General features: G+C 51.9%; 51 protein-coding genes and 3 tRNA genes (1 of these 54 running past the window's edge). 15 read left to right on the forward strand and 39 right to left on the reverse strand.

Annotated elements, in window-relative coordinates; all coding sequences use genetic code 11:
- A protein-coding gene (locus NFS35_RS08995; RefSeq protein WP_251206797.1) for a glycosyl hydrolase family 18 protein crosses the window boundary here: on the reverse strand, positions 1–1,697 show its 5' portion. 10 nt of this gene lie to the left of the window's left edge; only the first 1,697 of its 1,707 coding nucleotides appear in the window; it begins with the start codon at positions 1,695–1,697; the stop codon falls past the left edge of the window.
- 207 nt (positions 1,698–1,904) lie between these two features.
- The gene (locus NFS35_RS09000; protein ID WP_251206798.1) at positions 1,905–2,141 is read right to left on the reverse strand and encodes a hypothetical protein; all 237 of its coding nucleotides are present in this window, start codon (positions 2,139–2,141) and stop codon (positions 1,905–1,907) included.
- Between the two features lie 571 nt (positions 2,142–2,712).
- Here NFS35_RS09000 and NFS35_RS09005 point away from each other — a divergent pair.
- The gene (locus tag NFS35_RS09005; RefSeq protein WP_251206799.1) at positions 2,713–3,465 is read left to right on the forward strand and encodes an adaptor protein MecA; all 753 of its coding nucleotides are present in this window, start codon (positions 2,713–2,715) and stop codon (positions 3,463–3,465) included.
- 90 nt (positions 3,466–3,555) lie between these two features.
- Here NFS35_RS09005 and NFS35_RS09010 read toward each other — a convergent pair whose 3' ends face one another.
- Complete coding sequence (locus tag NFS35_RS09010) at positions 3,556–3,747, reverse strand: DUF1858 domain-containing protein (protein WP_251206800.1); 192 nt, start codon at positions 3,745–3,747, stop codon at positions 3,556–3,558.
- A 348-nt stretch (positions 3,748–4,095) separates the two neighbouring features.
- Here NFS35_RS09010 and pflB point away from each other — a divergent pair, with 348 nt between their 5' ends.
- The 5 genes from pflB to NFS35_RS09035 all read left to right on the forward strand — a co-directional run bounded on the left by pflB (position 4,096) and on the right by NFS35_RS09035 (position 7,732).
- Positions 4,096–6,132, forward strand: a complete 2,037-nt coding sequence (gene pflB / locus NFS35_RS09015) for a formate C-acetyltransferase (RefSeq protein ID WP_251206801.1) — start codon at positions 4,096–4,098, stop codon at positions 6,130–6,132.
- A gap of 35 nt (positions 6,133–6,167) precedes the next feature.
- Positions 6,168–6,371, forward strand: coding sequence for a hypothetical protein (locus NFS35_RS09020; protein ID WP_251206802.1), 204 nt, complete (start codon positions 6,168–6,170; stop codon positions 6,369–6,371).
- Positions 6,372–6,470: 99 nt separating this feature from the next.
- Positions 6,471–6,713 carry an autonomous glycyl radical cofactor GrcA3 gene (gene grcA3 / locus NFS35_RS09025; protein WP_251206803.1) on the forward strand — a complete coding sequence of 81 codons (243 nt, stop codon included), beginning with the start codon at positions 6,471–6,473 and terminating at the stop codon, positions 6,711–6,713.
- 90 nt (positions 6,714–6,803) lie between these two features.
- Positions 6,804–7,550, forward strand: coding sequence for a pyruvate formate-lyase-activating protein (pflA, locus tag NFS35_RS09030; RefSeq protein WP_251206804.1), 747 nt, complete (start codon positions 6,804–6,806; stop codon positions 7,548–7,550).
- A gap of 14 nt (positions 7,551–7,564) precedes the next feature.
- On the forward strand, positions 7,565–7,732 hold the full coding sequence (locus tag NFS35_RS09035; RefSeq protein WP_251206805.1) for a DUF362 domain-containing protein: 168 nt from the start codon (positions 7,565–7,567) through the stop codon (positions 7,730–7,732).
- 23 nt (positions 7,733–7,755) lie between these two features.
- Here the strand turns inward: NFS35_RS09035 and NFS35_RS09040 are convergent, their stop codons facing one another.
- The 9 genes from NFS35_RS09040 to NFS35_RS09080 form a co-directional block, all read right to left on the reverse strand.
- Positions 7,756–8,475, reverse strand: a complete 720-nt coding sequence (locus tag NFS35_RS09040; RefSeq protein ID WP_251206806.1) for a MerR family transcriptional regulator — start codon at positions 8,473–8,475, stop codon at positions 7,756–7,758.
- A 137-nt stretch (positions 8,476–8,612) separates the two neighbouring features.
- Positions 8,613–9,956: a replicative DNA helicase gene (gene dnaB, locus NFS35_RS09045; protein WP_251206807.1), complete on the reverse strand. Its 1,344-nt coding sequence runs from the start codon at positions 9,954–9,956 to the stop codon at positions 8,613–8,615.
- Positions 9,957–9,960: 4 nt separating this feature from the next.
- Complete coding sequence (gene rplI, locus NFS35_RS09050; RefSeq protein ID WP_251206808.1) at positions 9,961–10,407, reverse strand: 50S ribosomal protein L9; 447 nt, start codon at positions 10,405–10,407, stop codon at positions 9,961–9,963.
- Positions 10,408–10,434: 27 nt separating this feature from the next.
- On the reverse strand, positions 10,435–12,486 hold the full coding sequence (locus NFS35_RS09055; RefSeq protein WP_251206809.1) for a DHH family phosphoesterase: 2,052 nt from the start codon (positions 12,484–12,486) through the stop codon (positions 10,435–10,437).
- Positions 12,487–12,737: 251 nt separating this feature from the next.
- Positions 12,738–13,001, reverse strand: a complete 264-nt coding sequence (rpsR, locus tag NFS35_RS09060) for a 30S ribosomal protein S18 (protein WP_251206810.1) — start codon at positions 12,999–13,001, stop codon at positions 12,738–12,740.
- Between the two features lie 31 nt (positions 13,002–13,032).
- Positions 13,033–13,509: a single-stranded DNA-binding protein gene (locus tag NFS35_RS09065; RefSeq protein WP_251206811.1), complete on the reverse strand. Its 477-nt coding sequence runs from the start codon at positions 13,507–13,509 to the stop codon at positions 13,033–13,035.
- Between the two features lie 28 nt (positions 13,510–13,537).
- Positions 13,538–13,822: a 30S ribosomal protein S6 gene (rpsF, locus tag NFS35_RS09070; RefSeq protein WP_251206812.1), complete on the reverse strand. Its 285-nt coding sequence runs from the start codon at positions 13,820–13,822 to the stop codon at positions 13,538–13,540.
- A 129-nt stretch (positions 13,823–13,951) separates the two neighbouring features.
- Positions 13,952–14,125, reverse strand: a complete 174-nt coding sequence (locus NFS35_RS09075) for a DUF951 domain-containing protein (RefSeq protein ID WP_251206813.1) — start codon at positions 14,123–14,125, stop codon at positions 13,952–13,954.
- A 64-nt stretch (positions 14,126–14,189) separates the two neighbouring features.
- Positions 14,190–15,029, reverse strand: a complete 840-nt coding sequence (locus tag NFS35_RS09080) for a YdcF family protein (protein WP_251206814.1) — start codon at positions 15,027–15,029, stop codon at positions 14,190–14,192.
- Between the two features lie 254 nt (positions 15,030–15,283).
- Between NFS35_RS09080 and NFS35_RS09085 the strand changes: the two genes are divergently transcribed.
- From NFS35_RS09085 to NFS35_RS09095, 3 genes are read left to right on the forward strand one after another with little or no spacing between them, the layout of a single operon-like run.
- On the forward strand, positions 15,284–17,260 hold the full coding sequence (locus NFS35_RS09085; RefSeq protein ID WP_251206815.1) for an LTA synthase family protein: 1,977 nt from the start codon (positions 15,284–15,286) through the stop codon (positions 17,258–17,260).
- A gap of 40 nt (positions 17,261–17,300) precedes the next feature.
- Positions 17,301–18,887, forward strand: coding sequence for a PI-PLC domain-containing protein (locus tag NFS35_RS09090; RefSeq protein ID WP_251206816.1), 1,587 nt, complete (start codon positions 17,301–17,303; stop codon positions 18,885–18,887).
- A 16-nt stretch (positions 18,888–18,903) separates the two neighbouring features.
- Entirely contained in the window at positions 18,904–19,632 is a 729-nt protein-coding gene (locus tag NFS35_RS09095; protein WP_251206817.1) for an NAD-dependent protein deacylase, read from the forward strand.
- 285 nt (positions 19,633–19,917) lie between these two features.
- Here NFS35_RS09095 and NFS35_RS09100 read toward each other — a convergent pair whose 3' ends face one another.
- From NFS35_RS09100 to NFS35_RS09130, 7 genes are all read right to left on the reverse strand, one after another.
- The gene (locus tag NFS35_RS09100) at positions 19,918–23,607 is read right to left on the reverse strand and encodes a DUF4132 domain-containing protein (RefSeq protein ID WP_251206818.1); all 3,690 of its coding nucleotides are present in this window, start codon (positions 23,605–23,607) and stop codon (positions 19,918–19,920) included.
- 35 nt (positions 23,608–23,642) lie between these two features.
- Entirely contained in the window at positions 23,643–25,916 is a 2,274-nt protein-coding gene (locus NFS35_RS09105; RefSeq protein WP_251206819.1) for an SWIM zinc finger family protein, read from the reverse strand.
- Between the two features lie 311 nt (positions 25,917–26,227).
- Positions 26,228–27,355, reverse strand: coding sequence for a VWA domain-containing protein (locus NFS35_RS09110; RefSeq protein ID WP_251206820.1), 1,128 nt, complete (start codon positions 27,353–27,355; stop codon positions 26,228–26,230).
- A gap of 142 nt (positions 27,356–27,497) precedes the next feature.
- Positions 27,498–29,909: a DUF5682 family protein gene (locus NFS35_RS09115; protein ID WP_251206821.1), complete on the reverse strand. Its 2,412-nt coding sequence runs from the start codon at positions 29,907–29,909 to the stop codon at positions 27,498–27,500.
- A complete protein-coding gene (locus NFS35_RS09120) occupies positions 29,870–30,982 on the reverse strand; it encodes an ATP-binding protein (protein WP_251206822.1) in 1,113 nt (370 codons plus the stop codon). Before NFS35_RS09120 ends, NFS35_RS09115 begins: the two co-directional genes overlap by 40 nt.
- Positions 30,983–31,192: 210 nt before the next feature.
- Positions 31,193–31,786 (reverse strand): Uma2 family endonuclease, encoded by a 594-nt coding sequence (locus NFS35_RS09125; protein WP_251206823.1) that lies wholly within the window; start codon positions 31,784–31,786, stop codon positions 31,193–31,195.
- A 213-nt stretch (positions 31,787–31,999) separates the two neighbouring features.
- Positions 32,000–33,622, reverse strand: coding sequence for a recombinase family protein (locus NFS35_RS09130; RefSeq protein WP_251206824.1), 1,623 nt, complete (start codon positions 33,620–33,622; stop codon positions 32,000–32,002).
- A 218-nt stretch (positions 33,623–33,840) separates the two neighbouring features.
- On the opposite strand from NFS35_RS09130, the gene NFS35_RS09135 reads away from it, so the two are divergent.
- On the forward strand, positions 33,841–34,287 hold the full coding sequence (locus NFS35_RS09135; protein ID WP_117460706.1) for a DUF6194 family protein: 447 nt from the start codon (positions 33,841–33,843) through the stop codon (positions 34,285–34,287).
- Positions 34,288–34,338: 51 nt separating this feature from the next.
- Here the strand turns inward: NFS35_RS09135 and NFS35_RS09140 are convergent, their stop codons facing one another.
- The 13 genes from NFS35_RS09140 to NFS35_RS09200 form a co-directional block, all read right to left on the reverse strand.
- A complete protein-coding gene (locus NFS35_RS09140; protein ID WP_125129110.1) occupies positions 34,339–34,536 on the reverse strand; it encodes a transposon-encoded TnpW family protein in 198 nt (65 codons plus the stop codon).
- Positions 34,533–35,402, reverse strand: coding sequence for an ATP-binding protein (locus NFS35_RS09145; RefSeq protein ID WP_251206825.1), 870 nt, complete (start codon positions 35,400–35,402; stop codon positions 34,533–34,535). Before NFS35_RS09145 ends, NFS35_RS09140 begins: the two co-directional genes overlap by 4 nt.
- A 63-nt stretch (positions 35,403–35,465) precedes the next feature.
- The gene (locus NFS35_RS09150; RefSeq protein WP_251206826.1) at positions 35,466–36,230 is read right to left on the reverse strand and encodes a phage replisome organizer N-terminal domain-containing protein; all 765 of its coding nucleotides are present in this window, start codon (positions 36,228–36,230) and stop codon (positions 35,466–35,468) included.
- Positions 36,231–36,344: 114 nt separating this feature from the next.
- Entirely contained in the window at positions 36,345–36,731 is a 387-nt protein-coding gene (locus NFS35_RS09155) for a cysteine-rich VLP domain-containing protein (RefSeq protein WP_125129107.1), read from the reverse strand.
- Positions 36,721–38,367: a relaxase/mobilization nuclease domain-containing protein gene (locus NFS35_RS09160; RefSeq protein ID WP_251206827.1), complete on the reverse strand. Its 1,647-nt coding sequence runs from the start codon at positions 38,365–38,367 to the stop codon at positions 36,721–36,723. Before NFS35_RS09160 ends, NFS35_RS09155 begins: the two co-directional genes overlap by 11 nt.
- A complete protein-coding gene (locus tag NFS35_RS09165) occupies positions 38,339–38,734 on the reverse strand; it encodes a plasmid mobilization protein (protein ID WP_251206828.1) in 396 nt (131 codons plus the stop codon). The genes NFS35_RS09160 and NFS35_RS09165 overlap by 29 nt, the downstream gene beginning before the upstream one ends.
- A 457-nt stretch (positions 38,735–39,191) precedes the next feature.
- Positions 39,192–39,626, reverse strand: a complete 435-nt coding sequence (locus NFS35_RS09170) for a hypothetical protein (protein WP_251206829.1) — start codon at positions 39,624–39,626, stop codon at positions 39,192–39,194.
- 168 nt (positions 39,627–39,794) lie between these two features.
- A complete protein-coding gene (locus tag NFS35_RS09175; protein WP_160580278.1) occupies positions 39,795–40,073 on the reverse strand; it encodes a hypothetical protein in 279 nt (92 codons plus the stop codon).
- A gap of 26 nt (positions 40,074–40,099) precedes the next feature.
- A complete protein-coding gene (locus tag NFS35_RS09180) occupies positions 40,100–40,609 on the reverse strand; it encodes a helix-turn-helix domain-containing protein (protein ID WP_160562146.1) in 510 nt (169 codons plus the stop codon).
- A 161-nt stretch (positions 40,610–40,770) separates the two neighbouring features.
- On the reverse strand, positions 40,771–40,983 hold the full coding sequence (locus tag NFS35_RS09185; protein WP_251206830.1) for a helix-turn-helix domain-containing protein: 213 nt from the start codon (positions 40,981–40,983) through the stop codon (positions 40,771–40,773).
- Positions 40,970–41,413 (reverse strand): RNA polymerase sigma factor, encoded by a 444-nt coding sequence (locus NFS35_RS09190; RefSeq protein ID WP_251206831.1) that lies wholly within the window; start codon positions 41,411–41,413, stop codon positions 40,970–40,972. The genes NFS35_RS09185 and NFS35_RS09190 overlap by 14 nt, the downstream gene beginning before the upstream one ends.
- An 86-nt stretch (positions 41,414–41,499) precedes the next feature.
- Positions 41,500–42,891 (reverse strand): serine hydrolase domain-containing protein, encoded by a 1,392-nt coding sequence (locus tag NFS35_RS09195; RefSeq protein WP_251206832.1) that lies wholly within the window; start codon positions 42,889–42,891, stop codon positions 41,500–41,502.
- 41 nt (positions 42,892–42,932) lie between these two features.
- Positions 42,933–43,502, reverse strand: coding sequence for a TetR/AcrR family transcriptional regulator (locus NFS35_RS09200; protein ID WP_251206833.1), 570 nt, complete (start codon positions 43,500–43,502; stop codon positions 42,933–42,935).
- 562 nt (positions 43,503–44,064) lie between these two features.
- Between NFS35_RS09200 and NFS35_RS09205 the strand changes: the two genes are divergently transcribed.
- Together NFS35_RS09205 and NFS35_RS09210 are read left to right on the forward strand one after the other, a co-directional pair.
- Positions 44,065–45,441, forward strand: a complete 1,377-nt coding sequence (locus NFS35_RS09205) for an MATE family efflux transporter (protein ID WP_251206834.1) — start codon at positions 44,065–44,067, stop codon at positions 45,439–45,441.
- Between the two features lie 125 nt (positions 45,442–45,566).
- Positions 45,567–45,734, forward strand: coding sequence for a hypothetical protein (locus tag NFS35_RS09210; protein ID WP_251206835.1), 168 nt, complete (start codon positions 45,567–45,569; stop codon positions 45,732–45,734).
- Here the strand turns inward: NFS35_RS09210 and NFS35_RS09215 are convergent.
- Both NFS35_RS09215 and NFS35_RS09220 read right to left on the reverse strand, forming a co-directional pair.
- Positions 45,729–46,079, reverse strand: a complete 351-nt coding sequence (locus NFS35_RS09215; protein WP_251206836.1) for a helix-turn-helix domain-containing protein — start codon at positions 46,077–46,079, stop codon at positions 45,729–45,731. The genes NFS35_RS09210 and NFS35_RS09215 overlap by 6 nt on opposite strands.
- A 191-nt stretch (positions 46,080–46,270) precedes the next feature.
- Complete coding sequence (locus NFS35_RS09220; RefSeq protein WP_251206837.1) at positions 46,271–46,801, reverse strand: putative ABC transporter permease; 531 nt, start codon at positions 46,799–46,801, stop codon at positions 46,271–46,273.
- A 161-nt stretch (positions 46,802–46,962) separates the two neighbouring features.
- Here NFS35_RS09220 and NFS35_RS09225 point away from each other — a divergent pair, with 161 nt between their 5' ends.
- The 3 genes from NFS35_RS09225 (at position 46,963) to NFS35_RS09235 (ending at position 50,970) form a co-directional block, all read left to right on the forward strand.
- A complete protein-coding gene (locus NFS35_RS09225; RefSeq protein ID WP_251206838.1) occupies positions 46,963–48,339 on the forward strand; it encodes an MATE family efflux transporter in 1,377 nt (458 codons plus the stop codon).
- A gap of 97 nt (positions 48,340–48,436) precedes the next feature.
- Positions 48,437–49,765, forward strand: coding sequence for a 5-bromo-4-chloroindolyl phosphate hydrolysis family protein (locus tag NFS35_RS09230; RefSeq protein ID WP_251206839.1), 1,329 nt, complete (start codon positions 48,437–48,439; stop codon positions 49,763–49,765).
- 47 nt (positions 49,766–49,812) lie between these two features.
- The gene (locus NFS35_RS09235; RefSeq protein ID WP_251206840.1) at positions 49,813–50,970 is read left to right on the forward strand and encodes a toxic anion resistance protein; all 1,158 of its coding nucleotides are present in this window, start codon (positions 49,813–49,815) and stop codon (positions 50,968–50,970) included.
- Positions 50,971–51,062: 92 nt separating this feature from the next.
- Here NFS35_RS09235 and NFS35_RS09240 read toward each other — a convergent pair whose 3' ends face one another.
- The 5 genes from NFS35_RS09240 to NFS35_RS09260 form a co-directional block, all read right to left on the reverse strand.
- Complete coding sequence (locus NFS35_RS09240) at positions 51,063–52,205, reverse strand: exo-beta-N-acetylmuramidase NamZ family protein (protein WP_251206841.1); 1,143 nt, start codon at positions 52,203–52,205, stop codon at positions 51,063–51,065.
- A 278-nt stretch (positions 52,206–52,483) separates the two neighbouring features.
- Positions 52,484–52,555, reverse strand: a tRNA-Cys gene (locus NFS35_RS09245).
- Between the two features lie 45 nt (positions 52,556–52,600).
- Positions 52,601–52,672 (reverse strand) — tRNA-Glu (locus NFS35_RS09250).
- Between the two features lie 558 nt (positions 52,673–53,230).
- A complete protein-coding gene (locus tag NFS35_RS09255; RefSeq protein WP_251206842.1) occupies positions 53,231–55,372 on the reverse strand; it encodes a glycoside hydrolase family 3 C-terminal domain-containing protein in 2,142 nt (713 codons plus the stop codon).
- A 93-nt stretch (positions 55,373–55,465) separates the two neighbouring features.
- A tRNA-Asn gene (locus NFS35_RS09260) sits at positions 55,466–55,537 on the reverse strand.
- Positions 55,538–55,630: the final 93 nt, after the last annotated feature.

Here is a 55,630-nt window from a genome sequence, read left to right on the forward strand (position 1 = left end):
GCATAAGCATTTACCAAATCCCAAGCCTGCTCCGTTCCATAGCCCAGCCGCCACACTGCCACGCCTCCTATGTTCTTGGCTTTCATCACGTTGAGCTTCACCGAGATGGATTCAGCGTCCTCCACCCAAATCTGGTAGGTCACGTTCCCGCTCTGCCACTGTGCGTAGTTCTGACAGGTGGCCTCGTCCCACTCCGGCACCACGTTCACCCGCTGCAGATAGTCCGCCACATTGTTCAAAGTGATATACTGGTCCGTCACATTGGCCCCTTCCGTCTGCCACAGAATCGTATAGAAAGGCAGCGCGTTCACCACTTTCTCCGGCGGCACCTGCTCCTCATTCAGCGTCCTGTCCAGTCCGTTGGACACGTAATCTATGCTGGCCACACTGCCCGGATCGCCGCTGCCGTGCCAGTGCTCGTCATATCCCATGATAATCACATAGTCGGCCACTCGTCCCTGAATGTCCAGTCTATAGTAATTGTTGAAGTTAAAGGGCACATAGCTGTCCACGGACAGAATCAGTCCGTTCTCCCGGCAGAGCACGGAAAGTTCTTTGAGAAACTGTACATAGTGCTCCCCGCACTCCTGGGGCAGCCCTTCATAATCGAGATTGATGCCGTCCAGCCCCAGCCCCAGAGAAGTATCCACCATGCTCCGCGCCAGCTGCCGGCGCTTGGTGGTGGAGGAGAGCACCTGGTAGGTACTGATATCCGCGCCCGTCTCGTTCTTGAAATTAAAATTGTCCCAAACGCCCCACACCTGAAGCCCGTACCCATGGGCCTGCTGTACATATTCGCCGCTGGCGTAGGAACGGAAATTGCCCTCGTTGTCATTTAAGCTGAACCACGTAGGCGCAATCACATTCATGCCTTTCCCTTCCGCCACCATGGCCTCCAGCGTGTCATTTCCAGCCTCGCCGCCGATGGCGTGGAAGCCAAGATTCACCTTGCCCGGCAGGGACAGGGAAGTGTACTCCGCCGGCACATAGTCCGTCACAGGCAGCTCCGTCTCCGTCATCCCGTTGCCCAGACGCTTGTTCTCCACATAGCCGATCAGAGAGTCGGAGGTCTTCACCTCGCTCCAGGTCTCCATCTCATTTAACAGTTCTACCTTTTCCCCTTTCTCCAGCTCCCGCAGGATGGGGCTCTTGATGCCGCCCAGCGTCCGTATCTGCGTGTCTTTCAGGACTTCCATCATCTGCTTTTCCCCCCACTGGGTGTACAGCTGTATATGCCTGTCCAACAGCTCATAGGAAAAATTCGCGAACATCTTCACATACTCCGCCGCCACATACAGCCGCTCTCCCTCCAGGAAACATGTGGCATATTCCGTGGGATGGCTGCCTGCTTTGTCAGAATATTCCCTTCCGCCAAAAGCAGTGGTCACCGTGTCGTTCGCCGTAGTATAGAGGAGTTTCTGCTCGCCCATATCCACATAAAAACCTTCATTCAAATACAGCTCCATGGTATCTATGTCAAAATATACCGCATTCTCCCGCAGCAGAGCCTTCTGCTCCACTTTCTCGTCCTGGAGGATGATTGCAAGCTCCCCATCCGCCACTCCGAAATATTCATTCAGATCCGCAAGCTCCTTGCTATAGGAATACTTGTCCAGGATTCTCCCTCCGAATCCTATGAGGGCGACGATTACAATCAGCACCAGAGCCACGATTACCGGTATCATTTTCTTTTTCATTCTCAGTCCTGACCTTTCTTTAGAATAGAGGCGTTCCCAACAGACTCATACATCATACCACATTTACTATTCTAAGTCATTAACAAATTTGTAATAATTTCAGCAATTATCCAAATCCTGGTGCCGCCGATATGCGGGAGCGCCGCCGCTGTCAGCATGAGAGGCAATCCCAGCCTGCAGCAGCAGACGGCGCTCCCGGCCGTCCGGTTACCTGCGCGTCACTCTGTCGAAACGTATCTGTTCGATGATCCCCGCAGCGTCCAGCACGTAGTCAGCCATATAGGGACTGTTCTCCTGTACCGCCTTGGAGACCACCTCGTCCGGAAGGGCTTCCTGCCCGTCCACGAAGAGCGCCACTCCGCTGCGCCTCATCTGTTCCAGCCGCGCACGCATATGCTCTCTTACCGTCTCCATATCCTCTACTTCTAGTTTCTCATCATACAACGGACTTCCTCCTTGTTCCCAGGCTTCCCGCCCAAAAGGAGCATAGATCATGTGATGAATCAAAATGTGGCTGCGCCATACAGGAAGCCTGTCAGATAAAAGTAAAGCGGATGCCTTCAGCAGTACGGCAACGGAAAAAATTTCCATTGCGGATTTTGTTTAAATTGAATTATAATTGTGAAAATTAGTTGACATACTTATGATCAGGCAGTTTGTATCACCGATTTTTGCCTGGAAGACATCCTTAGATTTATGCCAGTTTCTTTCTACTGTCATATAATGTGATATACACACCTAGAATAATAAAGGATGAAGTGGAACGACCCGTTCCAAAACAGTTTAATCAACCTGAAGCCAAGACTGCTGCCCCCTTCCCTGTACAGAGTACCGAGGGCATCCGCACTTTTACTATACCATAGTCGTACAGCTTTGGCAAGCGAAAACACACGAATTCTTAAAAAACTTTAAACTCAGAATCTGCCTATTGACTTAAAGAAGATGAAAGTATATGATGACATCACGTAACTCATAATTTTACAGTTCAGTTAGGCAGAACGGAAAGGGTTGTCGCATGAAGATAGAAAAAGTAAATGAGAACCAGATTCGCTGCACTCTGACCAGAGAAGATTTGGCAAGCCGCGAACTGAAAATCAGCGAACTGGCTTATGGCACAGAAAAGGCCAAGACCTTGTTCCGGGATATGATGAGGCAGGCGAACTGCGAATTCGGTTTTGAGGCCGAAGATATCCCCCTTATGATAGAAGCCATCCCGCTAAACGCGGAGTGCATCGTATTGGTCATCACCAAGGTGGAGGATCCCGAGGAGCTGGATACCCGCTTTTCCAGATTCGCCCCCTCCGTCACCGAGGAGGACGAGGGCGAAGAAATGTATTCCCAGTACGCGGAGGACGCGGCAGGCGAGATTCTGGACCTCTTCCGCAGAATGCAGACGGATCAGGGGACCGACACGCCGGAGGGGCAGCCTGGCGGACAGGCGGAGGCGGACAGCACGAATCATGTGCGGATTTTCCGTATGGCCTCCCTGCAGCAGGTCATGGAAGTGTCCGCCATCATCGCGGGCAGCTACCGGGGCTTAAGCTCCCTGTACAAGGAGGATCATTCCGGGAGGAAGCCCGAGGGCTATCTGCTGCTGCTCTCCCAGGGCGATGAGAGCGTCGAGGCTTTCGACAGAGCGTGCAATACCGTATCGGAGTACGGCGTACCCCAGCGCTATGTACCTGCCAGCAGCGCATTTCTGGCAGAGCACTATGAGGCGCTGATTCAGGAGGACGCCATCCACGCGCTTGGATTTGTACCGCGGTAAAAGGCGGCAGATATCGGCAAAAGAGGGGCAGCCCGGGAAAGCGATTCCGCAGCCGCCCCTTTTTTCGTCCGAAAGGACTCCCGGGAGTCTTTACAGCTCAGCGATAGCTTTCATCAGGGCATCGATATCGATTCCGTGCACCATGGCGGCCTCCTCAAGGGATTCCCCCTGGGCGGAAGGGCAGCCCAGGCAGTGCATTCCCGCCTCCAGCAGCACGGGTGCCACATCGGGATTCGTGCTCAGGATTTCGCCGATGGTCATTTCCTTGGTTATATTGCTCATGATCTTCTCCTCTCTGTGATTGTATTTTACAGGGCTTCTATAACACAGAAAACGCTTAGTGAACCCTATAATCATACATTTTATATGATTCCGCAAAATCTGACAAGCTATTCTTGATTCATTGAAGCAGAAATTTCATAATTCTGGCAGAAATTGTGAATCAATTTCCGTGTACCACGGCTCTATTACAAATTTTTGAAAAATTCGGTCAAAACCCGCGTATGTACAGAAAAAAGTACACATTCTCTCCTTGACTCTCACCCTTGTTTTTCATATAATAAGCATAAGGATTAGAAGTAACATTTTCTCTTTTAAACTAATTCAAATTTTACAGGAGGTTATTTCAAAATGAGACCAGAATGGACAGATTTTGTGGCAGGCAAATGGGACAAAGAAGTCAACGTCCGCGACTTCATCCAGAGGAACTATCATCCCTATGACGGCGATGAGGCATTCCTTGCCGGCCCCACACAGAACACCAAGGATCTGTGGGCACAGGTGCTCGATCTGCAGAAGAAGGAAAGAGAAGCCGGCGGCGTCCTGGATATGGATACCAAGGTAGTCTCCACCATCACTTCCCACGGCCCCGGATACCTTGACAAGAGCAAGGAGACCATCGTAGGCTTCCAGACCGACAAGCCTTTCAAGAGATCTCTGCAGCCTTACGGCGGCATCCGTATGGCAGAGAAAGCCTGCTCCGACAACGGCTACGAGGTGGATCCCGAGATTTCCGAGTTCTTCTCCACCCACAGAAAGACACATAACGCTGGCTGCTTCGACGCTTACAATCAGGAGATGAGAGCATGCCGTTCCTCCCATATCATCACAGGTCTTCCCGATGCTTATGGCCGCGGACGTATCATCGGCGACTACAGACGCGTAGCTCTGTACGGTATCGACAGACTGATCGAGGACAAGCAGGAGCAGAAGGATTCCACAGGCCGCGTGATGACCGATGACATCATTCGTCTGCGCGAGGAGATTTCCGAGCAGATAACTGCCCTGAAGATGATGAAAGAGATGGCTGCTTCCTACGGCTGCGATATCTCCAGACCCGCTGCCAACGTACAGGAAGCCATCCAGGCCACATACTTCGGATATCTCTGCTCTGTAAAGGAACAGAACGGTGCCGCCATGTCCCTGGGCCGTACTTCCACTTTCCTTGACTGCTATGCGGAGAGAGACCTGAAGAACGGCACTTTCACCGAGGAGCAGATTCAGGAGTTCGTTGACCACTTCATCATGAAGCTGCGCTGCATCAAGTTCGCACGTACTCCTGAGTACAACCAGATTTTCGCAGGCGATCCCGTATGGGTGACCGAGTCTCTGGGCGGCGTAGGCGTAGACGGCAGACCCATGGTTACCAAGATGAGCTTCCGTTATCTGAATACCCTGACCAACCTTGGACCTTCTCCCGAGCCGAACCTGACCGTTCTGTGGTCCACAAGGCTTCCGGCAAACTGGAAGAGATACTGCGCGAAGATGTCCATCCAGACTTCTTCCATCCAGTACGAGAACGATGACCTGATGAGAATCGATCACGGCGATGACTACGGTATCGCATGCTGCGTATCCTCCATGGTAATCGGCAAGGAGATGCAGTTCTTCGGCGCCCGCGCTAACGTGGCTAAGTGCCTGCTGTACGCTTTGAACGGCGGTGTTGACGAAGTCACCAAGAAGCAGGTAGGTCCCAAGTATCGCCCTGTAGAGGGAGATGTGCTCGAGTACAATGATGTATGGAGCAAGTTCGTGGATATGCTCGAGTGGCAGGCAGACGTATATGTAAATACCCTGAACATCATCCATTATATGCATGACAAGTACTGCTATGAGAGAGCTGAGATGGCTCTGCATGACAGAGATGTGAAGCGTTACTTCGCAACCGGCGTGGCTGGTCTGTCCATCGTGGCTGACTCCCTGTCCGCTATCAAGTACGCCAAAGTAGAAGTAGTCCGTGACGAAGACGGCGTCATCGTCGATTTCAAGACCACGGGCGACTTCCCGAAATATGGCAACGACGATGACCGTGTAGACGAAATCGCACAGATGGTAGTCCACACTTTCATGACCGCCATCAGAAGACACCACACCTACAGGAACGGTATCCCTACCACCTCCATCCTGACCATTACCTCTAACGTTACCTATGGTAAAGCTACCGGTAATACTCCCGATGGACGCAGAAAGGGACAGCCTTTCGCTCCTGGCGCCAACCCGATGCACGGCCGCGATACCCACGGTGCAGTAGCGTCCCTGGCTTCCGTATCCAAGCTTCCTTTCAACGATGCACAGGATGGTATCTCCAATACTTTCACCATCGTTCCCGGCGCTCTGGGCAAGGAAGACAAAGTGTTCTCTGGCGACATCGAGTTGGACTTGAAGTAAAGTGACGAAATCGCTTCAGAAATATAGGAGGTACTATGGACGAGAACAAAATGATTGATGACCTCGTAAATATGCTGGATTCCGGCATGGCCGGAGGTGTGGGACATGTGAACGTGGACTACGACCAGCAGGTTGAAGAGTCAAAGAGCGTTCAGACGATGGGCTGCACGGATTGTTCCAGGACACCGTTGGCCTGCAGCGTACCCACCCTTGAGCAGGGGCTGGACGATTATCAATAGTCCTGCCTCTCATGCAATAAAGTGAATATGGTACAGATACATTCCTGCATCTGTACCACAAAATCTCATATAATGTAAATATATAAGGAGGAAAATATTATGGCTACAAACAATGCACAGGTTGACAACCTCGTTAACTTACTTGACGGCTATGCTACAAAGGGCGGCCATCACCTCAACGTAAACGTGCTGAACAGAGATATGCTCCTGGACGCTCAGAAGCATCCCGAGAACTATCCTCAGCTGACCATCCGCGTGTCCGGATATGCCGTTAACTTCATCAAGCTCACTCCCGAGCAGCAGGCTGACGTCATTTCCCGTACTTTCCATGAGGCCATTTAATCCGTTTGGCATCAGGTAACAAGATGGGCTTAACCCCGGGGAGAGAAATCTCTCCGGGGTTTCATGGACATTAGAAAGAGCGGTAATCTTATGCAAGGCAGAATTCATTCATTAGAGAGCTTTGGAACGGTTGACGGTCCCGGCACACGTTTTGTGGTATTCGTGCAGGGCTGTCCCATGCGCTGCGCCTATTGCCACAATCCCGATACATGGGATTTGAGCGGCGGCACGCTCATGGAGCCTTCCTACATCATCGAGCAATATGAGAAGAACGAAGCATTCTATGCAAACGGCGGAGGCCTGACTGTCACCGGCGGCGAGCCGCTGATGCAGGTGGATTTCATGATTGACCTGTTCACGCTGGCCAAAGAGAGAGACATCCATACCTGTATCGACAGTTCCGGCATAGCTTTCAATCCGGACAACGAACCGTTATTGCAGAAGCTGGACAAACTGATGACGCTGACAGACCTGGTCATGCTGGACATCAAACATATCGACCCCGAGAAACATCGGGAGCTTACCATGCAGCCCAATGAGAACATCCTGAAGTTCGCAGCCTATCTCAACGAGAAGCATGTGGACATGTGGATACGCCATGTGGTAGTGCCCGGCATCACAGATGACGAAAAGTATCTGTTCGATTTAGGATACTTCATCGGCCAGTTCGACAATCTGAAAGCTTTGGATGTGCTTCCGTACCATACCATGGGCGAGAAGAAATACGAGAGCCTGGGGATGGAATACAAGCTGAGGGGTGTCCCTGCCATGGATAAGGATAAACTGCTGGACAAAAAGAAAGCAATCATTGACGGAATCAAAAAAAGACGATCATAAAGGAGGATACTGCAATGGCATATGTAATCGGCGATACTTGTGTAGCTTGCGGTGCATGCGAGGCACAGTGCCCTGTAGGCGCTATCAGCATGGGAGACGGCAAGTTTGAAATCGATCCCGAAAAGTGCATCGAGTGCGGTGCATGCGCAGGCGCTTGCCCTACCGGCGCTATCACACAGTAACAATCATTTATCCGGGGCGCTTCCTACAACAGGAAGCGCCTCTTCTTTTTCCCCTCCGTCCCAGGCTGTTCATTCTCCGGCTTTTCCTGATTCTTTTTATCCGAATCTTTCTCCGGCTTCGCTTTCCTGGTGCGGCTCTTCTTGCGCAGAAGCTCGTCCATTTTTTTAAAATGCTCCTCGTCCCGCTCTGCCAGCATCCTGTCCCTGGCTTCCTCCCGCTCCTCCTGCATGCGGAACTGATAGTCCAGCTCTTTCACCACACTCTCCCGGATCTCGCGGGTCAGATCTTTGTTATTCTCCTGCAGAGTCTGGCGTATCAGCTGCTGCAGCAGCCATTGGAGCCTCCTGGATTTATCCTCCCTGGATTCCTGCATGGCTTCCGGCTCCCTGCTCTTATTGGGAACGATGTCTATGGCAAGCCCGCCTGTCCTCTCTGCCATATCTGTCCGATAATCCGCCTCTTCCCTTATCTGGTCTTCCGCCGCGCTCTCCTGCACCGAATCGGGAGGCAGCACATCCAATTTTCCGTCTTTCAATATCATCTTGATTGCTTTCAACTGCAGTCCCCTCTCTTTCATTCCTTTTATCTGCTTAAAACGCTCCACATCCTCTTCCGTGTAGTAACGGTGGCCCAGCTCATTGCGCTTGATGGGCAGATGAAGTTCCTCCTCCCAGTAGCGCAGCACATGGCTCTCCACCTTCACTTCCTTTGCCGCATCTGAAATCAATAAATAATTGCCCATTCTTTCTCCTTTCCTTTGAAGTAATGCCGTCAGCTTTGCTGACAATATACCTCTGGGCGCCCCTGCGCATAAAAAAGAGAACAAGCATATCTGCTCATTCTCTTTTGTAAGTTTTCCCAATTATATATCAGCTTCTGTCAGTCCCCTGCCGGCTTGTGCTCCAGATTCATGAACCTCTGGTATTCCGGCAGCCACGCCAGCTCCACCGTGCCTATGGGACCGTTTCTCTGCTTGGCGATGATAATCTCGGCGATTCCTTTCTTTTCCGAATCATGATTATAATAATCATCCCTGTATATGAACATGACCACGTCGGCGTCCTGCTCAATGGCTCCCGACTCTCGCAAATCGGACAATATGGGACGGTGATCGGGCCTCTGCTCCACTGCCCGGGAAAGCTGCGAGAACGCGATTACCGGTACGGACAGCTCTCTCGCCACCGCTTTCAGGGAGCGGGATATCTCGGATATCTCCTGCTGCCTCGATTCGGTTTTCCCATTTCCTGTCATCAGCTGCAGATAGTCGATCAGTATCATGGAGAGATTGTGCTCCAGCTTATATTTGCGGCATTTGGAGCGCAGCTCCGCAATGCCGATGCCCGGCGTGTCGTCGATAATCAGGGAGGACCTGCCGATCACTCCGGCGCTCTCAATCAGCTTCTCCCACTCCTGATCGTTCATCTGGCCTGTGCGGAGCTTCTGGGAATCCACGCTGGACTCCATGGAGAACATTCGGTTCACCAGCTGCTCCTTGCTCATTTCCAGACTGAATATGGCCACTGTCAAGCCTTTCTTGAACGCGGCGTGTCTGGCCAGGTTCAGCTCGAAAGCGGTCTTTCCCATGGAGGGACGGGCCGCTATCAGCACCAAATCAGAGGGCTGCAGCCCAGCCGTGCGATAATCCAGATCCAGAAAACCTGTAGGGACCCCTGTGACGCTCCCCCGGTTCTTTGCCGCCGCCTCTATCTTGTCCATGGCATTCATGACCACCTGCCTGATTGGCACATAGGAGTCGGTGGTACGCTTCTGCACCAGCTGAAAGACACGTTTTTCGGTATCTTCCAATATGTATTCCAGACTTTCCCTGCCCGCATAACAGGTGTTGGCAATGTCCTCGTTCAGCCGGATCAGGCGGCGCAGCGTAGCCTTTTCCGCCACAATGGCGGCATAGGACTTGATATTCGCAGATATCAGCGGCGCGCTGAGAAGCTCCCTGACAAATTCCAGGCTGCTGACCTCCGGCGGCACATCCTTAGTCCGCAGGCGCTCCTGAAGCGTCACAAGATCCACCGGGCTTCCGGCATCATGCAGCTCGCACATCGTGTCGAACAGGACGCCGTACTGCCTGTTGTAAAAATCCTCGCCGCTTATCAGCTCCGAGGCGGTGGCTATGGCCTCCCTGTCCAGCAGCATGGAGCCGATTACGGACTGCTCTGCCTCCATGTTGTGGGGCAATATCCTTTTAAGTACGTTCTCTTCCATCGCTTCACGCTTCTACCACTTTCACCATTAGCTTCCCTGTCACCTGGGGGTGCAGCTTGATGGGCACCTCGTAGGAGCCGAAATTCTTCAGGCTCTCTGTCAGCTGAATCTTCTTCTTATCGATTTCGATATTATGCTGCTCCTGGCAGGCCGCGGCGATTTCCTTGGAGGATACGGATCCGAAAGTCCTTCCGCCCTCTCCTCCTTTGATTTTCACCACGATATGCTTGTCCTCCAGCTGAGCGGCCAGAGCCTTTGCCGCCTCCATCTGCTCCTGGGCACGCTTGTCCTCATTGGCTTTCTTAAGCTTTAAATCATTCATATTTCCGGCCGTGGCCTCGATGCCGATTTTCTTGGGCAGGACATAATTTCTTGCGTATCCGTCGCTGACATCGATGACATCGCCTTTCTTGCCCAGCTTTTTCTCGTCCTGTAACAATATAATCTTCATTTTCTCATATCCTTTCTCAATTGCTGTCTATATTTCTCCATTCTCCAGCATGCTGTCAAGGGTCCGCTTCAGCACGCCCATGGCTTCGATGATACCCACGCCTTCCATCTGGCAGGCCGCCGCGTTCAGATGTCCGCCGCCGCCCATGCGCTCCATGATGACCTGTACATTGACTTCATCAATGGACCGGGCGCTGATATGTATCTTGCCCTGAAAGTCCGTGAGCACAAAGCTGGCCTTGATTCCCTTGATGTTCAGCAGTTCATTTGCAGCCTGTGCGCCGATGATCGTGGGATTGGGCAGATCTTCGGCAGTGCAGATGGAGATGGTAAAGCTCTGTTTGTAGATTTCAGCCTGGCTCACCGCATCCGCCTTGGCCTTATACCCTGCGGCCTCCTCCCTGAACAGCTTGCGCACCCTGGTCACATCCGCCCCGTTGCGGCGCAGGAAAGCTGCCGCCTCGAACGTGCGCACACCGGCCTTGATCATGAAATTGTTGGTATCTATCATAATGCCTGAATACATGCAGTCCGCCTCTTCCGGGCGAATTCTGATATTGTCATAAGTGTACTGCAGAATTTCCGACACCATCTCGCAGGAGGAGGAGGCGTAGGGCTCCACATAGGAGAGGGTGGCATTCTCAATGGTCTCAGAACCCTGTCTGTGATGATCCAGCACCACCACGGATTTGCAGAACCTGAGGAGATCCGGGCACTCCGTGATGGAGGGCTTGTTCACATCCACCACCACCAGCACCGTGTTGCTCCCGGCGGCCTCGATGGCCTGCTGGTTGCCGATGATCATGTCTTTCTCATACTCCTGATTACCCTTGAACAGATCCAGCATGGGCTGGATCCCGGGGACCTCGTCATTTAAGACAATATGGGCCTTGCGCCCCAAAGTCAGCGCAATCCTGTAGATGCCCACGGCGGCGCCGAAGCTGTCCGCGTCCGGCATCCTATGCCCCATCACCAGCACCTGATCCTTGCCTGTGATAATCTCCCGGAGGGCATGTGCCTTCACACGGGCTTTCACGCGGGTGTTCTTCTCCACCTGCTGGCTCTTTCCGCCATAGTACGTGATGCTCTCCGGCGTCTTGATGACCGCCTGGTCACCGCCCCGGCCCAACGCCAAATCGATGGCGTTGCGGGAGAATTCATAATTCTGCGCGTAGCTTAAGCCGTCCAGACCCACACCGATGCTGATGGTAACCGCCATCTCATTGCCGATGTTGACTGTCTTGACCTCCTCCAGCAGATCGAAGCGCGACTCCTGGAGCTGGGCCACCGCCTGTTTGCGCATAATGACCAGGTACTTGTCCTTCTCCAGCTTCTTGCAGATGCCGTCAAAGGAGGAGATATATTTATTCACTTTTCTGTCGATCAGCGCAATCAAAAGGGAACGGCGCACCTCTTCCACGCCGTCCAGCGCCTCGTCGTAGTTGTCCAGATAAATCATGCCCACAGCAAGGCTCTGGTCGTCCACCTCCTGCAGGGCGATGTGCAGCGCGGTCTCATCATAGAGATAGACGGCTATCAGGAATCCCTCATAGCCCTCCGCATCTATCATGTCGCTGTGCTCCGCCATCTCCTGAAGGGAAATCTTCTTCAGCTTTACCACATATTCATTTCCCTCATATTCCAGTTCATACTGGGCCTCGTCCACCTCGTCGGCACCCGGCAGGCGCTCTTTTGTAAGCGTGGGAAAAAGGGAGGTGACGGACTTCCTGTAGCCTTTCGGCTGATGGACGATATTCTCAAAGGCGATGTTCGTCCATATCACTTTTCCTCTGTCATCCAACAATGCATAGGGGAGATCCAGCTCCCTCAGAAGCTTTTTCTGAATCTGCCCGTATTCCGTGGCAAAACTTATCAGTTCATTCATGACAAGGGGCTTGTTACGGAAATACAGAGATAAAGTGACGGCAAAATAGCACACCAGATATCCCGTCAGAATGATGCCCGCCCGGATATCAATGGTAAATACAGCCACATCCATGATACATAGGAGAATTCCCAAATAAATGCCAAATTGGATATTTGACTTGATGCGGCCCTTTAACTTTATTCTTTTTTTCATATGGGTACCTCGCAGGTCTCTGACGCCGCTCCCTGCTGTCTTTTCTATTAATAAATTGGATTGAATAAGATTATTATACCATACTCTTCAACAGTATGCCACAATTTAATTTGTCTGATACGGAAATGTTTTGTAGAATCGGAGCGGTCTGCAGTCGGGATTCGCGGCAAGTCTTACCGGCGTGCGGCACAGATGATGAAAGGCTGACCATCCTTCCAGACGGTCAGCCCTCTCTTACAGCCTTTCAGCCATTAATCCTGAACGTAAGGCATAAGTGCCACGTGACGCGCTCTCTTGATTGCAACCGTCAGCGCTCTCTGATGCTTCGCGCAGTTTCCGGTGATGCGGCGGGGAAGAATCTTGCCTCTCTCGGAAACGTATCTCTTCAGTTTGTTGGTATCCTTGTAGTCAATCACATTGTCCTTGCCGCAGAATACGCATACCTTTCTCTTTCTGCGGACACCGCCCTTTTTCCTTACCGGGCCATCGGGTTTCTCAGTCTTATTAAAAGCCATATCAATGCCTCCTGTCTCATATCTTCAAACTTTAGTTGAACGGCAGCTCCTCGTCGATGCCGTCGGGGATGTTCATGAAGCCGTCTCCCGCACCGGAGGGCGCGGGGGCATTTCCGCCTCCTGCGTAACCGCCATTATTGTAACCACCGGCGTTGTTGTAACCGCCGCCGGCATTCCCGCCGGACGCGTTCTTGCTCTCCGCGAACTCAATCTCGTCCACCATGACGCGGACGCTGTATACCATCTGGCCGTCCTTGTTGGTGTAATTGTCGTTCTGGATTCTGCCGCAGAGGACAATCTTGATGCCCTTGTGCAGATATCTCTCCACGAATTCAGCCTGTCTGCCGAAAGCCGTGCAGTTGAAGAAATCCGCGTCGGGCTCGCCCTCACGCTTGAATCTTCTGTCCACCGCAACGGAAAAACGCGCCACTGACGTCTGGCTGGCTCCCTGTGAATATCTTACCTCCGGGTCTCTGGTCAGGCGTCCCATAAGAATTACTTTGTTCATATCTTCGCTTCTCGCTTTCTAATTGGGCTTAGTCCTGTCTCACGACTAAGTATCTGATGACATTGTCCATGATGCGGACACGGCTCTCGATTTCAATGGGAGCGGTGCTCTCAGCGTCAAAGCGAATGAAATAGTAGAATCCCTCTTTCATTTTCCGGATTTCGTAAGCAAGTCTCTTCTTGCCCCAATCGTCCACCTCTGTGATGACGCCGCCGAATCTCTCGATCAGAGCTTTGCACTTGTCAACGACAGCCGCTCTCTCTTCATCTTCAATCTTAGCGGACACAACTACAGCTAATTCATACTTGTTCATGCTTGTTACTTACCTCCTTTTGGTCTCTGGCCCGCACCAGGTGCGAGCAAGGAATTTGATTCATCACAAATGTATATGATAGCATATGTTTCCTGATATTTCAAGCATTTTTCGCATTTTCCACAAATTTTACAGGATTTCCTTCACATTCTTCTCCAGGAGCCTGCGGGCGATCATAATCTGGTGACCGCAGCCCTTGCATTTCAGCCGGAAGTCCGCCCCGGAGCGCAGCACCTCCCATTCCCTGCTCCCGCAGGGGTGCTGCTTCTTCAACCTTACCACATCTCCTACATTGATATCCATTTTCACACTCTCCCCGTGCCCGCTCTGGCGGGCACTTATTTCTGTTTTACAGATTTTCAAGATTCTACAGATTTCCTACAAAAAAGTCCTTTACCACGCCCATAAATTCCCGCAGCAGATTGTTGGGGACCACCCAGGGCGACGAGCCGGCGGAAAGTCCCTCCGCGTAGAGGTATCCCTGCTTCTTCGCAATACTCAGCGCCCGAAACATATGGAAATTGTTAGTCACCACTACCACGCTGTCATTCTCCCGGTCCAGGAATTTGCTGCTGAACACAAGGTTCTGGTATGTGTTGAAAGACTGGTCCTCCACGAAGATGCGTTCCTCCCCTATGCCGGCCTCTATCAGGTATTTTTGCATTCCCGCAGCCTCGGGGATGCTTTCGTTGCTTCCCTGGCCGCCGGAAACGATGACACTCGTGTCAGGATTCTGCTCCAGGTAGTCGATGGCTTTATCCAGCCTCTGACGCAATACCTCGCTGGGGCCGGTGCTCCTCCACTGAGCGCCGAGGATGATGACATAGTCCGCCCCCGGGGCAGCCTGGGCGTTGTACCGCGAGAGGATTTTCGCCTCCACCGCGGCGAACAGGAACAGCCCTGCAAAGAAGAAAGCCCAGAAGACCCCTTTAATCCATACAGGGATGGCATTCATGATCCTGCCGCTTCGCAGCATGAGCGCCAGCAGAAGACTGCAGGCCCCCATGACTCCCCAAATCAGGAAGAAGTAAGTCCCGTAGCCTAACACCGCCACTCCGGCACAGTATATGAGGAAGAGGATGCCCATGATGCCAAAAAAGCCGGCGAGGACGGGATGTCCGCCCGGTTCATAGCCTCTTTTGTCAAGTTGTATGGTTCTTCTGCTTTTTTCTACAGGAATCAGCTTTTCGTTTTTTCTTCGTTTCATGTGTATCTGTTTCTTTTTGGGATTCAAAGTAAATGTCTGGTTTTGGGTTTCATAAAGTTACGCCTATTATACCACATCCTTAATATTCCATTCAATAAAGATACCTTGTAGATTTCTTAAAATTTACTTTAGAATTAGCACAAATCCTGACATCCGGTGAAAGTTTGGCGGTTGACAACCCTGACTCATATGCTATAATTCTACATATTAAAAAAATTCCTGAACATTCAAATAAATATACAAGGAGATTCTTTATGGAAACGTTTCAGCAGAAATTAATCGCTTATGCCGAAGAAATCCGGAACAGAAAAATAAGGCTTATATTATCGATTTTCGTATCGCTCATTCTTTTTATTGTATCATGCCATTATCTATATGACGGCATCAACAAGAGATTCCTGGTCTATACTTTGCTCAGTCTGCTCACAGGCGGACTGCTTGTCTGTCCAAGACCGCAGCTGCCAAAATTTTGCGTTCCTCTGCTGTTGCTCTACCTCCTTTTAATCCCCCGCAAAATGTTCCAGCGCATGGAGCTCCCTCTCCACGATATGTCCAAAATCAGGGATGGCGCGCTATTCGCAAATATCCTGATTATTCTGCTGGTTTATGCAATACTCCTGCTGATTTTTCAGCGTGTCCGTTTCGCTCTGGGCGGAGGCGGCATTGTTCTCCTGGTTCTTTCTCTGGTCAACTACTATGTAAATCAGTTTCAGGGCGGCAACCTGAATTTCAGCAATCTGCTCGCAGCCGGAACCGCGCTGTCTGTATTGGACAGTTATCAGTTTTCCATGACCAGCGAGCTTTGGTACAGCATTCTCTATTTCTGTTTTTTCATCGCTCTGGGCTTTTGGTGTGATATCCCGGGAAAAGGCCTGAAATATCACGGAATTGTGACAGCTGCCTCTCTGGTATACTGTCTGGCATTTTATTTCGGTTTCTGGCAGTCGGATTACCTGAGCAGCCGGGGAATAGAAGGCATTTATTGGAGCGTACAGGAGAATGGCGCCCAAAACGGATTCCTGATAGGTTTCGGTCTCAGCATCAAGGATTTGATCATCGCCAAGCCGTCCGGCTATTCCGACAGCGCGGTGGCACGAATCATCAATGAGACGGAAGAAAGCTATCAGGCTCCGGAATCTGTGGAAAAGGATTCCTCCCCCAACATTATCCTTATCATGAACGAAGCCTGGTCCGACCTGCGCGTACTGGGCAATGTGGAGACATCCGAACCTTTTATGCCTTTCACGGACTCCCTGACCGAGAACACAATCCGCGGGAATCTTTTTGTAGAAATCCTGGGGGGACTTACCGCCAATACGGAATTTGAAGTACTCACAGGGGACACCCTTGCCTTTCTTACGCCCACTGCTATCCCTTATCAGCTGGAAGTAAACCATGATATGTATTCTCTGGCCCGCGTCCTGAAAGAACAGGGCTACCAGACCATGGCGATGCACCCCAGCGGCGCCGGCGCATGGAATCGGGATAATGTGTATGATTACTTTGGATTTGACACCTTTATCGACATCAATCACTTTGAAGTGCCTTACGAGACTTTCCGGAGCTACATTTCTGATGAATGTGACTTCAACGAAATCATCTGGCGTTATGAGCACAGGGACACGGATAAGCCTTTCTTCCTTTTCAATGTCACCATACAGAACCATGGCGGCTATTACCACGAACTCGACAATACTATCCATCTGCAGAAAATCGGCAATACTGCCATGTATGATAACGGGTATCTGGATAGTGCCGAGACCTATCTGAACACCATAAAGGTCACTGATGAAGCGTTCGAAAATCTGCTGGCATATTTTTCGGAGGTAGAGGAGCCCACCATCATCTGCATGTTCGGAGATCATCAGCCTCTTCTGGGAGATATCTTCTATCAGGCCGTTTTTGAAGACAGCGGTCTCTCAGAGACAGAACAGGTTGCCAGGAAATTCATCACTCCTTATGTCATCTGGGCGAATTACGACCGGGAGTATCCGGAATACGGAGATATGAGCGCCAACTATCTGGGGGCGGCGGTACTCGAATGCGCCGGTGTCGAACTTCCCCCCTACTATAAATACCTGCTGCAATTGCAAAAGCAATATCCCGAGATATCCCAACGTACCATTGAGGAGCTTGCGGAGGAAGAAGCCGTCCAAAAATATCAGATACTACAATACAGTCAGCTGATGGACAGGGAAATCCCGAATCCCGTATTTACCACCGGCAATTGATTCAAGCATTATGAGCAGGAACTTTGGAAGGAGATTCCCCATGTCTGACCTGACACAAAAAGCGAAAGATTATTGTCTGACAATATGGAGCAGAAAAATCCGGCTTGCCGTGGCCATTCTGACTGCCGCAATCCTGTTTGCAATATCTTTCCATTATCTCTATAGCGGCATCAACAAACGGTTCCTTATGTTCACTGCCATCAGTCTGCTCACAGGCGCCCTGCTCGCCTGCCCACGGCCGGAATGCAGATATGTCCGTTTCCTGCTGGTACTGTTTTACCTGATACTTGTCCCATATAAAATATATCAGCGCATGGAGCAGCCGATTCATAATATGACAGAAATCCAAAAAGATGCAATATTTTGGAATTTGCTCATCATAGTCTTGGTTTATGCGCTCTTGCTTTTGGTGTCCCAGCGTGTCAACCTTGCTTTAGGCAGCGGCGGAATTGTTCTTCTGTTCCTTTTTCTTCTAAATTATTACCACATGCAGTCCCATGGAAGCCCTTTCTTCTTTCAGGACTGGAAATCCCTGGGAATGGCTCTCCCATTTCTGAACGGCCGCCAGCCGGCCATGAGCAGAGAACTATGGTACAGCATTCTCTACTTCCTTTTTTTCATTGTGCTGGGTTTTTGGTGTGATATCCCGTCTGCCAGGAATATAAAATACCATTCATGCATCACAGGCCTTTCTCTCGCCTATATCCTGTTCTTCTACTTTCTTCGGAGTCCGGCCTATCCTGCAATGCCCGGACAGCAGACTTCCCGGAAGACCGCCTGGGAAACAGAGCTGCGCTATGGCTATCTGTTGAGCCTTGATGCCCGCATACGAAATAATTCCTCACAGACAGATGCCTCCTGGTATGAAAAGTTTCCTGTTGTCTGTCATGCGGCGGGTATGACAGCTGAAGGGATAGCCGGAACCAATTCCAAAGAAGCCCTGGAATATAATTATGCCTTGGGACAGAGAGTATTCGAGGTGGATATTGCTATCGCCTCTGACGGCGTGGCCGTACTGCGCCATGATTGGGACGCTGATCTGGGCCAGGCCGAAAAACTCGGACTGGGGCAGGGAACAATCCCCACCTCCGCCGAATTTCTGCAGTCTCCCATTTATGGGCAGTATACGCCCATGGCTTTGCTGGATCTCTATAAAATAATGAGCGAAAGAGAAGATATGTATGTCATTATCGATCCAAAGTACGAGAAAGATGTCGTCGGACAGTTCTCCATTATCGTTGACACCGCGTTGGATAATGGCTATGAATCCGTTCTGCGCAGAATCGTCGTTCAGCTCTATTACGAAGAGATGTATGATGCGGTAGAGGCTGTCTATCATTTTGACAATTATCTGTATACTTTATATTATATCGGCTATCCGGGCAGGGAAAAGGTAGAAGCTTTCTGTACAGAGAACCAGATTCCTGTAGTGGTGATGCCCTGTACATGGATTGATGAGAACATCTGTCAGGATATGGCCGCCTGCTCTTTAAGATTATACGGCCATACAGTAGATGATGAGGAAGAAGCCAGGCGCCTCGCTTTCCTCGGCGCAGACGGTATCTACTCGGACAACCTCCTGCCAAAGGATATGCGAGAATGGCTTATGCAAAGTTCAGGACAATAAAAGAAAGGGGATTATTATGGAAAATTATCGGGAAGTCATCGAAGAATTGAGGAAAATTGTACAAAAATACGACAATATAGTATTTTTCGGCGGGGCAGGGGTGTCCACGGAAAGCGGGATTCCGGATTTTCGGAGCGTGGACGGCCTCTATCACCAGCAGTATGATTATCCGCCGGAGACGATTCTCAGCCACACTTTCTACCGCCGCAAGCCGAAAGAATTCTTCCGCTTCTACCGCAACAAGATGCTCTTCCTGGACGCGAAGCCCAATGCCGCCCATGTGAAGCTGGCCGAGCTGGAAGCCCGGGGAAAGCTGAAAGCCGTCATCACCCAGAACATCGACGGTCTCCACCAGGCCGCGGGCAGCAGGACCGTGCTGGAGCTCCACGGCTCGGTGCTGCGCAATTACTGTGAGAAATGCGGGCAGTTCTATGACGTGCGCTATATCCGGGACAGTACGGATGTTCCCAAATGCGAGAAATGCGGCGGCTCCGTGAAACCGGACGTGGTGCTCTATGAGGAGGGCCTGGATTCCCGGACCATGACGGATGCCATGCGTTTTATCCACGATGCCCAGGCACTGATCATCGGCGGCACTTCCCTGGCTGTGTATCCTGCGGCGGGACTGATTGATTACTTTAAAGGCGATAAACTTGTAGTCATCAATAAGGCGCCCACGCCCAGAGATTCCCATGCCGACCTGCTGATACAGGCGCCTATCGGGGAGGTCTTTGCGCAGCTGTAACGGCAATGCTGCGCATGCCCCCGCAGTATATCCGGCAAATGACCGCTCCACGGCAGCTCCGCCTATTGCCTGCAGAAACAGAGCCATTCTGCCCGTATCCTGCGGCATCTAAACGGCTCATTTTCCCTGGAGACATAAAAGAGCCCCGCCTCACTGTTGTTCCCGTGGGGCGGGTTCTTCCGTCTTTCGGGGCAGACTGCCCCTGGTTTATCCTGATATTTGCGGACTTGCCGATAACAGCCGGCATTCCGCAGCATATTCCGCATTCGTCCTGCCGCACTGTTATTACCGTCCGGACCTCCAGTTGGCATCCTTTTCCCTGCTGGTTGCGGTGGCCTTGGCCAGCTGCAGTACGATTTCGCTGAAATACCGCTCCGGCACATCCTTCAGAAAATAGGAATTGCTGTCATCGGCCTCATCATACACATAGCTGCCCCGCCTGATGCCCGCGGGCACATTGCTGTCCCGGACACTCCCTGCAAGGACGCCGCCGTTCCCGGCGAGCACCGTGCCTCCCGCGTTGTAGAATCTGGCCTCATACACTGTCACGTCCTCATTTTCACCGCCTACGAAGCTGCCCGAGAAGTGCAGCTCCACTCCAAGCGCCAGCTCCTTGTCCTCCCTGTAATAGCTGTAGAAGCCGCCCGCGTCCTGTACGGAGCCGCGGTACCACCCCATGGACATCAGCTTGCCGCCCAGGGACAGATCATTGACGATGCAGCCGCCGAATCGTTCCAGGCTCTTCTGCTCTTCCTCTTCTTTCGTCCTGTAATATACCGGCCTGTTAAGCTGTTCCACAGGCTGGGTGATTTCGTAGTCCTCCAGCTGCTCTTTCCAGGTCTTCAGGGAATCTTCGGAGAGCTCGATAGGGTGCACAAGACCAATATATCGGTCTCGCCCGGTGGGCTGCCCTCCGTCCTCCTGATTCCGGCCGCCCTCCGGCAGTTCAAACTCCTCCTCGTCCTCCGTGTTGAAAGAGCCGTCCTCCATGTAGCGGAATGTGCTCACCAGCTTCCTGTCCTCATAAATCCCCCAGATCAGCCCCATGGCAAACTGGTGCATCACCGGGTTCTTCACGAACAGATTCTTCCAGGCCTCGATGCTCCACAGCCGCCCGGTGGATAATGCCATCTCCAGGCGCATCTTCTGGCTGCTCACGGTGGTCTTCATCTGCTTCTTCATCTGCTTGAATTCGTCGTAGGCCGCGGCAGCTTTCGCCTCGTCGTCCTTTTTGCCCGGCGCGGGAAGATTCTTCAGCTTCTTGCCGCCTGCGTCGAAGACCTCTATCTCCAGAGCCGTGGTGATGGTCACGGTGAATTTCCGCTCTCCGTAGTCGAACACCCGCTCCATATTCTCGTCAAAGCCCAGATCCGGCACGATCCTGTCCGCCAGCTCCTCCGTGGTGATTCCAAGCTGTGCAGCCGCGAAATCCAGGGCCTTTCCCGCTGCCGCTTTCACCTGCTTGAACTTGAATTTCCGGGAAATCCCATCCACTAAAAGCAATGCCTGCGGTTCCGGACTAAGGGCCAGCGCCTGCACTGCCTCCGATGCGATTGCGCCTCTGGCGGCATTGGGCCACTCCTGGATCTGATGGTAAAGTTTCTTTACGATATCGGCGCCGCCGTGGATGGACGCCGCATAGAGCACCCAGCGCTTCTTGGACTCCGCTCCGGCCTCCATCCATTTGTCGAAAAGTTCGTTCACATAGACGGCGAATTCCCGCTCCTCCAGTTCACGAGCCAGGGTAGCGGCAGTGGGACTCATGCCGCAGGGGGACATGGCCGCATAACTTAAGAACACAGCCTGCAGATACTCCTCGCCGGCCTCCTCACCGTTCTTTTTATGTACCACGGAGAACGGCGTCTCATAGGCCCAGGCCAGAGAGCGCTTTTTCCCGCCCTTGTGGAGGTCTTTCACCAGGTCCTCCCGGGTCAATGTCTTCCCGCCTGCATTCTCACCGGCCTCGCTGCTCACATGCAGCACATTCTCCAGCAATGCCCTGACTTTGTTGTTCTTCTCCTTTTCCAGACTCTCCTTCAGAGCAGGCGCATACTTTTCACCGTCCCAGTTCGTCAGCACCCGGACAGCGATTTCACGCTCTGCGGCCTTTTTGGAGGACAGCAGTTTCAGGATTTCCTCCTCCCAGCCTTTCTGTACATAGAGAATCTTCAAAAGCTCCTCCCGGACTGCCTTGGAGGTGTCCTGGGTAAAGCCCAGGATGGCTTCTTTGTTCTGATCCGGATTCTCTTTCAATATTATGAGCCCCAGACATCTTCCCGTGCTGCCGGTCTCCCGGAAAGCGGTCAGCGTCTCCTCCCGCCTGATCTCCAGATACTTCTGGAAGATACCTCTGACGGTATTTCGGAGCTGGTCTTTCCATTTGTCCAGATACAGCGCCTCATAGGCATCCGCGTATCCGTTCAGCTGCCGCTTCAAGTCCAGTCCCTCCGCGTCCACTGCGGCAAAGAGCCGCTTCACCTTATCTCCCTTGATCTCGCTGTTGCTCCGCAGGCTGTTGGTGTTCGCATATGCCCTGTACAGCATCAGGAAGGCCTCGCAGCGGTTGCTCAGGGCGTCATAGCCGTAGGCAGTCTGATAGCCCTGCAGGATGTTCCAGTGGGTTCCGCCCCATCTGTAACTGGTGCTGCCCTGGAGTTTATCCTCATAAGGGTACAGAGCCTCTATCCCCTTTCCGTTTTCCAGATAATCCCGCACCACGGCGGCCGTCTGAGGATCCACGATTTTCACCAGGGAGTCTATGACCCGGGACTGCTGCCTGGACATATCCTTTCCCGCCCTCTCCTGATACAGCCTGGGGTCCAGCTCCCGGATGACGGCATTCATCCTGTTAAAGGCATCGAAATCCGCTGTCTTCATGAGTTCCAGATAGGTCTCTTTGTTTCGCCGGAACTGACTCTTAAGGATTTCTGTCCGTCCCTTGGCAGCCGCCCAGGCGATGAACTGACCAGCGTCCACGCCGAATATCTCGTCATAGGTTCCGCCATTCCGGCTCAGGTCGTCCCGCAGATCCATATTCGCCATGACGTCCAGCATCGCCTCAGCGCTTGCAGCAAGGCATATCCGCAGCACATTCTTTATCAGCGGCGACTGGGCGTAATTGACGAAAGCCGTGCCTCCTAAAAGCCGCAGCATATAGCGGCTCACCGGCAGATTCTTTCCCGCCATCTTCAGAATCCGCTCATCCACCTTATCCTGGTACACGGCATTCTGGATTTCGTTCAGTTCCAGACGCGGCATCTGCCCATTGTACAAAGCCCCTAAGCTGTTTGCGAGAATCTCCCCATACTCTTTTAAAAGCTCCATGTCCTCCTTTGGGACTTCCCGGATGGCTCCTGCGTCCTTTTCCCCGCGGCCCAGCAGTTTCCCCACTCCCCCAAAAATGCCCGCGGGCTTGCCGTCCGCGCCTGCCTCCACCAGCTTTACATTGGGATATTTCATCTGGAAATAGACCATCAGCAGGACAAGCTTGCCGTTAGCCTGTTTCCCTTTCTGATAAGAGCATGCTTTCCGGATGATTTCCGGATTGTCATCTGCGATTTTGGTCAGATTCTGAATGGTAGAACGGCTGATCAGGTATTCAGAAGACCCGATTTCCACCGCGTAGACTGCCGCTTTCCTCTCAGGCTCCGGCAGGATGACATCTTTCCTCTGATGGGTGTATTCATACATGGGCGGGACCATGCTGTGACAGGTAGACTGCCCCAGGGCAAAGAGCAGGTCGCATGCTCTCCCCGCCTCCTGGTCGCGGGCCTTTCTCACCAGCTCCCGCATCTTAGAGGACAAGTCCCGGGGCACACAGGTCAGGTCATGGAATGCCAGTTTCTCAAGCCCCTGGGGACTTTCCGTTCCGCCCAGATAGTCCTCCATCCATGTGAGCTCATCCTCCGAAAACAGATTCATCTGCTCGAAAAGATCCATCATCTTTGCCGTTCTCTGATTTTGTGGGTTAATCATTTTGAACACCTCCTGGTTATTTCTATTTCGTATTTTTATGTATAGTAATCCGCACCTCTGTCATAGGCCGCTTTCTGGGCGGCAAAATGCAGATATTCGATGACATCGGCATAGAGTCCGGCCATAGGCCCTATCCGTCTTTCCATCCGGTGGCGTCCCGCCTCCGCTTCTCCTGCAAGACCCCCCAGCAGTTTTGACAGATATTTCATACCGTACTGCTCCGTCAGCCGGGCCGCTTTCTGCATGTCTTTCCATGTGCTTTCATGAACCGTGTCGAAACCGCTCTGGCACAGATCCTCCATCAGCAGAAGAATCTCTTTCGCAATGTCCTCTGCGACTTCATATTTCGTCTGGCGGCCCGCGGAAACCTCCGTTTCCGTCTTCCGGCTATCCGCTTCTTTTCCGTCAGCTGCGGCCTCTTTGTCCGCCGGGCTGTCCGGTGCGCCCGCATTGTCCCCGGCGGCATCCCCATCCTCCGGCTCCTCTATGTCCAGCAAATCCACCGGGTACATCCGCAGTCTTCCGTCCCGCAGGGTCACCTTGCCCAGAAAACAGGACAGCCTCTTTTCCGAAATCCGCTCCAGATAGCGGATGGTTCCGGCCTCCTCCCTGGAATATGTGACCTCCACCAGCAGTTCATGCCCCGCCCTGTCATACAGCGGGAGGGTCAGCTGCTGACCTGTCTGGGAAAATTCCGCTTTGGCGCAGGAATCCGGCTGGACAAACACAAGCTCCGTACCCTTTCCGGCTTCTTTCTGCCCGCCAAATCCCTCTCCCTGCCGCTTTCCAATCTGTTCCCTGAAAAGTATGCCGAAATCCTGATAATACCATTCCTTAATACCGTATGCGCATAGCCCCCGTTCCCCTGTTATCTCTCCCTTTGTCTCCTGGCTGGAGGAAAGACGGTTCCTTGCGTCGCACTTTGCCCCGGTCAGATGAATCCTGACTTTCAGGAGATTTTCAAGGGAGATTCCCAGTCCCCAGGGAGCGGGTCCCTGCAGGGCCGCCTCTTTTTTCCCGCTGCTTCTTCTCCGGGCCGTATCGTAAAATACAGGTTTGGCATTGGTGTAGGTATACCATTCCTTAGTATTCTCTTCCAGAAAATATATGGTCTCCCCCTCATACCCGGTCTGGCTCTGAAACCGTTCCGCGGCGATTCCAATCAGGTCAAGATTTCCCACGGGAAGATAGTCGGCCCTGAATTCCCCGGCAAGGGCCGCCACCTGAGCGCTGTCCTCTGCCTGCAGCAGCCCCTCCACACGTCGGTAGAGCCTGGTCAGCTGCTCCATCAGATCCTTTGTCTGAAATGCCGCTTTCCGCTTCAGATATCTGTCATAAGAATCGGCCAGAGCCCGGAAATATCCCTCGAACCTGGCCAGCAGCGCATCGTGGCTGATGATGGCCAGCCGCTCCAAGAAGTCTGGCACGTCCGGCGACACCCGGGAAAGCCCGGTGCCCAGCAGCTCCTCCAAAAAGGCCCGCATCTGTCCGGCCGCATCCTTTACCTCCTCCATGTCGTATGCGGGCGCGTCCTCCGCCTCTTTTATCAAGTCCTCTTTCTTTAAGACGCCTGCTTCCAGCTGGCACCAGAGAATGGCCGCAGCCTTATGCCGGCACAGTTCCTTTTTGTGGCAGGTGCAGGTGGAATATTCCAGAGGGGACAGAAGTTTTACCACCATTCCCGGCTCCGCCAGCTGTACCGTGACCACGGAGGCGTATTGTATCCCCGGGCGGATATCTGCTGCCACCTGGTTGACAAAGGTCTGGAAATGCCGGTTCCCCAGCGTCTTTTTTAATTTTGTAAACGAAAAATTGTTAATTTCTTTCCGCACATGGTTTTCCTGGCTCTGTCTGCTCCCGGCGTCATCATCCCTGCTCTGGTCAGATGCGTCTGCCCTGTCAGGCATACCGGCAAAATCAGGGGCGGCTTTCTGTTCCGGACCATCTGCCCCGCCCTGTATGCATTCAGGCGCGGATGCCAGCGGCTCCCGGGCGCTTTCCGCCGCATCCGCCCCATGGCCCTCCAGGCATCTCTCTTTCAGAAGCAGAATCCCACGCACCACATGGCGGCAGATGCTCCGGGAGGGACAGGTGCATTTGCTCTCTCCGAGAGGAAACCGCACCGTCACGGTCTCTCCTCCCACCTTTATCGCCACTTCGTCTCCCAGAGCCCCGATTTCGGCCGACGCCTCCCCTCCGGAAAGCCCCTCTTCCATGTCTTTATAGGCGCGTTTGACGATGCCCTTATTGCTGATGCCGATCAGATAGTCATCGTCTATCCCTGCCAGTCTTTCTCTCCACTTTTCCATATGAATCTCCTCTTATTAATATAGTAATTCCTGCCATAGTTCATGTCAAGACGAAATGGGTGGCAGAATTGCCCTTTCTCCGTCAGCGCTTTTTGGCGCGATGACGCCAGGCTTGTATACGCAAAAATCCCGGCATAAGTCTGTCAGCTCTGGCTTTCATGCTTATGTCAGGATCTTTTTGTTTTTTATTACAGAAAATTTATTTATGGGAGCTTATCAGGCTGGCAGGTCCAGCCACTCCATTACCGTACATTGACCACCTCCATTGCCCTGCGCTCCATAGGCCATAATTCAAAATTAAGTCCGACTCCTCACGCAATCATCTTCCCGATCCACCCCGCCAGCTCCTCCGGCGTCATGGCTCCCACGAAAGCCCCCATATCCGAAAGCGCCTGGGCGGCGTTCCTGTCATAATTGGGATTGGCATCCATGTCCAGGGCGGTGAGCACCACCAGCTTCGCCCCGCTCTCGATGATTCCTTTCGCCGTGCTGTAGAGCCGCTGGTATCCGGCGCCCTCGTAGAGATCCGTCACCAGCACCACCATGGTCCGGAAAGGAAAGTCGATCAGCCCCTCGCAGTAGCTTAAAGCCCCCGCGATATTGGTGCCGCCGCCCAGCTGGACGCTCATCAAAGTCTCCACCGGATCCTCCACATAACCGCTCAGATCCACCACATTGGTGTCGAATATCACCAGCTTCGTGTCCAGCATGGGAAGCTTCGCGAAAATCCCCGCCATGATGGCGCTGTGGATGACGGAGTCAAGCATGGAGCCGCTCTCGTCCACGCAGATCACCACCCGCCACTGGTTGTATTTCTTCATCCGCGAATTAAAATATACATTTTTCAGTACGATCTGCTGCCTTTCATTGTCATAATTCTTCAGGTTCATGCGGATGGTCTTCTTCATGTCAAGGTTCCGGGCGGATTTCACCGGGGAACTGGCATTTCGGTTAATCTGGCCGAAAAAGGACAGCCGCACCTCCTGTTCCAGTTTCCTGGCGATCTCCTCAGCCACTTTCCGCACGATTTCCCGGGCCAGGGACAGCACCTCCCCTTTCATCATGTGCTTCAGCTCCAGGATGGTCTTTAACAGCTCCTTGTTGGGCTCCAGTTTCCGCAGCACATCCGGGTCCGTGAGGAGTTCCGTCATCCCGTATTTTTCCAGGGCGTGGCGTTCCAGGACCTCCACTGTCCGCCTGGGAAAGAGCCGCTTGATTTCATGCAGCCAGTAGGGCACCGTAAGCTGGGAACCATCGCTGCCTCCCGCCCGGTCCCTGCGCACCTCCTGTTCCTCCCCATACTCTCTGGAATACAGATAGTCCAGCACATTTTCCATGTCCATGTAATTTAAATTCCCGGAGGAAAAGGGAATCTGCCCCGAAGCATATTTCCCCAGCACAAGCCTCCAGCGATTCAAAATCTCCTGTTCGTCTGCCATACTTCCCTCCTATATATAATCGCTGCGCGATGGCTCTAAAAATTGTCGCCTACGACAATTTGGTAAACTCCTTTCGGCGGCCCAAACAATTGGTGCAAGTCTGGAAGAATGCCTGCACTTTAGGCATTCTTCCGTGCGCAACTTAGATTTTCTTAGCGGTCGTACTTTGACCGCTTAGAAAATCTTTGCGCACTGCCATCCGGGCCCTCACATAATCATCCAGCTCTTTCCCATAGGCGTACCAGTCCGGGTAGACTTTCGTCCGCTCCAGAATATCCTGTCCGCCCTTTCCGTGAAGCCCCGCTGCCATGGCGGCGATCCTGTCGATCTCCCGGGGCGTGAAATAGGCAAAGGCCATGCGCAGCTTCGGCAGAAGCTCCATGAACTCCTCCTCGGAAACCGTTCCGTAGAACCCGTCCAGCATCCGCACGAACTGCTCCCCGATGAACACCAGGTCCCTTGCCGTGAAGAACAGCCCCCGGAAAAACTGTGCCGTGGAAAACAGCTGCTCTTTGGTCCCGCCCAGATATCCCTTACAGACCATCTCTATCTCGTCAGCCGCCTCCCTGCCGCTCCCATAAAGAATGCCGTGGACACAGCCGTTTAAGCCCGCGTTGATTTCACCGTCCCGGGTCATCTTTTCCAAGGCAGAGAAGTAGTCGCTCCTTTCCTGCCCTGCCATGCTCTCCCGCCCCGTAACCCGGTACAGAAGCTTCAGCGCGTTCATGCAGGAATCCAAATCCTCGTCCTTAATCCTTGCCATGGCGGGCAGCAGGCCGATCAGCTTTCTGCAGCCGATGGCTATCAGCTCCCCGAAGTCCAGCCTGGAACCGTACAGGCTCTCCAGTTCCTCCATCATCATCAGGCTCTTTAATGCCTCCGCGACGGAATAGAAGTCCGTATCCTGGAGCAGCAGTTCATGCACCCGGACGAAGACCGGCTCCGTCTGGTCTTTCAGCCCCATCTCGAAGACCCTCGTCAGCAGCAGCGCGCTCTCCCTGGCCCCCAGTTCTTTTTTAAGTTCCTCTTTCACCAGGCTGATCACGGCCTCCTCCAGAGTGGCCCCATAGACGGACACCTCAATCAGAGCGGCGTTCACCTGGCTGCTCCACTTGTACTTCCAGATTTCCCGCATCAGGTTCCTGTCCTTTTTCAGCTGCAGGTTCGGCCCCTTTATCTTCCTGACAAAAGCCGTATTCAGGTACAGCATCCGGTTGAAGAACATGCTCTCCCGCCTGTGCTTCGGATTGGAAAAAATCGATAATGTGACCTCCGTCTCCAGCGTGGAATTAATCTTCAGCCCAAAACGCCTGCATTCCTCCTGAAAATCATAGATGATAGGCGGCACGTCGGCCTGGCGGCACAGCGCGCCGACGGCGTTCCCCGTCATCATCCTGCGCAGGATGCGCATGGGCGCGTCGGAGGCCAGATTGTACTCCCCTTTCACAAAGGAGGACAGCACCGCGTCCAGCAGCTCATAGGCTCCCGGCTCCTGTTTCCCGCGAAGTCCGGCAAGCCCTCTGGCCATGGCGCAGGCGCAGATTTCATCGTAGGTGGAAAGGTATCCCTCCTTGCGCCTGGTCTCCTTTCCCGCCGCCACGATCATGTCCAGCACCACGTCCTCGCAGGGAGTCCCCGACTCATTTGTCCTGTCCCATATTTTCTGATAAAAACCCGTGAAAGGCATGCCGCTGGCATAGCCGTTCAGCGCGTCCGCCGCCTCCATGGAATAGGGCATCAGATAGACGCCCTGGTCTTTCTCCGGAACCTTATCATGTTTCTTTCGCTCTTCTTCTCCGGCCAGCAGCGCTTTCAGCCCCGGAGTGTGGAATCCTCCCGTCACCACCAGCACCTTGCCCTCCGTTCCCGCCAGCCTCTTTGCATGCTCCCTGATCCGCTCCGCCATATACGCCTCTCTGGCAAGGCAGCCGTCCTCCTCCATGGACTCCCGGGGCGTATTCTCCCTGGCCAGCCCGCAGTAGACCAGCAGATTATCGAACCAGCGTATGCTTTCTTTCTGCATTCCGTTCAGTTCAAAATACTTCTCCCAGAACTCGTCAAAGCTGCGCAGCCCTGTCCGCTCACAGAGCTTCAGCAGATACTCATTCCGGGAAAGCAGATAGTCGTCATTATAATTGCTCTTCTCCTCCTCGGCTTTCAGCAGCCCTCTCCCCTCCCTGGAGGCCGCAAGGATGTCCCCGTAGGGCAGATCGATAAAAGCCGTCCGGATGCCGAGCCTGTTCCCCGCCCTAAGCGCCGCCAGCTCCGGCGAATAATCCAGAAAGGGATAGTAACATTTATAATGCGCCTTTTCCTCCGAAATGCGCCCCGACTGGTCATGATAGGAATAGTAGATGGCAAAAGGCGCTTTCGTCTCCTCATGGACCATCACCGGAATCAGGGCATCCGCATTGTCCGGCCCCTCCACCAGAATCACTGCCGGGCGAATCTCCTCGATCGTCCGATTCACATGGAACGCGCAGGCCGGGCTGTGGTGGCGGACAGGCAGCAGAATTATCTCAGCCATTTTCTCGCTTCGTAATATTCTTTCCATAGTCCGCCCTCTTTGCCGCTCTTGTCACGGATGACCGTGTTGAAATAACCTTTCACTTTTTCCAGGTCGTCTTTGTTTTCCTTGGAAATGGCCCCCACCAGATTCTGCACCAGGCTGTCCATGCTCAAAGTCCCGTCCCCATAATAATAGCCTGTGATCATGGCCTGGTAATATACCGACACCGCCTCCGCTGTGCTCATCACACAGGAGGGCTTGTCGATCCGGTGTCCGTAGGAGGAGACACCCTCCCGCAGCTCATGATAGGTGGACGCCAGGATTTCCGCCACATCCTCGTCCGCCTCCATGGCGATATGGCTCTCCAGCGCCAGCTTGTTCACCTCGTTCACGATGATCCGTTTCTCCATGGACGCCTCCCGCACAGGCATCACCGTCTCGAAATTGAAGCGCCGCTTCAGGGCGCTGCTCATCTCGTTGACGCCCTTGTCCCTGGTGTTGGCCGTGCCGATGACGTTAAAGCCGGGTTTCGCGAACAGGAAGCCCTCATCCCCCAGCTCCGGCACATTCAGCACCTTGTCGCTGAGCACGCTGATCAGGCTGTCCTGAATCTCCGCCGGAGTCCTGGTGATCTCCTCGAACCGGGTAAGGATTCCCTTCTCCATCCCCACATACAGAGGCGAAGGCACCAGCGCCTCCCGGCTGGGCCCACTGGCCAGCAGAAGTGCGTAATTCCATGAATATTTTATCATATCTTCGGTAGTCCCCGCCGTTCCCTGGACCGTATTGGTGCTGACCCCGCTGATGGCGGCGGAGAGGAGCTCCGAGAGCATGGTCTTGGCCGTTCCCGGCTCCCCCACCAGCATCAGTCCCCTGTTGCCCGCCAGGGTCACGATGCAGCGCTCCACCAGCGCGTCATTGCCGAAATATTTCTTTTCTATCGTTATCTCTTTTCCGTCATACCAGAGAGGCTTCGCGCTCCCCAGTATGAATGTCCGCACCGCCCTGGGCGACATCTGCCAGTTTTCCGGCCTGCTGCCCGTATCGTTTGCTTTCAATGCCTCCAGCTCATCCCCATACCGGATCTCCACCGGGGGTTTTATGTATCCTGATTCCATATATGCGCCTCCTGATTGCATCCCCGCAGACACGAGGAGTATTCCATAAGATATACTGCTTAATGATTTCACTTGCCGTGAAACCAGACTGCTTAACGCTGACTGGTCCCATCGCATGATTACATTAGGCAGTATTCAGCGTTATGCATACTCTCATATTTTTACATAGCAGCGTTCAGCAGGCCGCTGCCTCCGCCCTCCCGGCGAACATCAGTCCCATGGATGCTTTCCGCTGAAAGCCGCCTCGGGGATATCTATGTCCAGCATCCGGAAATCAATGCTGAAGTCCTCGAAGATATTCACCTTGACAGTATCCCGGAAAGTATAGGAACGCGCACGGAATGTGCCGTCCTCCAGCCAGTATACCGCCACCTCCCACACCGTGGGATCTATAATCCAGTATTCCCTGACGCCTGCATCCGCGTAAAGGTTCAGCTTGCGGATATAGTCGTAGCCGGGATTGCTGGGGGAGATAATCTCTATGATCCAGTCCGGCGCGCCGCTGCAGCCTCTGTCCGTGAGCTTGCCCGCATCGCAGATCACGCTGATGTCCGGCTCTACGATGGTGTCCCGGCTGCGGGACAGCTTCACTGCAAAAGGGGCGGGATAGACCCGGCAGAAACCGCCCTTTGATTTGATATAGTTTCTAATCAGAAAGTGCAGTTCACCCAATATCTCCTGATGAATCCTGCCGGGAGACGCCATTTCATAAAAGCGCCCGTCAATCAGCTCCGCTCTGATTTCCTCCGGCAGATGCTCATAGTCCTCTTCCGTATAGCAGGTCTTTCCTTTTGGCATTTCCATAGATGGTCTCCTTTCTTGTCTGTCGCAACCGCCCGTTCACTGCCGCAGACAATCCTTCTCCCGCATCCATTCTTCTACCCTACCTTAACTTTAATGGAAATCCCGGGCTTTGTCAAGCAGACCGGAGCTTTTGCTCATGTGAGATAAAGAAGTAAAAGAAGTGTAAAAAATTTTGCCGTTCCCTATCCGGCTGACTGCCGGACGGGTCGGGCTTTAGTCGGGCAACTCTACCTTGCCGACAAAAGAGTAATAGATTTCGATTTCCTGTCTGCGGAGCTTCCCCCGGCGTTTCCCGTCAAGGGCTTCCGATTCGTGGATTACGATTTTCTCCACAAACTCCCGTAACAGGGTAGGGGTGAGTTCCTCAAAGCTGGTGTACTTGCGTACCACTTTCATAAACTTTTCAGCGTTTGCCGTGGCTTCCAGCGTTTTAGAAAGTTCGCTCTGCAAGGCGGCGGCTTTCTCTTTCAGTTCCTTTTGCTCGGCTTCGTAGTCTGCCGAAAGCTCCGTGAAACGCTCGTCCGATATGCGCCCGGTCACGCTGTCCTCATACAGCCGCTTGAAGATGGCGGAGAGTTCCGCAATCCTTTTTTCTGCCGCTTCCAGCTCTTTCTTCTTGGCGGCGTTCCGGCGTTTGCTCCCGTCCTCGGTCTGGTCGGTCAACAGCTTCATAAACCGGGCTTCGTGCTTTGCGGCGTAGCTGGTGACTTTCCGTAGGTTCTCGGTCACTCCCTCGGTCAACAGGTCGGTGCGGATAAAGTGCGCCGTACAGTCTGCCGTGCGCTTCTTGTAGCTGCCGCATATGTAGCAGTCCTGCCTCCGTTTGTCTGTCTGATACCTCTGCTGGTACATGACGCTGCCGCAGTCGGCACAAAAGAGTATGCCGGAGAACAAGCCCACTTCGTCATAGCGGTTGGGGCGTTTGCGCTGCTTGCGTAGCTCCTGCACACGCTCCCATGTGTCCTTGTCGATTATCTGCTCATGGTGGTTCTCAAAGATTGCCTGTTTGTCCTCGCTGTTGTAGATAATCTTGCTGCACTTGTAGGATTGGGTGGTGGTCTTGAAGTTCACAAGGCAGCCCGTGTATTCCCGGTTTTCAAGGATATGCACCACGGTGTTCGCCGCCCACTTGCACTCATAGCCGGGGTGGTAGCGGCGGGTGCTTCCCGTCCTGCGGTATTCCAGCGTTCCCGGCGTGGGGATTTCCTGCTCCGTAAGCATACGGGCTATCTTGGTCGGACCGTTCCCGGCAAGGCATAGGCTGTAAATCTGCTTCACCACGGGGGCGGCTTCCTCGTCAATGATGAAATTTTCGTCCTCGTCCATGAGGTAGCCGTAAACGGGCTTGCTTGTGACAGGCTTCCCGCTCATGCCTTTTGAGCGTTTTACCGCCCGGATTTTCTTGCTCGTATCTCTCACCAGCCATTCGTTGAAAATGTTACGCAAGGGCGCAAAATCATTTTCACCCTGTGCGCTGTCAACGCCGTCATTGATGGCAATGAAACGGACGTTTTTCTGCGGGAAAATCATTTCTGTATACATTCCCACTTGAAGATAGTTTCGCCCTAACCTTGACATATCCTTGACTATGACCGTTCCTACAAGCCCCGCTTCAATATCGGCAAGCATGGACTGGAAACCGGGTCTTTGGAAATTTGCCCCGGAAAATACGTCGTCCGTGTACCATTTCAGATTCGTAAAGCCGTTCTGTTTAGCGTAGGCTTCAAGGATTCTTTTCTGGTTGCTTATGGAATTGGATTCCCCGGAAAGCTCGTCCTCATGGGATAATCTCGGATATAGGGCGGTAATAAGTTGCTGGGTGGTCTGTCTTGACATAGATTCCTCCGTTTCCGACAGCCAGCCCCACTATTCCGTAGGCTTATTATAGCATAGGGCGGGGTGGGCTGTACAGTTCTTTTTACTACTTTATGTCGAAAAATATCACGGTTTTTCATTAAGGCTTGTCGCAAATTAGATGTTTATGGAAATAATCTCTGATTTGTGCTACAATAATCCGACAGCTCTTTATTTTATATTTTGTGAGGTAGAACACTATGGAAGCAAAACAAATATTGGATTACTGCCTTTCCTCCTTAAACGGTACGGTACTCGTTGAAAGTTGGGGCGAAAAAGGGATTTTCTACAATCCCGGTCTTGTATTAAAACGTGGTGTATATGTTCTGACTGTTAAGGAAAAAGACGGTGATAACGATAAAGCGTCCAATCTTGACAGAACAGGTATTTACCGTGTCAATCTTGGGCTGCGAAAAAGCACATTCCAAAAGATGTATGGTAAAATTCCGGCACGTCCGGCGGCGGGCGGTGTCGTGGATATGGATTGTGATTTCACTGCTTTAGACATTATCATTCCCCACCCGGTTTATGCTTGGATGGGGTGGGTAAGCGTCCTAAATCCGTCCAAACAGACATTTGAACGGTTAAAGCCCCTTATTCAAGAAGCATACGAATTTTCAGTCGAAAAATTCCAAAAAAGAAAATAGGCAGGAACTGGCGGTCATACTCCACGGCATGACCGCTTTTTCATGCCCGGTTTATGCGGTAAATGGCGGCTTGTGTCCGGCTGCGCTTTCCGCTTCCAGCACTTTCATCATCTTGTCGGCGGCGGTGGCGGTAGCGTCCTGTTTGAAATAGCCGGAAACCACAAGGACGGTGTTCCCCCGGCGTACCTCGGTCACACAATCCGGGCGGCGGGCGGTAGTGGCGGTGCTTCTGTTGGGGGTGTCGGTCATAGGCTCTCCTTTCTGTTCAGCAGCTTTTTAAGCTGTTCCATTTTCTCCCTTGCTTTGGCTTTTCTGAAATTCTCCCCGGTAATGCAGACAGGGGAACACATTTCAATAAGGCGGTCATAAATCCGGGCGTGGGGCGTGTCCTCCGGGTTCTGCAATTCTTCCAGCGTCAAATTTGTGGTGACTATCAGCGGCTTTCTGCTGCGGTATCGGCTGTCAACCACGTTGTAAACCTGTTCAAGCCCGTATTCCGTGCTACGCTCCATGCCGAATATCGTCAGGCGAACGCAGTTCGCCTTGATAAGCAGAGGGAAGCTGCAAAGGCGGGATATGTATTCGTTCCTGTCCTTGTAGCTGGCGGCAAGGTCATTGAGAATAAGGGCAAAATTCGTCATGCACACGGAAACCTCTTTCTCCATGAGGGCATTGGCGATACACCCGGCAAAATAGCTCTTGCCTGTGCCGACTTCTCCCCACAAAATCATTCCGTGGTTTCCGTCCTTTATCTGCTCCCATTGTTCCACATAGGCACGGGCTTTCACCATTTGGGGGCATTTGCCGTTGTCGTTCCCAAACGTCCATTCCCTCATAGCCGGGTCGGTGAAGCCCTTTCTTTTCAGCCGTTCCACTTCCTCCCGGTGCTTGTGTTCCCGGTCTGTGGCTTCCAGCGTTTCCCGGCGTTTCCGCTGGCAGTCACATTCTCTGGGGTGCCGGTCACGTCCGAAAAAGGTCTTGCCCTCCGGGAAATAGGCTTCTTTGGGCTGGCGGCAGCTCCCGCAATACAAAAGCCCGTCCTCGCCCGTGTAGTCCTCCGGCTCTGCTTCCTGTGCCGTGGCAAGCCGGAAAACAGCGTTATCATAATCACTCATAAAATCATTCCTCCTTGTTCATGGTCTTTTACGTCCTGTTTACGGGGCGTTGTGTCTATGCGGTTAAAGGCTCTCGCCCTCCTTGTAGGAATAATCGGGGATTCCCTTTTTTGGCTTCCCCTTTGCCTTGTCATCAGCCGCCCAACGCCGGATAGTGGCGGCATGGTTCTTGTAGTTCTTCCCGCTGGAAGCGATATAGCCGGATAGACGGTCAATGTAATACTCCCATTTGCCGGGAAGCTCCTCTTGCAGCTCCGCAAGCTCTTTTTCTGACAAAAATACGTTTTCATATCTGCCAAAAGGGGCGGGGGCGGTCTGTCCGGTTTTTATCTCTCCCTCTCTCTTTATCTCTAACTCTATATCTATCTCTTTCTCTATCTCTATCTCTGGTGGACAAATGTCCGCCCCATATGGTGGACGTTTGTCCGCCACGGCTTCCGGCAATGCCTTTTGCTCCTGCAAAGCCAGCCTTGCACGGCGTTTCCTCTCCCCCTCGGTAGAGGACTGACCAATTAAGAGTTCTATGTTGCTCATGTACAAAGCCCCGTTCTGCAAGGGTTCTACAAGCCCCAGTTTCATAAAAATCTGCAAAGCCCTTTCCACTGTGCCGACTTGCTGGCGGGTGATGGTGGCTATCATCTGTGCGGTGTAGGGGATATTCTCGGCAAGCTGGAGCTTTCCCCCGTTTTTCAGCGATTTTAGGTACATCTTCAAGAGAATGTTTGAGCAGAGCATACCGTCCTGCATACTTTCCAGCAGCACGATAGCGTCCTCGTCAAAATAGCTCTCTTTCAGCTTTAGGTAGTAATATTTGCGGTTGTCTGCCATTCGTTCCTCCTTTGGTCTGTTCTGTGGCTTCTGTTACGCATTTAAAGCGGCTCTTGTGGGGGTAAAGGATAAATGTATCGGCTACCCTTTGAGGGCGGTCAAAAAAGCCTTGATTTACGGGGGTTTGGAATATCCTAAAGCGTGACATTTACCCCTCTGTTTCCGCTTGCGCTGTGCGGCATGGATTCTTTTCATGCGTCCGGCGCAATCCGGGCAGTATTTCCCCCGGTTGGATTTGGGGAGAAAATACCCGCCGCACTCGGTACAGCGTTTCCTGTCTGCCCGGTGCAAAAGGGCGGCTTCCAGTTTTCCGTCCAGCGGCAGCACGGCGGCAATGAACCAGCGGCACATAAGGGAATAGCTGATACTCTGTACACATACGCAAGGCTCGCCGTTATCCAGCAAGATACAGTTGCCGTTGTCATAGTTGCAGCACTCATGCACAAGGCGGCGGGCAGCTCTGTACTGTGGGTAGTCCATGTATGGGCGTTTACCGTTCATTTTCCCGCCCCTTTCCCCGTTCCGGCTCACGTCTTAAAATCTGCCCGATATTGCCCTTGACGGTCTGCAATTCCCGGACGTTCTCTTTCTTCTCCCGGTACTCGTTGTAAAGGGCGTTTTTCTCTTTGGTAAGCTGCTCAATCTCGGTCTGCAATGCTTTGGACGCTGGCAGCTTGGAGATTCCCTGTGCCTTGAAATGCCGGGCGGCGGATTCGGAAATGATAAACTCGCTTTCGTGCTGCTCCCGGTAGGCTCTCCGGGCTTTCTCCGTTTTCTGCGCCCGCAATCCGTCACGGGCTGGCTTGGTCTTGATGTAGGCTAATAGCTGTTTCTGCAAGTCTTTTTTCTCCCGTAAAGTGCTTTCCACGGCTTTCAGTTTCCCGGTGGTTTCATGCAAGCCCGCACTGGCGGCGGCAAGGGCGGCTTCCAGTTCTTCCGGGGAAGAAAAGCCGGATTCCTCGTAAATACTTATGGTCGCCGCCATTTGCTTTAGGTTGTGGACAGCCGCCCAGCGGTCATATCCTATGCCCTTGCCCTCGGCTCGCTTGGCTTCCCGGTCTACCATGCGCTGTACAACTTCCCGTTGGGAAGTGTCCTGTTTCGGTGCGTTTATGGCGGCTTTATTGCGCTGTAAACGGTCTTTTATGCTGCGGGAGTATTCCTGTTTGGGTAAGGGCTTTTCGGCGGCTCTTGTGGCGTTCTGTGCGTTTTGGGAGAGTGTTTCCAGTACGGCGGCACGGTCAAAATCATCACCCAGCTTCCGGGCGGTGATGGGCTTCGTCCTGTCCGGCGTGAGATACGACAATCTTCCCCGGCTTTCCTTGACGGTCACGCCTTGCTGTAACAGCTTCCCGGCGAAGTCCTCAAAAGAGGTAGCAGAGGACAGGGCGGTGCGGATCGTGCGCCGTAGCTTCTCTTTGTCGGTTTCAAATTTCGTAAGTTTGGGCGGCTCACCTGCGGCGGCAAGGGAAGTGTTCTCTTTATCCAGTGCGGCTTGTCCTTTCCGTTTCGCCCAATACTCACGCTCGGTAACTCGGTTCTTGCTCCCGTTCAGCAAGTCAATCTGATAGAGGTTTTCCCGGTGGCACATCTCCATGACTTCCGCTTTGAAATATTCCATAGCTGCGTCCGTGCAGCGGTGCTTGCAGCCCTCCCTTGTGTCGGCTGGTCTTTCCATGTAGGGCAATAGCGGCACTTCCGCAATCCGTATGGAATTGATTGCGATATGCACATGGATATTGCCGCTGTGGTTATGCCCGTCCGGGTGGGTGCATACAAGGGCTTGGTGTCCGGGGAAATGTGTCTTGCAAAATTCCTCGCCCAATGCTTGCGCCCGGTCTACGTTCAAGCCGTTGTCGGGTGCGTCACGGGGGTCAAAGCTGATGATATAGTGGTGGCTCTTTACGTCCTCCCTCTTTTGGTTTTTCCCATAGTGGAGATTGGAGCGCATACACGCTATGGCGAAATCCTCCCCGCCGCAATTAAGGGAAGATATGCGGTAATCATCACGGGGGATAAGCCGCCCGTTTTCATCAAGGGTGGGCTTCATGGTAAACTCGTCATGCCGGGAGGTTAGGTACTGCTCGGCAGCTCCATAGTCGGCGTTTTTAGAGCTGATATGTTTGAACGTTGCCAACGGCTTCACCTACTTTCTGCAAGACTTCAAACTTCAAGGCGGCAAGCTCCGCTGTGGCGGCTCGTACCTCTTGGGAGAGGGCGTTATAAGGTGCGCCGTACTCGTTCAGACAGCGGGCAATCTGATTCAAGTTGCCGCCGATTTTCCCGTACTCGGCTGTAAGCTTTCCCACGGCAGAAAGCAGTTCATCATTGACCGGGGAAACGGTAATGACGGGGCGTATTCGTGACTTGGTAAGGGCTTGCCGGATAAACTCGGCTTGGCTCATTTTGCAGAGGGTGACACGCTCGGAAAACTCGGCGTATTCTTCCTCGGTCAAGCGTGTTTTGATTACCCGCTGGCGGTGGGGCGTGTTGTATCTTTTCATGGCTGTGAACCTCCTTTCTTGGGTGGATTTTTTCAAGCGGCGCAAGCCGCAAAAGGCGGGCTTGGGGTGGCAACCCCAACAAGATTCCCGCAGGACAAAATGAGCCGATAGGCGAAATTTGGTACTGTGGTAGAATCTTGCTCTTAGAAAGTGGCGGCTTCCCCTGTGTGGGCTTCCGTCAATACCTTTAGTGCCGCAAGCGGGGATTTTGCCAAAGCAGCGGCGATATTTCTCTCCCTGCTACCTACAAAACCACACAAGCCCGAATAGGCGGGAATTTGTGAAAATTTCTTTCTATCCCCCCTTTGCACGGCATAATACCGACATTTTTTGAAAATGCCAAAAATGAGCGCAAAAAAACAGGAAACCTTTTCTTGATTTCCTGTCTTGGTGTGCCGTTCTATGTAGCGGCGGTTATTCAGTTTTTAGCTGGCTATAATTCCACAAACCAGAATTTCTATTTCTTTTTTTGTGATTTTATGGAATATACAATGGTGCTGATTAAGGTACACAATATGAGAATATGCAATATAGCATGATATACATCGGGTATATATTTGCCTTCTATTTGTAACCACTGTATTGTGCCTGAAAAATATTCAATTTTTCTTTCTAATGTACCCATAAATCCTTTATTAAAAATAGTGTACCATTCATGGCAGATAAACTGTATCGCAAACCACATCGTAAGCCATACAATTACAAACCATTTACCAATTTGTTCTTTAACAATGAACAATATCACTACTATTAAATAAATTAGAAAAAATATAGCATCATCTTTATATGACCTCGAAACTAAACATTTATTTCCAAAGCACAATCCTGTCATAGCCAAAAAAAACCATAGCAACAATATCAACTGTGCTATAATACAATATATTTTTTTCACGCTAATACCTCCAAATCTCGATTGAATTTGTTGCTGCTTTATTATAGAAACTGTCTACTCACTTTACTCATTATACATTCTCCTTAGCCTTGAAAATTCCTATTGAACAAAATCGCTGCGCGATGGCCTGCCATGGCTGTGGCGCAGCGATTTTGTCCAATTAGGAAGTTATCGCTTTCTGATAATCCAATCGTCATCTTGGGTTTTCCTTTCTGCATAGTAACCGCAAGGCATATCCTTTAAGGTACTAACAGAGTTATCTAAATCAAAAACCCATTTTAAAGACACTAACTTTGCTTCATCTGTTTCGTGTGTTTCCCCGCATAGAAATTGCCACATTCCGTCATCTTCATCATGTGATACATATAGAATAGGTGCCTGACGCTCCAATATATGACAACAGATAATCGTAGCAGTATCGGGTGAATCATAAAAAGGAAATTCCATGTCTGTTACTCCTTTCAAACTTCGATTTATTCTTGCCTTTTCATCAGTCGTTTTTTGAATGCTCTAATCCTCGCACCATAGCGGCTTGAATATAGCAAACCCACCAAAAGCATTCCGACTGCAAATCCCTGTACAATATCCAGTCCAGCCATAACTGTCGGATTATCATAAAGACTTGTTCCTTTAATGATAGTGTAGGCTAATACTAAAAGCATTGCTATCCCATTGCATATCCGTACACGCTTATTGTAGCGTTCCGCTTCTGCGTTTGTATAATCCACTGCCCGCAATACAGTTTCTTTCATTTCTTTATCCATATTCTCGCTTTTCCTTTCTCCGTTTAGAATTTCCCGTAAGTCAACTTCATAATAATCTGATATTTCAATCAAAATATCTAAGTCCGGCATATTGTTGCCATTCTCCCAACGGGATATTGTTCTGTTTGATACATTAAATTTTTCTGCAATCTGTTCTTGGGTAAGTCCTTTTTGCTTACGGAGTTCTTTTAAGAATTTTCCGATTTTTTCTTGGTTCATGCTTTTCCTCCTTTCAGAAAAATCCTATCAAAACTGCCCGATAAAAAACAGGACACAAAGCGAGAAATGCCTTATTTTATTACCCGACAAGGTATGTCTACCGATTCCGATTTGCTGTTGCTTTATTATATATCCGTTTTTCCAAAAATGGAAGTAATTTCTTATACTTCCCGTTCATCAAAACGGAATTTGAACAGGGCAGCGACAAGACGCTGTTTTATGTTGTCCTCGGTGTCCTTGTTGACCTGTCCGTTTTCAAGGGAAGCAAGCCGGATTCTTTTGCCATAATGCCGTAAAACCTCGTCAATGGCTTCCGGCTCTCCGCTGGTTGCTCTGACAATAGTTTCATACGGCACAAGTTTAGGATTCCTCATGGAAAAGCACCTCCATTTCTTCATGCAGCATTTGCAAAGCACTGTGTATGTGATGCCACGCCGTACTCCGGCAGCGTCCGTATAGTTCTCCGATTTCCTGCTGTGTGTAACGTCCAAAAAAGTAAAGGTAGATGATTTCCCTCTTTTTCTCCGGCAGAGAGGACAGGGCTTCGGCAAGCTCCCCGCTCGTAAGGATAACCCCCTGACCGCATATCGTAACAGGGTATTGCTTACAAGGGTCTATAAAATATTTATCTGTTGTACTGAATGGGTAAAACTTTTCTTCGGTGAGGTATTCAAAGGATATTTCCCTTTGCCGCCGCTTATCCCTGTCACGCCATGCGTTGATAGCTGCATAGTGTATGACTACTCTGCAAAAGGCATTAAATGTGTATTCGATATGCTCCTTGTATGCTTCTGTGCAAGCCATAAATAATTCCCTCTTTCTCCCACATAGGGCATTGCATAGTTTACAGTTGCATTTTATAATTCAGAGCAATAACCGCACGTAGTCTGTTATGTCTTAAATACCGCAAATAATATTTTGTATAATCCCATAACCAAAAGCAGACTTGAATTTACCAACAAAACAAGGAACAAGTCTTTTACAAAATACCATACTACCCATAATGGAATCCCTACCATATAGGGCAAACAGAGTAACAGTAGTGGCAATATGCCATGCCTTGTAATGTCAAAGAGTATCAGTCTCGTTGTTTGTTTCTTTTTTTTCCATTTTCTTATTGTTGCTATTGGATATACCGCCACTGCAACCAACGCTAAATATGCCCCATTCAGCAATAGGTGTCTTACAATATACGGGCTGCCAGATATATCATATTGTTCTCTGCCCAAAAGAGCAAATATCACATTTTTGCTTATAATATCCGCCAGTTGGTTCGTGACAAGATAATCGTTCATATTGATGAGGAAAATGATTCCTAATCCGCTTTCCGGCAATAGAAACATATTTGACATATAATTCTCAACCAGTCCGGAATGCCCCAATACAGGCTCTGTATATTCCTCCGTCAAAGTCCACCCCATTCCATAATAATAGGGGCTGTCACCATCTACATATACATTGTCATAAAGCATAGCATTTAAACTGTTTTGACTGACGATTCCCATTCCGCCATTTAGATACATTTGCAGATATTTTGCCATATCTGATACACTGGAACTTAAATAACCTGCCGGAACGGTAGACCATGAATATTTATCGGGATAGTCCGGTTCTCCCGCAATCGGAAGTCCAAAATAATTTCGATACCCTGTTATCAATCCGTTTTCTTTGCTTTGTATAAGTGTTGCTGCCGTATGGCTCATACTTAGTGGAGAGAAAATGTTTTTATCCATATACTCTGAATAGCTAACTCCGCTGACTGTTTCTATAATTTCTCCTAACAATCCATAATTGATATTTGCATATTGATGTTGTCCGTAACTTTCTGTTATTTTTGCATTTCCAAAACGCTGATATGTACCTAAACCGCTTGTCTGATTCAAAAGCTGTCTTATAGTAATTCTATCTCCGTCGGACGCATTTATAAAATAGGCAGAGGTATCAATATAATCAGATATTTTTGTGTCTAAATCTACTTTTTCTTCTTCCACAAGCTGCATAACAGCTAATGCTGTAAATGATTTGCTCAAGGAACCTATAATAAAAGGCGTATCTAAATTATCGCAATTTCCATAAGTTTCAGAAAACAGTACCTCTTTATAGTTTACAATGGCTATCGCCATTCCGGGAATATGCAATTCTTTTATTTCTTTTTTTAACCGGCTGTCAATATCGCTATAATTGCTACTTTTTTCATTTGCCAAAACAGGCTTATACCATATAGAAACAACACAAATTAGTGACAGTATTACACAAATAATCTGTCTGATTTTTCGATTCATAAAACCGTTCCCCTCAATTTATTCTGATATACCATTCGCTATCATTTCCCCTCTAATTTTTTTGTCCCCTCAATTAAAATAGTTATTGATAATTCAAAACTATCTTTTATCAACTGTGTATTACCAAATGCGTTATGATTTTCAAGCAATGCAAAGCCCTCTAAAAAACTCCTAAACATTCTGACTAAATGAACACAATTATCTTGTGAAATATTTAGCGACTTAGTTACTTTGAAAAAAATTGTAAACATTTTTGAAGTCACTTCGTTCATCTGTTCATTATCAAACTGATTGTACCAAAGCATAGTACTAAAAACTCCTTGATTCTCTATTGCATATTCATGGAAAGCGTAGCACATAGCTCTAATCGCATCATATCCAGAAAGTCCTATTACGGCTTCAATAATTCTGTTCTCTAATTCTTTCCAACCATAAAGCATAAGCTGCTGTTTTAGGTCGTCAAACCCGTCAATATGGTTATAAAGCGATGGGGACTTAACACCTAATTGCGCTGCAAGCGTTTTTAAGGATAAGTTTTCTATGCCTATCGTATTTGCCATATATGCGGCTTCTTTGATAACCGATTCTTTATCAATTTTTATTTTGGGCAAAATAAAGCACCTCCTTTTGTTTACTTCGATTTGTATTTTAACAAATCATATTAGTTATGTCAAGATATTAGTAATTGGAAGGGGATTCCGTAGTCGTAGGCATTCGTGGAAAAATCCAAAAGTTTAGATTTTACCACAATGCTTGTCTTTTGGTCTTTGGTTTCTTTGGTTCGGAATAGTGTGGTGTTGGCGGTCTATCTCTTGTTTTCGGTTGCTTGCTTCTTTACCATACATGAGCATTCCTTTGAGGCAGTAAACAGGCAATCCTATTTGGCAATATTCACTTGTAATTCCTACTTTTTTGAAAAATTATTGTGCAATTTTGCTGTCATATTTTTGTTGACATTCGCTGTGGATGAAACTAAAATACATCTAAGAAAATAACCAAAGCCATTTTGGCGGGTTCATTCCCGCCGGCCATCACGCGTAAAGGAGCGCGGCAGCAGAGAAAGAGTTTCACCTATACTCTTCAAACAGCACATTGCCAACTTACCTTGCGCGGGATGGGAAAATCAGGGCTTTGGCTTTTTTTATGAAAATTTATGTGTCGGGGTGCACGAAGATGATGAAGACAGCTCAGAAGAAATGGATCGCAGGAACTGGCTCGGGGGCCAGGGATTACACCTTGTACGGAATGCTGTACCCAATCGTGCTGGAATTGATTTTCGCCTATATCTGCAGCAGCATCAACCAAATGATCCTCAACCGCTTCTCCCCTCAGGCGATAGCCGCCACCACAGCGGTGGGCACTTTCTCCTCGCTGATGCTGACCACTTTCGCTGTCTTCTATGCGGGGCAGAGCATCCTCCTGGCGCCCTGCTGGGGCAGAAAGGAGTATGAGGAGGGCCGCCAGATTCTGACAGTGGGCCTGATCGACAATATCCTGCTGGGGCTTCTGCTGGCTGCCATCTGGTTCGGCGCAGGCAATTTCATCATGCGCATGATACATGTCCCCTCGGATCTGTGGGCCATGTCCGGCGACTACTTATCAGTAGTACTTGGTCTGTCGGTCTTCCAGGGCATCACTGCCACCTTCGCCACTGCTTTCCGGGCAATCGGCAATATGAAGACCGCCATGGCGGGGAGCTGCCTCATCAACGGCAGCTGGATTCTGTGGGAGGCCCTGATCCTGTGGCTGGTTCCCGCAGGCAGACAGAACATCAGCCTGTATGCCCTTGCCGCCATCCTGGCCCATATCCTGGGCGGCATCTTCTATATCCGCCGGGCCGCCAAAGATAAGGACATCCGCCTGAAGTTCTTCCGCTCCAACTGGCGGTCCCGTTTCCGGGCCACCACCGGCCAGATTATGCGCCTGGGCATATTCAGCGGAATGGAGAGCGTCATCTATGTGCTCTCCCAGACGATAGTGGTCTCCATGATTGGGGCCTTGGGCACGCAGGCGCTTCTGGTAAAGGGCTATACCGCAAATTTAATCAATTACATAATCCTGCCGGCCTCTTCCATTCCCATCGTCGCCTCTACCCTGATCGGGATAAGCCTGGGGATGCGGGACGAAGAGCGGCTGATCCGGTATTTCCGCCAGAGCGTCCGGCTGGTATGCGCTGCTACGGTGGCGCTGGAAGTCATCGCCCTGCTCATAGGCAGAAGCTTTTTTGCCATGTACACAGACGACCCCCAGATCCTGGATCAGTGCATGGTGATCCTGAAAGCGGAGATTGCCATGGAACTGTTCCGCTGTATAGCCTCCCTGATAATAGCCTGCCTGAAAGCAATCGGCGATGTCCGTATGCCGTTCTTCATGGTCATCGCAGGCTCCCTGCTGAATATTGGCGCGTCCTGGCTGTTCGGCATAAGGCTGGGCCTGGGGCTTCCCGGCATCTGGATCGGCTACGCCGCCGATCTGGCTTTCCGCAGCCTGTTGAGTTACCTTATATGGAAAAAGCATGTGAAAAACCACAGCTACCCTGTCTGGAAATAAAGTATTCCCAACGGAAAGAGGAGGCAAAAAATGGCACTATGAACCCGGAATATATTGAAAAAATCTACGCCGGCTGGCGAAAGTCATCGGCGTGCGGCTGGGCGCTCCCATAGAGGACTATCGCTGTGACGGCAATCGGAAATCGTTTCATCGTAACACCGAATGGCCGTAAAATGTTTGATGTCACCGACGAGCTCCATCCTTATCTCAACGGCGTCATCGGCCTCTCTGTCAGGGACGGCGGGCACATCAGCTGCCGCGAGATAAAAGCAGCGCCCTCCCCGGCATCATAGCAGACTGTCCCGATAGCCCGCAGGCGTCATCCCGGTCTCTTTCCGGAAAGCCCTCCGGAAAGTCTTCATGCTGGCGTACCCTACCATCTCACCGATCTGCTCCAGCGTGAACTTTCCGGATTTGATCAGAGTCCGGGCCTTTTTGATCCGCAGCCGGTTCATATAGTCCAGGATTCCCTCCTGGGTCTCCTCCTTGAACACTCTGGAGATGTATTTGGGGTTCCGCTCAATACCCTCGTTCCCCGGCGGAAACCTCCTTAGAGGCGGGGCGCTTTCCGGGCTGCCGGAGTCCGCTGTGCTGTCCGCATTGCCGCTGCCATGATGCATGCGGCTACCTTTTTCCATTTGTAACGCTTCATTTTCCTTTTCCTCTCTTTCTTTCCTGCATCCACATTTTCGTCTGCACTGTCAGCATAGATTGTCTGAAAAGGAAATGCAAGGGACAAAAGGGCATTTAAAAAGGACAAAAGCGCATGTCCCCTTTTGTCCCTGTCAAATGTGAAATATGCATGACCGTTCCAGAAGATTTCCAGGCCTTAGCTCCAGGAAATCCCTTCCCCCGTATTGGGCCGCACGGCGCAGTAGGTGATGTCCGCGATGAAGACCGCCAACAGAATCAGGCACAGTACCATCCGCACTTTTTTGGGGAATTTCGGATACAGCCTGTCATAGAGCGGCAGGAGCAGACAGACCAGCGCCGTCCCTCCAAGGCCGAAGACCACCGCCCCCAGCAGGCAGATTCTCCCGTTCAGGTTGCAGAAATGCCCGCTGTAATCCCACCAGCGGATTCCCCATAGCCGCTCCAGGAACCAGCTGGTGAAATATTCCAGCCCGGAGCAGAGCAGCATGGACAGGAGAAACACCCTGACCGGCTTTCTCCGAAAGGAACGGAGCAGGAAACACAGCGCCAGCCCACCCATCCCGTAAATCGGAAGATACGGCCCCCTGTACACCCCTCTGTTGATGAACGCGTGCTCCATACAGAAAAACAGCCCCACTTCCCACAGCCAGCCGATAAAAGCCATGACAAAAAACAGCAGGACATAATAATCAAATTCGTGCGGCATCCCTTTTCTCATCATACCAGCCAGTATGTCCGAATCCGCCTTATCCTATGTACAAATCAGATGAAAAGCGCCGGACACCGCGGTGCCTGTTCCCCCATTGAATTACAGAAATGATTGTGATAAGATAAGTCATACTGACTCTTATCCAATGGAGGTTTGCCATGCAAAAGAAGAACCGAATCAAAGACGATGTGTTCTACATCCAGATTTTCAGGCTCGTCCTGCCAATCGTCATCCAGAATCTCCTAAGCGCCGCCGTCAGCTCCGCGGACGTGGTCATGCTCAATTACGTGGGACAATCTTCCATATCCGCCGTCTCCCTGGCCTCCCAGTACGCCAATGTGCTCTTCATGGTGTTCTACGGCCTGGGCACCGGGGCTACCATGCTCTGCGCCCAGTATTACGGGAAAGGGGACATGAAAGCGATCCAGGTGGTGGAGGGCATCGCCATGCGCTTTTCCCTATGCTTCGCCCTGCTCTTCGCCGCCGCGGCGCTGTTCGTCCCGGAGGGCATGATGCGCGTCTTTACCAATGACAGCGAGCTGATCGCCGTCGGCGCCTCATATCTGCGCTTCATGAGCGTCAGCTACCTCTGCTGGGGCATCACGGAGGTCTATCTGGCTGTCCTTCGGAGCATCGGCAGGGTCACTGTCAGCACGCTCATGAATGTGCTGGCCTTTTCCCTGAACATCATCCTGAATGCAGTCTTCATCTTCGGCCTGTTGGGCGCGCCGAAGCTGGGGGCCATGGGCGTAGCCATCGCCACCTCCGCCTCCCGCCTGATCGAGCTGGGAGCATGCTTCGTTGTCTCGGCTCTTGGCAAGGACATTAAGCTGGATTTCCGGTATCTCTTTGCCAAAAACAGGCTCCTGTTCTCCGACTTCGTCAGGCTCTCCCTGCCGGCCCTGGGCAATGACATCATCTGGAGCGTGGCTTTCTCCATGTACTCCGTCATCATGGGGCATCTGGGCACGGACGCGGTGGCCGCCAATTCCTTTGTGGTGGTGGTACGCAACTTCGGCACCATCCTGTGCTTCGGCATGGCCAGCGCCGGAGGGATACTTCTGGGGAATGTGATTGGAGAGAACAAGCTGGAGGAGGCCAGGGCGGATGCCGGAAAACTCATGAAGCTCACGGTAATCACCGGGGCCATCGGCGGGCTGATCGTACTGGCGGCTACTCCCTTTGTGCTGAAATACGCCACCCTGACGGAAGACGCCATGCACTATCTGAAATATATGCTGCTGATCAATACCTACTATGTCATGGGCGCCGCGGTGAACACTACCCTGATCGCCGGGGTCTTCCGGGCAGGAGGCGACAGCCGCTTCGGCTTTATCTGTGATGCCATCGACATGTGGTGCTACGCGGTTCCCCTGGGGTTCCTGGCAGCTTTCGTGCTGAAGTTCCCGGTGCTGTGGGTGTATTTCCTGCTGTGCACCGACGAGTTCGTCAAATGGCCCTGGGTCATCCGGCATTACCGGAGCGGGAAATGGCTCAACAACATCACCAGGGACGATCTCTTCAGAGAGAATTAAGGATAAAATTGTTGCGGATGGGGCCAGGTTGTGCCATAATAGTGTGAGAAGAAGTTGTGTTGCGGAGAGAACAAATATATTAAAGAAGGTTTTTGGTATGAGTGATAGTCGAAATTGGAGCGGGACGGGGGAGCAGATTAAGAGCGCTCTTTCGGAGGCTTTGCAGAACGGGGATTTTAAGAATCTGAACGATCTGGTTTCCCAGACTGTGGCGGATGCTCTGAATGAGGTGGGCAGACGGGTACCTTTGAATAATGCGGCGAAGCAGTGGACAGGCAGTAGCGGTGCTCAGGATTCTCCGGAGCAGGGGACGCAGGATGGGCCGCCGCCTGATATTCCCCTTTGGCAGCAGAGGGCTATGGAGCGGGAGCGCCAGAAGCAGGCCAGGCGGCAGCAGGACCTGGAGAACCGCCAGCGCTCTCCTCAGGTTTTTCGCAAGTCCCTCCCTGCTATCAAGGTCAAAAAAGTGGGCAGTGTTTCCAATGTGCTGTACCAGGTATTCGGCGGCATCGGACTGGGAATCACCGGCTTGGTGACTTTCTTCCGGATATTCGTCTTTCTGGCGGGGGATACCACGCTGGGAGGATGGATTGTGAATTTCCTGTTTTTGGCAGGCTTTTACGGCATGATACGTTTCGGAATCGGCCAGAAAAAACGCCTGAAACGGGCCCAGCGCTATCTGCAGCTGTGTGATTACCGGGTATACGGAGAAATCGCAAAGCTGGCCGCAGGCACCGGCAAAAGCGAGCAGTATGTCGTGAAAGATCTGCAGAAAATGCTGGCTCTGGGCATTTTCCCCGAGGGGCATTTGGATCAGCAGAAGACCTGTTTCATGTTGAATGATGTGGTATACCGGCAGTATCTGGAGGCAGAGCACGGCCGTCAGATTCGGGAAGCCGAAAACCGCAGGGCCCTGGAGGACAGGGGCGCGGCCCAGGCGCCGGAACCTGCGCCGGAGGTTTCCAGAGAGCAGGAATCGGAACTGCAGATTATGGTGCGTGAGGGCATGGAGTATATACGCAAGCTCCGGAACCTGAATGACAGGATTCCCGGCGAGGTCATCTCGGCAAAGCTGTTCTGCCTGGAGAATCTGTTAAAGGATATCTTTGACAGCGTGCGGACCCATCCCGAGCAGATGCCGCGTATGCACAAGCTGATGAATTATTATCTGCCCACCACCATAAAGCTGGTGGAATCCTATGAGGAATTCGACCGGGTCAGCTCCCCGGGGCCGGACATCGTAAAGGCAAAGTCGGAAATAGAAAACACGCTGGATACCATCAATGAGGCTTTCCGCGAGCTCCTCAACACTCTGTTCCAGGATGCGGTGTTCGATGCCACCACGGACGCGCAGGTCTTAAAGTCCATGCTGGCCAGAGAGGGACTGATGAAAGAGATGGCTTTTGCCGCCGGCGAAAATGAATGAGTTGAACCAAACTGACAGGATTGAAGCAAAGACTGGAGGATACGAAAATGAGCAATGATTTAGACGAAATGCTGAACCAGGGCCCTACCCTGACTTTTGAACCCTTTTCACAGCCCGAGGCTCCTGAGGTGCCCACAGTGTCGGAGGCCACCCAGAAAGTGCCGGAAGTGGTGCTGACCCCCGAAGAGCAGAAGATGGTGAATGACTTTGCCTCCCAGATCGACATCACCAATACCCAGATGGTGCTGCAGTACGGTGCGGGCAGCCAGAAGAAGATTGCCGATTTTTCCGAGAGCGCCCTGAGCAATGTGCGCACCAAAGATATGGGGGAAATCGGGCAGATGCTGGCAGGCGTGGTGGCCGAACTGAAAGAATTCAACAATGAGGAAGAAGAGAAAGGGTTCCTTGGCTTTTTCAAGAAGGGCTCTAACAAGCTGGAGAACCTGAAGATAAAATATGACAAGGCAGAGGGCAATATCAATAAAATCTGCCGTGTGATGGAAGACCATCAGGTGACCCTGTTAAAGGACGCCGCCATGCTGGATAAGATGTATGAGCTGAACCTGAACTATTTCAAGGAGCTGTCCATGTACATCCTGGCAGGCAAGCAGAAGCTGGAGCATGCCCGGACGGTGGAACTCCCGGCGCTCCTGGCCAAAGCGGAGCAGAGCGGGCTTCCCGAGGATACCCAGGCTGCCAATGATTTCGCCTCCATGTGCGAGCGCTTTGAAAAGAAGATTTACGACCTGGAGCTGACCAGGACCATCTCCATGCAGATGGCGCCCCAGATCCGCCTGATCCAGAGCAACGACACCGCCATGTCGGAGAAGATACAGTCCACGCTGGTGAACACCATTCCCCTGTGGAAGAGCCAGATGGTAATCGCCATCGGCTTAAACCATTCCACCGAGGCCGCAAAGGCCCAGCGGGAGGTGACGGACATGACCAACGCGCTGCTTAAGAAAAACGCCGAGACCCTGAAGATTGCCACCATAGAGACCGCCAGGGAGACCCAGCGGGGCATCGTGGACATCGAGACCCTCACCGCCACCAACCAGACTCTGATCAGTACCCTGGACGAGGTCATGAAGATTCAGGAGGACGGCCGGGCAAAGAGACGGACCGCGGAGCAGGAACTGGTCAGAATCGAGGATGAGATGCGCCAGAAGCTGCTGTCCGTGAGCCAGGCCTCCAGACAGATGTAATAAGAATCTTACAACGAAAAAAGACTGCCGGCAACAGCATCCGCCTGGATTCACACGGATACGCTGTTGTCGGCAGCTTTTTTCGTTTATTTTCATTCGTATAAATGATATCGCTTCTTCTGCTCCGAGAAAGATCTGCTCTCCCCCCCGAACTCCTCCAGCAGCTCGGACAGGCTCTTTTTCTGCCTTGTCAATATGTCCGAACCGCACAGCAATTCTATGAACTGTCTGCCGCCCTCTTTCACGGGGGGCAGGAAACGGGCTTCTTCCCCATAACGGTCCATGATTTCATACAGCAATGTCATTCCCACCTCCACAGGCGAGACCTCGCGCATATCTGTCACATAGAGATTGACGCCCTGACAGGCCTCCCCCTCGTATTTGGAGGCGGCAGGCGTAAAGTATGCGGTTGTGAACGCCACGCCTTTCAGGCCCTTGGCCTGCATGGCATCTGTCAGCTCCCGGGCGTCCACAAAAGGCGCTCCAATCTCCATGAACGGCCGGGTAGTCCCCCTCCCCTCCGACAGATTCGTGCCCTCGAACAGGCATAATCCCGGATACATCAGCGCGGCGTCAAAGCCGGGCAGCCCCATGGAGGGCGGTATCCAGCAGCGCCCTGTCTCCGGATAAAGCATGTCCCTCTTCCATCCTTCCACCGGAATGACGCTCAGCTGCGCATGGAGTCCCAGGACATCATCCGCCATGCCGGCGAACTCCCCAATCGTCAGTCCGTAGCGCATGGCCAGGGGGAAACCGCCCACAAAAGATTTGAATTCCGGTTTCAGGACATTGCCCTCCACCCGGTCCCCCAGAGGGTTCACGCGGTCCAGTATGACGAATTCCTTTCCAGCTCCCGCACAATCCTCCAGGGCATAGAGCATGGTATACAGGTAGGTGTAATAACGCGTCCCTACATCCTGTATATCGTATACCACCATATCCACGGCATCCAGCATCTCCCGGGTCATCCTGTGTGAATCCCCGCTGTACAGGCTGTAGACTTTCACTCCCGTCACGGAATCGGTGTATGTGTCCACCATTCCTCCTGCCGGAACATTCCCGCGCACGCCATGCTCAGGCGAGAACATTGCCGCCAGATGGTATTTTTGGTGCAGCACATTGATTGTGCTCTCAAATCCGGCTGTCAGGCCCGCCACCGAGGTAATCAGGCCGAGACGCTTTCCCCGGAACGAACTGTCATACTGCTCTATGCAGTCAATACCGTTTTTTATCATTCTCAATCCCCTCTTTTCATTCCCTTTCTTTTCAATGCTTATCCGCTGCCATCATCCGACAGCAGGTTCACCACTATCGCTTCCTCCCTGAAATGGTAAACAGCTGGTCATCACAAGAAAGAACATCAGCGTCGCCAAAGCCTGCAGGCACTTCCAGCGTCAGCTCCTTATCCTCTTTCAGCGCAATAAGACCTAGCTTAATTTGCAACACTATGTTGTTTTTCCATCGCAGGGAAAAAAAGGCAGTAAAAAACCCCGCATGAATCGGGGTTCTTCAGAGGCGCAGACCGGATTTGAACCGGTGAATCAGGGTGTTGCAGACCCACGCCTTACCACTTGGCTACTGCGCCTTACGCTGTATTTCCTTGCAGGCCATTCTTTCAATGAAACAAAGATGACTCCAACGGGAATCGAACCCGTGTTACCGCCGTGAAAGGGCGATGTCTTAACCGCTTGACCATGGAGCCGTGTGCCCTTTCCGGTTCTGTTTCCCGGTAAGTCCCTTTATCAGAATACTGCTTTAGCAATGACCTAACAAAAGGTATCTTACCACAATTATATGCGTTTTGCAAGTGTTTTTTGTTTTTTTCAGGGGACTTTTTTCAGGCAATTTTTCATTCGGCTTTTCCGGGCGAAATATTTCCTTATGTTTTGTACAGGCAATGTTCTTGTCGCCGCTGCGTCAGAGCAGGTAGTCCCCCTTAAGCCCCCTGGCCCCTGTCCGTTTTCCGCCGTCATATCGGTGGGCATTTCATAAATATTCCTTTCTGGTACATCTCTTCTGAAGGCATACCGCTGATAATGGCTCCGCTGGCCTGGCTGCCGGAGAGCATGTCAGCATGGTGCATCAGCTCTCCCGGTTTATAGGGCTCAGAGCAATATCTGTGCTATCACTGTCCAGAACTATGTTTACATTGGCAGCTACCTTCGTCAAGCCCTTGTCCAGATAATAATCTGTCTGTACTGCATTGCCTATTTCTCTGCCCAGTCAGCCCGCCTCTTGACCATTTTTCCATATGGGAAATTTATTTTCTGTCCACCGTAAACACGATACAGTCCTTCCCTGTCAGCTCCCTGGTACGTTCATCCGGCTGACCCAATCCTATGCTGACGCGGAACTTCCCGCCATCTACGATTCTTTCCCCTTCCTCGTTGACTACAGTAAAAGCATCATTCCCGATAATCAGTTCTGTCTCGCCGGTCTCTTCGCCGTTCAGGAATACACGGCCAAACGCGCACAGCTTTCCGTTGGGAGCGGCGTAGTCGGACTCCAGCGCCTCCACATAGGCCTGTACCACTTCTCCAGTGGCCATATGGCCCTGGTTTTTCATCCTGACTTTGACGGTCATGTCCTGGGTCACGTCCCATTCCAGGCTGCTGGTGGTGCCCGCAGTCCACTTTTGTCCGCCGCACTCCGCCGACTCCACCTTCACGTCCCCATAGGTGAGGCCATAGCCGAAAGGATACAGGGGCCTGCCCTGGAAATACCGGTATGTCCGGCCTTTCATGGAATAATCCTCGAAAGCCGGCAGCTCCTCCGTGCTGTTGTAGAAGGTCACAGGCAGCTTTCCGGACGGAGAGATTTCTCCAAACAGCGCTTTCGCCACTGCCCGGCCGCCCCTGGCTCCGGGATACCACACCTGCAGCACCGCATCGGCATGCTCCTGCACGTACCGCAAATCCATAGCGCTGCCCGTCATGTTCAGCACCACCGCAGGCTTGCCCGCCTGCAGCACCGCCTCGATCAGCTCTCTCTGGGACTGGGGGAGCTGAAGATCTGCCTTATCACCGGAAGCATAGCTGTTTCCCGTATCTCCCTCTTCCCCTTCAAGGGTCTCGTCAAGCCCCACGCAGAGAATCACCACATCGCTGTTCTTCACCACGCTCAGCGCCTCCGAGATGCGGTCCTGTCTGTGTCCCAGCCCCTCCACCTTGTCCTGGAAGAGGTGGCATCCTTCGGAATAGTACACCCTCGCATCCGGCAGGGCATCCTGGATTCCCTCCAGAACGGTGATGTAGCGGGACGATGTTCCGTGGTAATTGCCTATCAGGGCTTTGCGGCTGTCCGCATTGGGACCTATGACCCCGATTGTTTTCAGGCCCTCCTTCTTCAGGGGCAGCAAGCCGTTATTCTTCAGCAGCACCATACCCTCCGCTGCGACCCGTTCTGCCAGCTCCAGATGCTCCTTGCACTCAATCCGGTCATAGCCGATGCCGTCATAGGCTGTCTCGTCAAACAATCCCAGAAGGAAGCGGGTGGTGAAGAGTCTCTCCGCCGCCTGTCCGATTTCCTCCTCGGTCACAAGGCCGTCCTGACAGGCTTTCAAAAGATGCAGGTAGGTGACGCCGCAGTTCACGTCGCAGCCCGCCTTCAGGGCCATGGCCGCGGACTCCTCGGCCGTGTCGGTGACCATGTGTTGGGTATGAAAATCCTTGATGGCCCAGCAGTCAGACACATAATGTCCCTGGAATCCCCATTTCTCCCGCAGGATATCCTCTATCAGGGTCTTGCTGCCGCAGCAGGGCTCCCCGTTTGTCCTGTTGTAGGCACCCATCACCGCTTCCACACCAGCCTCTTTCACCAGCTTCTCAAAGGCGGGAAGGTAGGTCTCCCACAAATCCTTTTGAGAGACTCTGGCATCGAAGCGATGGCGCTCCCCCTCCGGGCCGGAGTGCACCGCGAAATGCTTTGCACAGGCCGCAGCCTGCAGATGCTCTCCGTCCCCTTGCAGCCCCTCCACAAAGGCTTTGCCCAGCTCTCCTGTCAGGTAAGGATCCTCCCCATAGGTCTCATGTCCCCTGCCCCACCTGGGATCGCGGAAGATATTCACATTAGGGGACCAGAAAGTGAGCCCTTTATAGATATCCCTGTCTCCCTCTGCCTTGTAGGCGTTATACTTCGCACGGCCCTCCTGCGCGATGGCCTGCCCTACCTCTTCCATTAGGGCCGCGTCAAAGGCGGCGGCCATGCCGATGGCCTGAGGGAAGACCGTCGCCACCCCTGCTCTGGCCACACCGTGGAGCGCCTCGTTCCACCAGTTGTATGCAGGTATTCCCAACCTGGGGATGGCCGGCGCATCGAACCTCAGCTGGGAAGCTTTCTCCTCCAGGGTCATCTTGCCCACCAGCTCCTGAGCCCTTTTTCTTGCTTTCTCTCTGTCTCTCATGTTCATACCTCCGCACATATGCTTTTTATCCAAAGTGCACAAAAGCCTATAAACACTCTTGTTTATAGGCTTCCTATCGCAATATCCACTCAGCTCCCCGAGTAGGGCTCGAACCTACAACAACTCGGTTAACAGCCGAGTGCTCTACCATTGAGCTATCGAGGAATCTCTGGGGGCTGTGCCCTCAAAACCGAATACTGACTGCGGAACCCGCATCTCCCTGGTTAAGCCTGCGTCCTATTAGTATGCGTCAGCTGT

Source organism: Acetatifactor aquisgranensis (genome assembly GCF_943193215.1).
Taxonomy (GTDB): domain Bacteria; phylum Bacillota; class Clostridia; order Lachnospirales; family Lachnospiraceae; genus Acetatifactor; species Acetatifactor aquisgranensis.

Coding starts and splice junctions, on each gene's coding strand:
- NFS35_RS09005 (WP_251206799.1), top strand. CDS start 2,713: ATGAAGATAGAAAAAGTAAATGAGAACCAGATTCGCTGCACTCTGACC.
- NFS35_RS09010 (WP_251206800.1), bottom strand. CDS start 3,747: ATGAGCAATATAACCAAGGAAATGACCATCGGCGAAATCCTGAGCACG.
- pflB (WP_251206801.1), top strand. CDS start 4,096: ATGAGACCAGAATGGACAGATTTTGTGGCAGGCAAATGGGACAAAGAA.
- NFS35_RS09020 (WP_251206802.1), top strand. CDS start 6,168: ATGGACGAGAACAAAATGATTGATGACCTCGTAAATATGCTGGATTCC.
- grcA3 (WP_251206803.1), top strand. CDS start 6,471: ATGGCTACAAACAATGCACAGGTTGACAACCTCGTTAACTTACTTGAC.
- pflA (WP_251206804.1), top strand. CDS start 6,804: ATGCAAGGCAGAATTCATTCATTAGAGAGCTTTGGAACGGTTGACGGT.
- NFS35_RS09035 (WP_251206805.1), top strand. CDS start 7,565: ATGGCATATGTAATCGGCGATACTTGTGTAGCTTGCGGTGCATGCGAG.
- NFS35_RS09040 (WP_251206806.1), bottom strand. CDS start 8,475: ATGGGCAATTATTTATTGATTTCAGATGCGGCAAAGGAAGTGAAGGTG.
- dnaB (WP_251206807.1), bottom strand. CDS start 9,956: ATGGAAGAGAACGTACTTAAAAGGATATTGCCCCACAACATGGAGGCA.
- rplI (WP_251206808.1), bottom strand. CDS start 10,407: ATGAAGATTATATTGTTACAGGACGAGAAAAAGCTGGGCAAGAAAGGC.
- NFS35_RS09055 (WP_251206809.1), bottom strand. CDS start 12,486: ATGAAAAAAAGAATAAAGTTAAAGGGCCGCATCAAGTCAAATATCCAA.
- rpsR (WP_251206810.1), bottom strand. CDS start 13,001: ATGGCTTTTAATAAGACTGAGAAACCCGATGGCCCGGTAAGGAAAAAG.
- NFS35_RS09065 (WP_251206811.1), bottom strand. CDS start 13,509: ATGAACAAAGTAATTCTTATGGGACGCCTGACCAGAGACCCGGAGGTA.
- rpsF (WP_251206812.1), bottom strand. CDS start 13,822: ATGAACAAGTATGAATTAGCTGTAGTTGTGTCCGCTAAGATTGAAGAT.
- NFS35_RS09075 (WP_251206813.1), bottom strand. CDS start 14,125: ATGGATATCAATGTAGGAGATGTGGTAAGGTTGAAGAAGCAGCACCCC.
- NFS35_RS09080 (WP_251206814.1), bottom strand. CDS start 15,029: ATGAAACGAAGAAAAAACGAAAAGCTGATTCCTGTAGAAAAAAGCAGA.
- NFS35_RS09085 (WP_251206815.1), top strand. CDS start 15,284: ATGGAAACGTTTCAGCAGAAATTAATCGCTTATGCCGAAGAAATCCGG.
- NFS35_RS09090 (WP_251206816.1), top strand. CDS start 17,301: ATGTCTGACCTGACACAAAAAGCGAAAGATTATTGTCTGACAATATGG.
- NFS35_RS09095 (WP_251206817.1), top strand. CDS start 18,904: ATGGAAAATTATCGGGAAGTCATCGAAGAATTGAGGAAAATTGTACAA.
- NFS35_RS09100 (WP_251206818.1), bottom strand. CDS start 23,607: ATGATTAACCCACAAAATCAGAGAACGGCAAAGATGATGGATCTTTTC.
- NFS35_RS09105 (WP_251206819.1), bottom strand. CDS start 25,916: ATGGAAAAGTGGAGAGAAAGACTGGCAGGGATAGACGATGACTATCTG.
- NFS35_RS09110 (WP_251206820.1), bottom strand. CDS start 27,355: ATGGCAGACGAACAGGAGATTTTGAATCGCTGGAGGCTTGTGCTGGGG.
- NFS35_RS09115 (WP_251206821.1), bottom strand. CDS start 29,909: ATGGAAAGAATATTACGAAGCGAGAAAATGGCTGAGATAATTCTGCTG.
- NFS35_RS09120 (WP_251206822.1), bottom strand. CDS start 30,982: ATGGAATCAGGATACATAAAACCCCCGGTGGAGATCCGGTATGGGGAT.
- NFS35_RS09125 (WP_251206823.1), bottom strand. CDS start 31,786: ATGGAAATGCCAAAAGGAAAGACCTGCTATACGGAAGAGGACTATGAG.
- NFS35_RS09130 (WP_251206824.1), bottom strand. CDS start 33,622: ATGTCAAGACAGACCACCCAGCAACTTATTACCGCCCTATATCCGAGA.
- NFS35_RS09135 (WP_117460706.1), top strand. CDS start 33,841: ATGGAAGCAAAACAAATATTGGATTACTGCCTTTCCTCCTTAAACGGT.
- NFS35_RS09140 (WP_125129110.1), bottom strand. CDS start 34,536: ATGACCGACACCCCCAACAGAAGCACCGCCACTACCGCCCGCCGCCCG.
- NFS35_RS09145 (WP_251206825.1), bottom strand. CDS start 35,402: ATGAGTGATTATGATAACGCTGTTTTCCGGCTTGCCACGGCACAGGAA.
- NFS35_RS09150 (WP_251206826.1), bottom strand. CDS start 36,230: ATGGCAGACAACCGCAAATATTACTACCTAAAGCTGAAAGAGAGCTAT.
- NFS35_RS09155 (WP_125129107.1), bottom strand. CDS start 36,731: ATGAACGGTAAACGCCCATACATGGACTACCCACAGTACAGAGCTGCC.
- NFS35_RS09165 (WP_251206828.1), bottom strand. CDS start 38,734: ATGAAAAGATACAACACGCCCCACCGCCAGCGGGTAATCAAAACACGC.
- NFS35_RS09175 (WP_160580278.1), bottom strand. CDS start 40,073: ATGGAATTTCCTTTTTATGATTCACCCGATACTGCTACGATTATCTGT.
- NFS35_RS09180 (WP_160562146.1), bottom strand. CDS start 40,609: ATGAACCAAGAAAAAATCGGAAAATTCTTAAAAGAACTCCGTAAGCAA.
- NFS35_RS09185 (WP_251206830.1), bottom strand. CDS start 40,983: ATGAGGAATCCTAAACTTGTGCCGTATGAAACTATTGTCAGAGCAACC.
- NFS35_RS09190 (WP_251206831.1), bottom strand. CDS start 41,413: ATGGCTTGCACAGAAGCATACAAGGAGCATATCGAATACACATTTAAT.
- NFS35_RS09195 (WP_251206832.1), bottom strand. CDS start 42,891: ATGAATCGAAAAATCAGACAGATTATTTGTGTAATACTGTCACTAATT.
- NFS35_RS09205 (WP_251206834.1), top strand. CDS start 44,065: ATGATGAAGACAGCTCAGAAGAAATGGATCGCAGGAACTGGCTCGGGG.
- NFS35_RS09215 (WP_251206836.1), bottom strand. CDS start 46,079: ATGGAAAAAGGTAGCCGCATGCATCATGGCAGCGGCAATGCGGACAGC.
- NFS35_RS09220 (WP_251206837.1), bottom strand. CDS start 46,801: ATGCCGCACGAATTTGATTATTATGTCCTGCTGTTTTTTGTCATGGCT.
- NFS35_RS09225 (WP_251206838.1), top strand. CDS start 46,963: ATGCAAAAGAAGAACCGAATCAAAGACGATGTGTTCTACATCCAGATT.
- NFS35_RS09230 (WP_251206839.1), top strand. CDS start 48,437: ATGAGTGATAGTCGAAATTGGAGCGGGACGGGGGAGCAGATTAAGAGC.
- NFS35_RS09235 (WP_251206840.1), top strand. CDS start 49,813: ATGAGCAATGATTTAGACGAAATGCTGAACCAGGGCCCTACCCTGACT.
- NFS35_RS09240 (WP_251206841.1), bottom strand. CDS start 52,205: ATGATAAAAAACGGTATTGACTGCATAGAGCAGTATGACAGTTCGTTC.
- NFS35_RS09255 (WP_251206842.1), bottom strand. CDS start 55,372: ATGAGAGACAGAGAGAAAGCAAGAAAAAGGGCTCAGGAGCTGGTGGGC.